This window comes from Paenibacillus litoralis, assembly GCF_046244365.1.
Taxonomy (GTDB): domain Bacteria; phylum Bacillota; class Bacilli; order Paenibacillales; family NBRC-103111; genus Paenibacillus_V.
Map to the genome: position 1 here is coordinate 5,606,337 of NZ_CP176395.1, position 57,671 is coordinate 5,664,007.

Below are 57,671 nucleotides of genomic sequence, written 5' to 3' on the forward strand. Positions count from 1 at the left end.
GATGAGCGCTATCGAAAGGGGGCATGCACGATATGAATAAAATAGGCTTGATGATGGATATGCCAGACGACAAGCAGCCCGGCTTCTATGCACAAATCGTCAAGGGGCTCGCAGGCAAGGCGGAGCTGTTCGACCGCGATAAAGAACTGCTGATCGTAAACGATGAAGCGGAACGCGATGCGGTTCTTGAAGTACTTAATCACTATAAAGTGCAAGCCGAGCAAATGACGCTTTTTTTGTTGCCTGCGGATGCCGAGCTTTACGATACGTTCTCCGACTACGGCTTCGAGAGCCGCTCGGAAAACAGTTACTTATACGGGAAGCTCGTCCATTTGTTCAGCTTCGATCCGCATTTCGGGGAGGGCGCAGAGCCTGCTCAAGCGCTGCTCCAATTCGACGAGCACTTGATCGCGCGATTTACGGAGAGTGGCACGGAATACTTCGCGGTAGACGCTCAACAGATCGAGCTGATGGCCGGCATTGCCAAAGCTTATAAATGCAGCATAAAACCTTTGTGAGCGAATCCTAATGCCTCCAACAAAAAACGGTAACCCGCATGAGCGAATCATGCGGGTTTTACGCCGTTTCGAACCTCTACGCAAAGCACAAGCGTAGCCTTGCTTCACAAGGAAGGCTATAGCAGATCTGCCGCAAGCTGAGCGAGACGGGAGCGTTCGCCGCGCTCAAGCGTAATATGCCCGCTGACCGATTCGCTCTTGAAGCGTTCCACCACATAAGTCAGTCCGTTGCTGGAAGCATCCAGATAAGGGTGATCGATTTGCTCCGGATCGCCCATAAGCACGATTTTACTGCCTTCCCCTACGCGGGATACGATCGTTTTCACCTCATGGCGGGATAAGTTTTGCGCCTCGTCGATGATTATGAATTGCCCCGGAATGGACCGCCCGCGAATATACGTAAGCGCCTCGACCTGTATGCTGCCCAGTCCTGCGAGCACCTTCTCGATATCGCCCGGCTTTTTGGTATCGAACAAAAACTCCAGGTTGTCATAAATCGGCTGCATCCACGGACGCAGCTTCTCTTCCTTCTCACCCGGCAAGTACCCGATGTCTTTCCCCATTGGAACGACCGGCCGTGCAATCAGAAGTTTTTTGTATTTATGCTCGTCTTCGATTTTGTAGAGACCGGCCGCAAGAGCAAGAAGCGTCTTGCCGGTTCCCGCTTTCCCCGTCATCGTAACGAGCGGAATTTCGTCGTTAAGCAGCAATTCAAGCGCCATCCGCTGCTGCGCGTTGCGGGCGGTTATTCCCCAAACCGCTTCATTGCTTAAATAGAGCGGCTCCAACTTGCGTCCATCCCCATTCACTTTAAGCAGCGCCGACTTGGACGTGCCCATTTCGTCCTTCAGAATGACAAACTCGTTCGGGCGCAGTTTGAAGCTTAACTGCAAACTATTTACGCTAAGAAATCGGAAGGAATAAAATTCGTCGATGACGGCCGGATGCACCCTTAGCGTAATGCAGCCCGTATACATATCGGTCGGGGACACGATCCGGTCATTCATATAGTCTTGTGCCGTTAACCCGAGCACATCCGCTTTAATCCTCACCAAGGTATCCTTGCTTACGAGCACGACGCCCTTCGGATCCGGCTTATCCTGTTCCTCCGTGTGGTAATTAAGCGCTACGGCCAAAATCCGGTTGTCGTTCGTAATTTCGCCGAAAACGTCCTGCATTTTGACGAAGCTGCGGTGATTCAATTCGACCTTGATCGTTCCCCCGTTCTCCAGAGCTACGCCGTCCTGCAGCCTGCCCTGTGCTCGAAAGCCGTCAAGCAGCCGTGAAACATATCTTGCATTCCGGCCGATTTCGTCGGCCAGCCGTTTTTTCGAATCGATTTCCTCGAGCACGATAGACGGGATGATTACTTCGTTCTCGCCGAATGCGAAGACGGCGTTCGGATCCTGGAGCAAAACGTTCGTGTCAAGTACGAAGATTTTATTCATGCAAGGTCCCCTCCCAAGATTGACTTTCGGCAGCGGAAATATACATACAAAAAACGAAGACGGACAAACTATCGTTAGCACTTGCTACCGATGTCATTCGATGCGTAAGTCGGCTCATGAGCCCGGCTCCCTATCTTACAACGCATAACCGAGCAGAAAGGACGATTCACATGAAAACGGCAATGATCGTCATCGTCGCCATGGCTTTGCTTGCCGGCTGCGGCAAGACTACCGGCAAGGGCGCTTCTTCCGGAACGCCCGCGCCAGACGGAAATGTTCGAGCGCAGCAAGCATCTCCCGAGCCGATCACCAAAGAAAACCGCCAAGCCGTAACCGAACGTTTGGAGAATCTTGTCAAAGGAATCCCTCACGTCAAAAATGCCACATGCGTCGTCGTCGGTCATACCGCCGTCGTTGGAATCGACGTGGATGGAAACATGGAACGCTCCAGAGTAGACACCATCAAATATTCGGCGGCCGAAGCTTTGCGCAAAGATCCTTACGGCGTGAATGCCTTCGTCACGGCGGATATGGACTTGGGCGACCGGCTGAGAGCCATCCGCGAGCAGATCAAGAACGGCCATCCTGTCGCCGGCTTCGCCGAAGAGCTAGGTAAAATAATCGGCCGCATCATTCCGCAGCTGCCGCGCGACATTTCACCGAAACAAGCGCCGCCTGCTCCCAAAAATGAAAATGAACAAAATTTCGAATCGACTAATTTGTAAATGGCCCCAAAAAGTCGTTTCTTTCGACAAGAGAAAAACATAAAAGCCCAGTACTGCATAAGCAGTACTAGGCTTTTTTTATCGCGTCAAATACTTGTCCGTCCAGCTTATCCGCTGCACGCTTGTCATAGGTTTTCACATATTCCGGATCAACGGAAACGCGCGCGCCGTAAAACATCGCTTCGCGGACCGCTGTAACGTTCACTTCGATGCACGCCAGCTTAAGCGGGACTTCCGCAAGCGTTTCGGCGATGATCGTCGTTTCCCCGTAAACCGCATTCAATGTACCGCCGCCAAAAAACGACAACGAAACGATCGGCGTCTTTTGGATGTTGGCGATAATACGCGAGCGTTGATCTATGGCAAACCGCAGTTTGCCGCCGTCGACCGGATAAATCCACGAAATCGCGCTCACGGTAGGAGAACCGTTATCCGCGTCTACGGTATTCAGCATAACGATCGTTTCCCTCTGCAGGATGGAGATCAGCTGCTCCGGCAAGGCTGTCAATGTTTCTGCCATGCATTCAGGCCCTCCTTCTAGTTTGATCATTTTCAGTATAGCATACTGCTTCCGTAAAATCACTCGGCGCCTCTGCGGTGTTCTTATGACGAATCCCGCATACTTGTATTGTATCGTAAACCTGGCCGATATATGTTCACGCGTATTTCGGATTCGACTCGATGTCCACCAGCAGCTGCCTGGAATGTTCCAGATCGAAGAGCTGCTTCTTGCTCTTTCCGTCCGCTTCGAATTGCACATGAACCATCGTAGCATCCTGTGCCGCGATTCGGAATGAAGTCAGCTTATGGTCTTCAGTCAGAATTTGCTCGAAAAAATCGAGCGTTTCCTTCGCTGCCTGATCATCCGGCCGAGCTTCCGAAACGATCTTGATCTGCAGCCAGTTGAATAAAGCGTCCTGTAAGGTCACCGTCATCATTCCTCTCTTAATAAAATCACCTGATAGCCGCTTTGCAGCCAAGCGATCATCGCCTTCAGCCATTCCAACTGAATCGGCGACCAGCCGGCGTCATTCCGATTCACCGCAGCGCCATCGCCTACCCCGGGGCATTGCTCCAGCCATTGCAAGCATTCGCGCGCGCTAGGCAGCCGGTCGAAAAAGGCTTGCGCGCAGTGGGAAAGCTCGAGCGGATCCCCATCGAATGCGATGTCGAGGCCGCCGTCTAACGGAATGAAAGCATCCTCCGTCCCGCATGCGTCTTCATCGTCGTCGCCAGGCAGCAAGTTGGCTTTGAAAAGCAAGAGAAGCCTTGCATGAACGGCGCTTAGCCGTTCCCGAAAAGCGTTCAACTCGAAAAGCGGAGCGCACAACAGCCGCTCCGCCCTCACTATTAGCTTGTCATCGTTCGTTACAGGCGTCAACCAGAAATTCGCCAAGCTGCGTCACCCCTGTTCCGCTTCACAGGCCGGTTATCGTTAAGCAAGCACTTCCTTATTGCTTCCGCTTTTGTCTGGCTTCCACCCAATAGCGGATACGGACGAGAAACATGAGACCGACGGCTACCGCCAAGCAAGGCACGATCGGCAATTGCAAGTCAACCTGGAACAGCAGCAGAACGAATGCGCCGACCGCAATGAGCAAATAAACGATCGCTTCCTTCAAAATCGGCAGTCTGCGTACCCGGAATACCTTGTTATACACGTAAACCAGGAAAATGTAGATCAGAATGTAGGTGATCCACGGATGCGTGACGAGCCATCCCGTAATTGTGCTCATTTTGAGAGAACCTCCTGCACACTTTGCGAAGCGAAGTGACTTCCAAAGGATATGCTGTACTTTGCAAAGCAATAAAGCCTTTGAAAGATCGGTATGTAGTTCAAAGGCGCGGACCGGGGCCTAAGCTCCAGCCTCACGCCTTCGAGGTATGCTTACGCGTTAGCTTCCGCCATTTTGCGGTGTTTCTCGGCGCGCTCGCGTTCGCTTTTATTCAAAATCTTTTTGCGCAAACGAATCGACTTCGGCGTAATTTCGCAATACTCGTCGTCGTTCAAATATTCAAGCGCTCCTTCAAGCGAGTAAAGACGAGGTGTTTTCATTTTGACCGTATCGTCTTTACCGGCGGAACGGATATTCGTCAGCTGCTTTTCTTTGCAAATGTTCACGATAATATCGTTGTCGCGAGTGTGCTCGCCGACGATCATGCCTTCATACACGTTCGCGCCCGGCTCCAGGAACAAAATGCCGCGATCCTCGATCGACAAAATGCCGTACAGGGTCGAAACGCCGGTATCGCTCGATACGAGCACGCCTTGATGGCGTCCGCCGACATTGTTGCCGGAGTACGGACCGTAGCTGTCGAACGCATGGTTCATGACGCCGTAGCCGCGGGTCAAGGTCAAGAAGTACGTACGGTACCCGATCAGGCCGCGAGCCGGAATCAGGAACTCCAGACGAACTTGACCCGAGTTGTTGACCATGTTGACCATTTCCGCTTTGCGCGTTCCCAGGCTTTCCATGACCGCTCCCATGCTTTCTTCTGGGACGTCGATGATCAAACGCTCGTACGGCTCCATCTTCTGGCCGTCGATTTCTTTAATGATAACTTCCGGCTTGGAAACTTGAAGCTCGAAGCCTTCGCGGCGCATATTCTCGATCAGGATGCCGAGGTGAAGCTCTCCGCGTCCGGCTACGATGAATGCGTCCGGGCTTTCGGTTTCATAGACGCGCAAGCTGACGTCCGTTTCCACTTCTTTGAACAAACGTTCGCGAAGCTTACGGGACGTTACCCATTTGCCTTCTTTACCTGCGAACGGGCTGTTGTTGACGAGGAACGTCATTTGCAGCGTCGGTTCGTCGATCTTAAGAACAGGCAGCGCTTCAGGATTGGCCGGATCGGCAATCGTTTCGCCGATGTTAATCTCTTTAATGCCCGCAATCGCGATGATATCGCCTGCGCCCGCTTGTTCCACTTCGACCCGCTTCAAGCCTTGGAAACCGAACAGCTTCTCGATGCGCGCTTGCTTGATGCCGCCTTCGCGCGTCATGACAGCTACGGGCTGTCCTTGACGGATTACGCCGCGGTTGACGCGGCCGATCGCGATGCGGCCCAAATATTCATTGTAGTCCATCAGCGTAACGAGGAATTGCAGAGGCTCGTCAACGCTTTCCGTCGGCGACGGGATTTGCTCGACGATGGTCTCGTACAGAGCTTCCATGTTGCTGTCCTGCTGCTCCGCGTTCAAGCTGGACGTACCTTGCAGACCCGATGCATATACGACGTTGAATTCAAGCTGCTCGTCGTTCGCTCCCAGCTCGATGAACAAATCCAGAACCTCGTCTACCACCTCTGCGGGACGAGCGTTCGGACGGTCGATTTTGTTAACGACGACGATCGGCTTCAGTCCGTGCTCAAGCGCCTTGCGCAGAACGAACTTCGTCTGCGGCATACAGCCTTCGAATGCGTCGACAACGAGCAATACGCCGTCGACCATTTTCATAATCCGCTCCACCTCGCCGCCAAAGTCGGCGTGACCCGGCGTGTCGACGATGTTTACCAAGTAGTCCTTGTAGTGAATGGCCGTGTTCTTGGCCAAGATCGTAATGCCCCGCTCCCGCTCCAAATCGTTGGAGTCCATCGCCCGCTCCTGAATCGCCTCGTGCTCCCGGAATACCCCGGACTGCTGAAGCAATTTGTCGACAAGCGTCGTTTTCCCATGGTCAACGTGGGCAATAATCGCAATATTCCGTATCTTCTCGCGTGAATGCATGCTTCAAACCCTTTCGCTCACAAAATAAGCGCCGGACGAAAGCGCCGACGCTAACTAATCACCTTATTATAACCGGATTGCATGATCCGCGCAAGAAGCAGCTGCTGGGAATCCGGCCGCTAAAGCGAAAAATGTCTTCTTTTGGCTTTCATTCACACTTCAAAACCGCGAAGCGTTTTATGAAAACAACATATATGTTATTACATTTATGCGTTTCAAGGTCCCCGTACCTTATTTCGCCTTGACTACCTCCGCTTTCGCCAGCCTCCACTCTTGGCCGGACCACTTCCATACGGAATAGGCGTAGGCAATCGTATCGGCATTTGCGACCCCGGTGATACGCTGAACTCCGGAAAGCTCGCAGACGCCGTCTTTATCGATAACGACAGGCTTAAGCTCGCTAAAGGCATTCACGCTCACTTCAACGGGCTTAACCAGCCTGCCGTTTTTGTACACGCCCGCTTCATCGTATATCTTTTTTCGGTCCCTTAAATCGATGGTATACGTCTTGCCTGTCTCCGGTACCGTGATTTTCGCTTTATACCCGTTCTGAAGCGAGCCGGTAATCGCAAGCGGACTGGGAAGCGGCATCTTTACCGGCTTATTGTCCTTGGCCGAAAACAAGTAATAGTCGGACGTCCCCCCGCTTCCTCCGGTCGAAGCCGAAACGAGCATATCCGCGGCTTTGTCGCCGTTCACATCGCAGAAGGCCAGCTGCGGCGCGTATCCGCCCTCCGATTGAAACAGCAGGTAAGATTGATTGGCCGGATCGTCGACCGCCACGTACAGATGATCGAAATACGGACTATCGGCCTCCAGCTTGTGTCCGAGGAGCAGCACCGAATCCGGCTTCCCGTCACCGGTCACGTCAGCAACCGACCGCTGAATTTCCTGGAGAGACAATGGCGTGTGCCGATGCGTCCCCTTGGGTGAAGGCGGAGGGTCGATAGCGGAATGAGGCGCGTAAACGGCGGAGCTGACGGTCAAAACGGTTGCCGCGGCTTCGTCCGAATTTAGCAAGGAAGCCCCTGCAGCAGGCGCGCCAAGCCAAGCGAATACCGCAAAAGAGCATGCGGCGGCTAAAACGATACGCATGTCCATTTCCTCCTTTTATCCAAACCTTTCCTAACCTTCTTTACTCTGCCCAAACGAGAAAATATTCATGCGAACGAGCTGCAAAAAAGCCCGATCCGGCTAATCGTTTGCCGGTCGGGCTGCTGCGGAAGCCAGTCTATTATGTAGTTCCCGTTCGTGCGTTACAGCCCCATGTTATCGAGAACGTTCTTCAGCCGGCCCGGATAATCCGTAATGATGCCGGAAACGCCGTATTCCGCAGCTTTGCGAAGCTGGTCTTCGGCATTGATCGTCCACGGGTATACTTGCAAGCCTTGCGAAACCGCATCTCGTACGTCTTCTTGATTCAAGCTGAAGAAATGCGGATGCAGAGAATAGACCGGAACCCCGAGCAGGCTCGCCAGCGCCGCATGCCGGACAGGCGTGAAGCTGTAAAGCAAGCCGATCTGCACCTCCGGCTCAAGCAGCTTCAGGAATGCAAGGCATTTATGATCGAAGGACGATACGACTACGCTGGATAAGCGTCCCGTACGGCGAAGAAGCTCAGCCAGCGCATGCTCCGTACGGCGGCCGTAAGACCCTTTTATTTCAACATTAATGACGATGCTCGGAGGGACAAGCTCAAACACCTGCTCCAGCGTAGGAATGCGTTCGCCCGCATATTTCTCGTGAAACCAGCTACCTGCGTCAGCCGTCTGAATTTCAGCCAAAGTCAGTTCGCTAATGGCTCCCGTACGATCCGTCGTCCGGTCGAGCGTCGTATCGTGACAGACGACAATATGCCCGTCCTTGGATAGATGAACGTCCAGCTCGATGGCATGGCAGCCCTGCTCCAAACCGAGCTTGAATGCTCCCAGAGTATTTTCGGGCGCTTCTCCGGATGCTCCTCTGTGCGCGATAATCAGTGGTCGAATTGCTGTCATTTCCTCTTCTCTCCCATTCCGAATGAAATATGTCGCTTATTGCTTTAGGCTAGTACGCGTTTGGGATTAGCTACCACAGCTCCACCGATCCGACGGACACCGCAAGAGCGCCGGCGCGAAGCGATTCGTCGATCTCCTCCTGGTTGTCGACAAGTCCGCCTGCAATGATCGGAAGCGGCGTCATGTTCGTCATTTCGCGGATAATGCGCGGCATAATCCCGGGCATGACTTCAATCGCGTCTGGAATGCTGCTTTCAACCGACTTTATGCCTCGGGCAACCGCGCTTCGGTCAATCAGAAAAATACGTTGGATCGCCATCAGATTCATTTCTCTGGCAAACCGGATCAGGTTGCTCTTGGTCGAAATGATGCCCGTCGGTTTTACGTGCTGAGCCACATACGCAACGCCGCTACGATCCGCCGCAATGCCCTCGACAAATTCCATATGAATAAATACATGTTTTCCCGCTGCTTTCACGCGATCGACCAGCTGCTTCAGATTGAAGATCGAGCCGGTCAGCAGGAAGACGACATTGACGCGGCCCGCGATTGCGCGATCCAGATCTTCTTCCTTTTGCACGGCTGCGATTGTCTGGTAGTCCACCATATCGACGATTTTGTACAATGCGTCTGCCCCCTTCTTTCACAGCTTCAGTATATCATCTTTCATGGGCGCAGGAACCAAAAAACGCTACAGCGACAATAGCGATTCGATGCTGGGGACGACATGCGCCGGCTTATCGGGGGAGCATGCCGCCATATCCTGAGTGCTGACGCCGGTAAGCACAAGGACGGATTGCATGCCCCCGTCGTTCCCCATCCGAATGTCCGTTTCAAGACGGTCGCCAACGGCGTAACAATCGGCAGCATCGATCCCCAGCTGCTTGACCGCCGTTTGTGCGGCGATCAAAGACGGCTTGCCGACAACCATGTCGATAGGCTTGCCGGTAGCTGCCTCCAATGCGGCTATGATCGTTCCCGTATCGGGAAGCTGGCCGTTCTCCACCGGGCAAGTAAAATCCGGATTGGACGCTACGATAAAGGCGCCCCGCATCGCCGCCTGATAAAGCAAATTCAGCTTTTGGTACGTAAACTCGCGATCCCAGGACAAGATGAGGTAATCGGCCTCTTCGCTGTTTTCCGTTAACGGAACGCCGTGCTCCTTGAGCTCGTCGATAATCGGCTGCTCGCCTATGACGTAAGCTTTTTGCCCCGCTTGCATCCTGTCGCTTAAATATTTCGCCACAAGCATAGAAGAATTAAGCACATCGGAGAGCTGCGCGGGGATGCCCATATCGGCCAGTTTCTTCACATAAGACGAACGGGAAGCAATCGGTTTATTCGTTAAAAACACGACCCTATCCCCGCGGTCCCGCAGCGCACGGATCGTTTCGGCCGCGCCGGCGATCATCTTGTCGCCCAAATACACGGTTCCGTCCAAATCGAAGACGAATCCTCTCGTCATGTTGTCCTCCCCATTGATCAGCGGCCGTTTTGTTTTCGTACAGCAAAAAAAGCCATGAAAACGGTAAACATGCCTTCGGCTAGCTTCGCTAGGAAGAACATGGTTACGGTTTCAGGGCTTCTCCATATACTCGAACCTGACCGCTTATGTTGTTACCCAAAATATACATGCGCGTTTAGCCCGTGTCAACCCCATTTTCAAGCAAGTATGCAATACGGGCCTGCTGGACGGACATAAAAAGCCCCCCATATTCGAACCTCCTTTATAGAGTTCAAACACGAAAGGAATTGGCCTATGAAAAAATGGACTGCGATTGTTACTGCAATGGCCGCTGTATCGCTATTGGTATACGGATTTACTTTTTTTGGGGGAAATCGGGCATCCGCCACCTCGGCGTCGGCCGCGGGCACCATCGCATCAATCGACACGGCAAAGCATCAAATCGTACTAACGGAATCGGACGGCAATCATACGTATCCCCTCTCCAAAACCGTCTGGATTTATCGGAATGAGCAGAAAGCGGCACTTGCCGACGTAAAGACCGGCGATCAGGCGAAGCTCGTTTTCAACTCCAGACAGCAAGCGGCCTATGTGATGGTTTCCTCGGCGGATTTTGCCGCAGCCTCGCCGCCAAGCGAAGCGCCGGCCCCGTCAAGCCCCGCCGGCCAGACGCCTTCCGCCGCACCGAGCGCGACTCCCGAGCCGATGCCTTCCGCCGTACCGCCGGCTCCTCAGCCGCCTACCGCATCGCCGGCTGCTTCAGCCGATTCGATTACCGATGCTCTTGAGAAACTGGAGATCAGCTTAAGCGGACCGAACCATAAAGTAAAGCTCAAACAGGAAGGAAATGACGGCAAAACGAAAGCCGAAGTCGAGATCGAGCAAAAGGACGACGGCGATATTCATTTAAAAGGCGTTCAAGCCGAGCAATTCATCAGGCAGCTGCTCGCCGCCGTTCATTACCGTACGGATATGGATAAAAACGAGCTTGCTCTGGCTATCGCAAAAACGTTAAACCTCGAGTTTACCAAAAGCGACGTCAAGATGGAGATTAAGCATGGCTATTTGAAAAATGAAAGCCATGGTTATGACAAAAACAAGGATAATGGCAATGGCAAAGATAATGGCAATGACAAAGGCAAGGACAAAGCAATGAACAAAGATAAAGATAAAGATAAAAGCAAAGATAAAGATAAAGGCAAAGATAAAGATAAAGAACGGGCCAACAACGACAACGATCGTGACGATTAAGTTCCTCCAAAAAAGCGGGGCATTCCCGGCCATCGGCCTTGAATGCCCCGCTTTTATTATCCCTAGTCGTTTTTCTCTTCCTTTTTGCCCTTTCCTTTCCCCTTCTCCTTCTCCTTCGATTTTCCTTGTCCGTTATCTTTCCCTTGATCGCCGTTCCCGTTTGGCTTGTTAGCATTGCCTGTGACTTGACTCGCAGGCGGAAGCTGAAAAGCCGCGACCGGCACTCCTTCCAAAGCCTTCGTCATCATATCGCGAAAGATGACTGCAGGATACGCGCCGCCCGATGTCGTCAAGAAATGGTTCTGATCCGTCTGATCGTAGCCCAACCATACGGCTGCAACCAGCTCCGGTGTAAACCCGACGAACCACGCATCCTTGACTCCGTTTTTGCCGGCGAACAAAGGGGTGTCGGGGAGCTGCGTCGTACCGGTTTTACCGGCTGCCGGGCGAGCGAGCGCCGCATTCGCGCCTGTTCCTCTGCCGACGACATCCTGCAGCATAGCTGTCATCACTCTGGCGTTCGCTGCCGACATTACCTGGACAGGTTTCGCATCGGCTTCGATGAGCGGAAGACCGTCCTTGGTCGTAATGCGGGCGATCGCGTGCGCCTTGTTCATTTTCCCGTCATTCGGAAATATGCTGTACGCCTGCGCCATTTGCAGAGGCGCGACACCTTCCTGCAAGCCGCCTAATGCGATGCCGAGCGTTCTGTCTTCCTTGGTAAGCGGAATGTCCAATTTTTTTACGAAGTCGATGCCCTTATCGATTCCGATTTCATTCAAGAGCCAGACGGCCGGAATGTTCCATGAGCTCAAAATCGCTTCGTACATGGAAACCTCGCCTCTTGTGGAATGGTCCCAATCTTGCGGCCGGTAGCCGTTAATATCGAGTTGACCGTCATAGAGCCTGGAAGCAGGCGTGTACCCGTTCTCCAGTGCGGGCGCGTATACGACCAGCGGCTTGAACGTCGAACCGGGCTGTCTTTTCAACTGGCTGGCATGGTTGAAACCGCGAAATACGTGGTCTCCCCGATTTCCGACCATACCGCGAATCCCTCCTGTCGCAGGATCCAACACGACGGCGCCGCTCTGAATCAGCTGATCGTCCGTGCTTTTGGGAAAAGAGGCGTCGTTGCTGTACACCTCTTCCATCGCGTTCTGCACCTTCGGATCGAGCTGCGTATACAGCTGGAGTCCGCCGGTCAGCAGCTGCTCTTCCGTAAACCCGTACAGCTTAACCGCTTCCTCTATGACATAATCCACATAGGAAGCGTGCTTGCCGCGCGTTTGGTCCTCCGCCTTTTTGAGCACGAGCGGGGCGCTGACCGATTTCGCATACTCCTCTTCGCTAATGTATTGCTCCTCTTTCATCAGCGCGAGCACGAGGTTTCTTCGCTCAAGCGCCTTCTCCTTATTTTGGATAGGCGAATAACGCGTGGGCGCTTTCGGCAAACCCGCCAGCAGCGCCGACTCGGGGAGAGAGAGCTCCCGGACGTCTTTGCCGAAATACAGGCGGGCCGCCTCTTGTACGCCCCAGCGTCCTTCCCCGAAATAAATCTGATTCAAATACAGCTCCAAAATATGATCTTTGGACAAGGACGAATCGATTTTGACCGCCATCGCGGCTTCCTTCAGCTTTCGCGCCATGGTCTGCTCCGAGGTAAGAAACAGGTTTTTGGCCAGCTGCTGCGTAATCGTGCTGCCGCCCTGCACCACTTCCCCCGATTTCGCATTCGTGGTTAGCGCCCGTGCGATGGATCTTATATCTACGCCGTCATGCTCGTAAAACCGCCGGTCCTCCACCGCAATAACCGCTTGGCGCAGCTGGACGGGAATATCCTGCAGCGGTACCGGATCGATTTTGGAAGACGAGAGCTGGGTGATCGCGCTGCCGTTCCGGTCGTATATCGTCGTCGGTTCGGGCAGCGGATCGTTCAGCCTCTCGATATCCATCCGGCCGATCCATACCGCGACTGCGGCGATCGTCCCTGCCGTAACAACTATCAAAACAATGCCGATTTTAAGCCATAACGCTTTTCGTCTGCTCATGCTGTACCCCTCGTTCTATCTGCTTCTAAGGGGACGGATTCCGCTCAACAGAGAGCGAGAACGCCGCCGCCTTCCATATGTATTCGTAAACCGTCGACAAAAAGAGACCGCCCCCCGCAAAGCCTTATCAGGCTTGCGAAAGGACGGTCTCTAGGAAAACCGGCTACCAGGAGCGCGGTCTGCGTGCGGCAACGAGCGCCACGCCTGCTATGATGAGTACGGCGGCGACGATGTAGATGCCTGCCGTCATCAGGAACATGATGCTGAACAGAACGACGGAAACGAGCGCGATGATCATGGCTGCGACCGCGACGCCGCGTGACGTATTGCGGTCGAACAAATGCAGCTCGTACAAACCTACGGCGACGCCGAAGACGAATCCCGGCCACAAATATTTCATGCTGCTCCAGCCGAACAAGTTGCAATAGAAGAACATTAGCGAATAGGTGACCAGTATGCCTCCCGGCACGAGAACCCCGGAAGGAAGCACCCGACCGAAGTAAAGCATATGCAGCGCAATCCCCGGAACCAGAATGAACAGGGGCCAAACGAGACTGCCCAGAAAGCTGAAAACGCCAAGTTTGCCCAGCAGCAAAACGACGGCGACGCCAATCAACAAAAGCCCGATGGAATATTGGTTTTTTGCCATGACTTTCCCCCCGGATAGACAGAATACGACACGGTTTATGATTATAGTGTAGCTGAAAATGCATAAAAAAACCAGCGGTCGGCGACCGCCGGTTAATAAACCGTTAAGACCAGCGTGAATCAAGCGTTATAGCGTGCAGATGAAAATGCTACCAGCAGCCGTCGACCGCCGGCCCATAAGCCAAGAAGTCCAGCGTAAATCAACGTCTTAGCGTGCAGATGAAAATGCTGAGTAGCGGTCGGCGACAGCCGGCCCATGAGCCGCGAAGACCAGCGTAAATTAACGTCTTAGCGTGCAGATGAAAATGCTGAGCAGCGGTCGGCGACCGACCGCCTATGAGCCGTGAAGACCAGAGTAAAACTTGCGTTTTAGCGGCGCTTCCGGTTTTTGGCGGCCAGCAGCCGGCTCATGCCGTCGGTTCCCGCCTCGCCGGGACCGGCTTGTGCGGGCTTCGCGGCGCTCCCGCCGGGCGGGGCTTGGCCGCCCGGCGTCACGCCGGCCTGCGACGCGGCGGCTGGGCGCTCCTGGCCGCCCGGCGCAGCGGCGGCTGCATCGCGAGGCTGCGCGCGTGGCGCGGCGGCGTCCGGCCCGCCCGGCGGCGCGTCTTCGCGGCGCAAGAGCGGGCTCGCGCGCCGCACGCGCTGCCGCAGGCGGGCGTAAGCCGCCTCCGCAGCCGGCCCGCGCTGCTCATGCCCGGCCCGGAGGGCGGGCATGAGCAGCGCCAAGGGCCGGCGCAGGAGCTGCGCCGCGCGCGCCCAGCCGAGCGACAGCCGGCGCACGGCGACGTCGGCGAGCCAGAGCAGCAGCGCCGCGATGAGCAGCGGCCTGCTCAGCTCGTGCGGCCGCGTGCGCGGCTTGAAGTCCGCGGCGAACACGTCGCCGGGGCGGTCAAGCGACAGCAGCCGGCCGCCGGTGAGCTCCGCCAGCTTGCGCAGCTTCTCGCTGCCGTCCACCGGCGATAGGCGGTATTCGGGCGAATATGGGACGACGATTCCGCTCGTTACGCTGCCGAGCAGCTTGGCCCCGTCCGGGCCGGCATTCGCATTGGCGCTTGTTCCACCGCTGCTGCCGTCTGCCTCCGTCCCGGACGACGGGCCATATAGGTCGATTTTGGTCACATAAACGCCGGGCTTCACGACCGGCAGCTTCGCTTCGTATTCGCCTGGAGCGATAGGTGTAAAAAGCGCCTCTTGCTTGCCGAGGCTATCATCCGTCACTACCGCGCGCAGCTCTCCTTGAAAATCGGTATCCGCCGTTTTCGCCCGAAGGGTGACCGTGTTTTCGCTCAGCTCGCTGGACAGTTCGACCGGTGACGCTTGAAACTGCGGAAACGTCCATTTGATCACCCGGCTTAGCATATCCGGAAATCCGCTCCACGTTATCCATTCTCCCGACCACTTGCCTGTCACATCGCTCGTCCATGCCGCGCTTTTGCCCGCTCCATACTGCCATCTGGCAAGCAAAGGATCCGGCTCGGGGCTGATCAGCACCGATTCTGCGGTTTCCTTCGCCGTCGTTGCGATATAGCCGCCGATCGCCGGGACGCCGCCCGCAAACAGGGACGACCAATCCTCGCCCTGCGCGAACGCCGGGACGAACGGCTGGTCCACGATGTACGTCCGCGATATCAGCACCGCTTCACGGCTGAAAATGGCGGGAACCGTGCTTTGGTCGTCCGTAAAGTAGTAGCGGCCCTTCGCCAGCAGAGCGATACGTTCCAGCAGCGCCTGATCCGCATCTTGGCCGATCGCCACGCTGGACAAGCTAATATTGTCCTTCACCATATCGGCTGCGAGCGCCTCGTAGCTGCCGCCGGAAGAAGACTGGCCATCCGTCAGCAAAATGATATGCTTACGCTGAGCGGATACTTTCGTTAGCTTCTCGTAAGCTTCTTTTACAGCCCCGTATACTTCCGTTCCGCCGTCCGCCCGGATCGCGTTGATGCCGTCTACCGCTTTTTTCTTATCCGTCAGCTTCTGCGGCTCGACGACCCACCACGGCGAGCCGTCAAAAGCAAGAACGCCGAGCGTATCCTTGTCCCTCAGCAAATCGACGGTACGAGTCGCCGCTTCTTGCGCCAGCTCCATTTTTCCGCCCGACATACTGCCGGATTTGTCGATAACGAGCATAATCGCAAGAGACGGAATTTCCCGCTTGCCGCGTAAATCCATGTACACCGGGAGCGCCTTCTCGACAGGCGTCTGGAAATAGCCGCCCAACCCGAAGCTGTTCTCCCCTCCAAGCATGACGAGACCGATTCCGTAATCGCGCACCGCCTGTTCGATCATTTGCATTTGGACCTGCGACATTCGCGCCCCCGAAACGTCATTCAAGACGATACTTTCGTATGCCGCGTAGTCGGCCAGTTCCTTCGGAAGCAGCTCGGGAGGAATGAGCTCATAAGGCATCAGACCGGCATCAAGCGCTCCGGTTACGTTCTTGGAGGAGCCTTGATCTCCTTCGACGACAAGCACCTTGGGAGGTCCGTTTACCCGGCTGAACGCATATCCGGCATTATTGGCCGCCTGTTCGTCGCCTTCCATATACAGCTCCGCACGGTATCTATGCAAGCCGGCATCCTTCGCGACGCTCTGCACGACAAACCGGTTCAAGCCTTGTTCAAGCGCAACCCGCTGCAACGTGACTTCCCGGTTGTCTTCGTATATTCGCAGTTCGCCTTCTCCAGCGGCGCTGCTTCTTATCGCCACTTCGATACTGTACTTTTCGGCTTGATACAGCTTTTCGGGCACTTTTACCGACTCGACCGCCGCATCGCGCTTCGTTTTTGCCGGGATCGGCAGCACGTCGACAGGAACCCCTTTATCGCGTAGCAGTCTTGCCTGCCTCGCCATATCGCCAACGTTCTCCATACCGTCGGACAACAGGACGATCCTATCGACAATGCCGCCTTCCTCCGTCATGCCTGTCGCCAATTGCAATCCTGACGCGATGTTCGAAAATGCACGATTGACACTCCCGGTAAACTGAAACTGTCTTAAATCGCGATCGTCCGTTTGACGCTCGACGACAGCTTCCAGTCCGGAAGAGACGACGCCGATTCTGTCTTGCGGCTTCTTGGCGGCGCCGGCTTCCTGCATCCATTTCTCATAGGCATCGGGAGCCGGCATGCTGTCCGACCGGTCCGCTACGAATACAACCGTCTGCCCGGTCGTTGACGTTACGCTTTGAATACCAGCCAGCGCCAATATCAAGATTAGCAGTATGAGCGTACGGAGCGTTACCGCTATCGTCTTGCGCATTCCGGACAACCGATCCGTGCGCAGCCAGAGCCAAAAAGCGAAGCCGCAAAGCGGTGCCAGCAATAGAAGCACCCAAGGTTCGTTAAATCGTATGCCCACGCCGGTACACCCCCCACTCCAGCAGAACGGCGGCAATCGCGAGCACGATTATCCAACGAAGTAAATGATAAGGCATTCGCCCATCCGTTTGACTATTGCCGGCCTGAGCGACGTCTTCCTTCGCCGCCTGTCCATTCCGCCCCTCTTGACCTGTTATTCCGGTTACGGCGTTTGTCGTACCTGTTCTCCCGATAATCGTATCAAGCTGCGGCCGCAGCGCCACATTCATTTCCCGCGCATCCATCGCGACGGTCAGCAGTCTTGCCTGAACCGTAGCTCCTTCGCTGTCGCGTTCGACAAAGCGATATACGCCGGGAACAGAAGGGACCGTCTGTACGGAGGAGACGATGGTTCCTTGCCTATCCGCTTGCAGCTCACCCGTTGCTTTGGCGCTATCTGAGGGATATACGGGCTGCCAAATAGCGCTGACCGTTTTGGCCGAAAGGGCTGCTTCCAGCTTATCCCCGGCAATAGCCGACCCCAAGCCGGTTGACGACGATTCCGTCAGCCACTCCACCGCATTCTGCACCAAAACCGGAAATTCGCTGCGTAGCGGCAAATCCGACTCATGAAGGTCGAAAGCGAAAAGAAGCCTCTTTTTGCCGTTATCTTCTCCGGCATAGACGACCGGCGTGTCGCCTAGCCTGGCCACCGGCTCTCCCCACGTTACCTCTTGCGGCTTCCACAGCCGCGCGATGTGCGCATCCTGAAGCTTTATAAATTTCATGACCGGATGCGAGGTTACCGTCATTTCCCTAGCCGGCTTACTCTCCGTCCCGCCGACGCCCGGCAGATTTCCGATATACCAGACCGGTTTGCCTGCAAGACGCTTCTCCCAGGCGGCATCCATCGAACCGCTTTGAACGTTGTCCAAAACGATCAGATCGGCTTCGAGTTCCGTAGGGACAAAAGTGTTTCCGTTCAACTGCGGTTTAATGACGGATACGCCCGCCAAGCCCAGCGCCTTTTCCAGAAACAGATTGCCTTTGGATAATATGATAGCATTTTTCTCCCGAGCGCCCATTAGTAGGGCATACGCTTCGTTATCCTCCGCGAACGCATCGTTTGTTTCGAGCCGAACCCGGTAATCCCCGCTTTCGGGCAGCCCTTGCCAGAACAACGATCTTTGTTCGCCAGCTTGAAACGACTCGCGCTTAACCGAAGCAAGGCGATCGCCGGCATATAGGGAGATGTCGAAAGCTTCCGGGCGATCGCTCCAGTTTTTCACGGTAGCGACAGCCGACACGGCGCCTGACTTGCCTCCGTCCGGCGACACGCCGAATCGAATGACGCTAACATTGCCGCCCGCTTCGCCGCCGATTTGCATAACGGAGACGGGAACGTTAAACGAAACGGCTCCGGCGGAAGCTTCCGCCCACTGTCCGTCCGTCAATAAGCGTACCTCCATGCGCGGATCGTCGCGCGTCAGCGACGAAGCTAAGGAAAGTGCCTCGTGATAAGCCGTAATGCCATAGGTTGGCGCAAGCTTTTCGACCGCTTCATTCAAAGCTTCCCGGGAAGCTTCGCGTGAAAGCAGCAGCTCCGGCTCTCTGCCCGCCGCGATCAGCGTAATCCGGCTGCCTTTCGCTTCCTTATCCGCCCACTCGAGCAGCTGCCGCTTGGCTTCGTCAAGCCGGGTCGGTGCAGTCGGCGAATCGCCGCCTGCTCTACCCGAAGCAGAATGTACCTTCGCCAGCATGCTGGCCGAAGTATCGACTATAACGACCACTTGCTCGCTTGCCCCTTGCTTCTGCCAAATGAACGGCTGCATGATAGCCAAAACTAACAGTGCAGCGGCCAGAAGCTGGATGTACAGCAGAAGCCGGTTGCGCAGCTTTTGCCACGGCCGGTTCGCTTCCATTTCCTTAAGCACGCGGTTCCAGAGCAGATGGCTCGATACCGGCGTGTCGATGTACGTTCGTTTCAACAAATACAATGCTGCTATGGCAGGCAGCGCAAGCGCGAACCAGAGCCCGCTCATCCATTCCACCCGCATCCGCGTCATGCCCCTTCCCGCCGAGGATCTCGGCCTTCTTTTATCGAAGCAGCCCGCTCCTCCTGAACCCGTGTACAACCGTATCGACTAGCGGCGTTCCGGAGAGCACGAGCTCGTAGGCGATGCCGCGTTCCCGGCAAAAACGTTTAAGCGCATGCGTATGCTGCTTTACGGTTTCGCGATAGACATCAAGCACCTTGCGGGATATGGCAACTTCCTTAGCCGTGCCCGTTTCGCTGTCCAATAAGCGCAAATCCCCTGCAAGCATCGGATTCCATTCTTCCTCCGACAACACCTGCACCGCGACTACTTCTTGCTTGGCGGCGATAAGGGTTTTGAGCGTATCTTCCACCCCATCCTCGAACAAAAAGTCCGAAAAAATCCACGTCATGCCAGGCTGCCTCGGCAGTACCGAAGGATGGGTCAGCGCTTTGCGCATATCGCCTTGGCGTTCCGGTTGCGCCTGCCGCAAATAATCGAACAACCTGCTTGCCGCGCCTTTGCCCCGCAGCAGCGGCAGCCGCGACATAACGGATGCGCCGAATATGCTGACATCCGCGCTGTCGTACCCGCATAATGCGGCATAACCGACAGCCCCGGCCAATTGTCGCGCATGCCAAAATTTGTTAGAAACGTTTTCATTCGCGGTAAAAGCCATCGAAGCGGACGCATCGATCATTAGGTGCACCTGCATCTCCTGCTCGTCGGTAAACAGTTTAATGAACGGCTTTCCCGTCCGACCGTAGGCATGCCAATCCAAACGGCGTATGTCGTCTCCGGGAGCGTACAAACGGTAATCGGCAAACTCCAGCGAGCTTCCGAGCTCGCGCGACCGTCTTCGGCCTTGCATCGTTCCGCGTATGCGGCTTCTGCCCGCAATTGCGCATCTCTCCAGCTTGCGCAGTACATCTTCCGGTACGAGCGTCAGCACGGACGAGTCGCTCATCGGCTTGCCCCCGACACGGCAATCACGTCGCGGATAATATCATCGGTCGTAACGCCTGACGCTTGTCCTTCGAAATTAAGAAATATCCGGTGGCGAAGCGCCGGGAGCGCGACTTGCTCGATGTCATTGCGCGAAACGTGAACCCGGCCCGAGAATAGCGCGCGCGTTTTGGCAACGGACACGATCGCTTGAATGCCGCGCGGACCCGAGCCGAAGCGGACGTACCGCCGAACGGTCTCCGTCGCTTCCGCCTCGTGGGGATGCGTCATAAGCAGCAGCTTGACCGCATAATCAAGCACGTCGTCCGCAACCAGCACCTCTTTGATGCCCTGCTGAATGTCCATCAGCCGGACGCCGTCCGCGGCTTTGTCCGCCGTCGGATGCGCCTGCGACGTCGTGCGCTGCACGATCGTTTTCAGCTCCTCGCGCGTCGGATACGTCACATGAATTTTTAGCAAAAACCGATCCAGCTGAGCCTCCGGCAGCGGGTACGTACCTTCGTTCTCCAGCGGGTTTTGCGTAGCCAGCACGAAGAAAGGAGCCGGAAGCACATGCGTTTCCGAGCCGACCGTGACCGTTCTTTCCTGCATGGCCTCGAGCAGCGCGCTTTGCGTCTTAGGGGTCGCCCGGTTGATTTCGTCCGCCAGCACCAAGTTACCGAACAGCGGACCGGCTTGAAATTGATAAGACGTCTCGCCGCGAACTCCGAATTGAATGATGTTCGTCCCGGTAATGTCCGTCGGCATAAGATCGGGCGTAAACTGGATTCGCGAAAAACGCAAATCGAGCGTGTCCGCGATCGTGCGGACAAGCATCGTTTTGCCAAGGCCGGGGATGCCTTCGAGCAGGGCGTGTCCCCCCGTAAAGATGCACCAAAGCATCTGCTCCACCGCTTCCTGCTGCCCGACGATCACCCGGCCGATCTGCTCCTTCACGGCGCGTATCGTTTCCGCCCATTCCGCGAGCTGTTCTTTTGTCTCGATCATCCCGTTCCCCCCATCCCTTCTAGAAACCTGTTTCTTTCCCTCACGGAATCGCATGTTACGATGCGTATTTACTAGCGGATTCGCTCATTACGAGCGGATGTCATATTCGGCAAGCCGGCTCGGCGCATGTTTCAATGGAATCGCCCGAAGTCATACGATCGCTAGACGACGTCAAAGGCTTCTAATTGCCCGTTTTATTGAAAATGTTGGGTTTAGACGACGGCAAAAGCTCTTATTCTGCTGGAATTCGGCTGAAACCACATGATCTCGACAGTTAGACGACGTCAGAGACTTCTAATTTCTCGTTTTTCGAAAAATACCGGATTTTAGACGACGGTAAAGGCTCTAATTTTGCGAGGATTCGCACCCTACCTGTTATATTCGGCATTTGAGTTTTTCTCATCTGAGTTTTATTGTCAGGCGTGCTAAACGCTCCCATATCCATCCTAACGATCCGGTTGTATTTCCGTAAAATAGGAACGAACCAGGTTTTGCACGCTTTGCGGCAGTTCCGACCGATCAAGCGAACGGGTCGCCTCAGTCGCATACTCCGAATACACTTCCTCGTATGGACGCGACTCGCCTTCCTGAGCAGGCATCGGTACGCCCTGCTCCGTTTCGCCGCCTTGACCGTTAAGCGGGCCTCCGTCCAGCGTCGGCGTACCGCCGCCGGCCGACGTTCGCGGCGTGCTTACAAGGCTGCGAGAGCCGCTTCCCGCTCCCGCGCCGCTGCCGCCCGCTCCTGCGCCGCTGCCGCCCGCTCCTGCGCCGCTGCCGCTCGCTCCCGCGCCGCTGCCGCCCGCTCCTGCGCCGCTGCCGCCCGCTCCCGCGCCGCTGCCGCCCGCTCCCGCGCCGCTGCCGCCCGCTCCTGCGCCGCTGCCGCCCGCTCCTGCGCCGCTGCCGCCCGCTCCAGCGCCGCTGCCGCTCGCTCCTGCGCCGCTGCCGCCCGCCGCCGCAGTCGCAGCAGCGGCGCCGCTCGCCCAAGCGGGCGGCGGCGCTGCGCCTTGCGCGGCAAGCTGCTGCGCCATCGGCAGCCCGGCTTGCGCGAGCGCGGCTGCCGCTTGCTGCGCGGCACCCGCCAGCGCTTCGCTCTGCTGCCGGGCGCTCATCGCTGCGGCAGCCGCTTCCGCAAGCCGCCGCTGCGTGTCGGCGCTGAGCAAGCCGGCTTTAAGCTCGCCGGCCGCCTTTTCGAGCGCCTCACGCAGCTTAGCCGCGGCCTCCGCATCGGCTGCCGGTGCGGCTTGCGCCAGCTTCGCCAGCTGGGCGGCAAGCGCTTCCCGCCGTGCCGCATTCATACCGGCAAGCTCCTGGTTCATGGCGGCAATCGCGCCTGCCAGATCGCTTTCCCGGCGTTCCTGAAGCGCCTTGCCGAGACCGCCTAAACCGTCTGTTTTTTGCAGCTCTTTAGCGAGCTGCTCGGCTTTGACCGATTCCTTTTGCTGACGCTCCGCAACCTGCTGCAGCTTTTCAATCGTTTTCGCCATGTCGGAAAGCGCGGCTTCGGCCGAATTGCTTGCACCAAGCTTTCTCTCCAGCTCCTGCAGCGCCTCTTCCAACGATTTGGACGCGGCGCCTAGCTCGTTCGGCTTTCGTATCGCCTCAAGCATCGCTTCCGCCTGCTTTTCCTGCTGAGCGACCCATTTAAGCTGTTCCTGCTTTTGGCCGACAACCTCGTCCATTTGATTCGGCAGCAAAAGTAGGATTAGAAGCGCAATCGCAAAGCCGCCGCTTGCCCAAACGGAACGCCTATCCCAACCGAAGCGAATCCGCTCCGTCATATGCTTCAGAAAGTACCGGCCGTATTGAAGCGCATCCTCTCTCTGAAGGACCGCCACCGGCGACGAATCCTTGGCAAACGAAAGCGCCGTCCCGATCCTTTCGTCGAGTCCTCCGCCATCCATCACGCGGGCGGCATCCCGTACGTTCGGCTTGCGATACAGGCCGTAAGCCGTGAGAGCCGCAATGCCGGACGCAGGCCATACGAAAGCAAGGTAACGATAAAAAGCAATAGGGACAAACAAGCCAACTGCCGCCCACAAACAAGCTAGAGCGAAACCGACTGCCAGTCCGTACCCCAGCAATCTGACGATTCGCTGGAGCCATATTCGATTTCGGACCTGCTTTACGATTTCATCCAGTTGTTCGTTCATCGCTGTATCCCCCTGCCTATTTCCCAAAAATGGAGTTCATTCTTTTTTGTGCCATGCAATAGCATGGAATCGCCGGCTGCCCGTCTAACGATTATTCCGCATTAAGGCAGCAGCCGTCCCGCGGCTTTATTTCCGGTCGTGAAACTCTCTTTCATGCTCTTCCTTAGCATTCGCGCCGTACTGCCGGCCCCGCAGGCTAAGGGCCGTAATCGAACCTAAAATCCAGGCAACCGATGCAAAGAGCAAAAACTCGCGATCGCCCAGTTGGCTCATCAGACAGATGATAAAAAGAATGAAAAACAGTCCCATTGCGACCTCTAATACCCGCCGCAGCAATACCGGAACGACAAATAGAACGATTAACGCAACAATCCCCAGAACCTTCCCCTCCCGAACTCTATCTCCGCTTCATGCGCGGACGAAGGAACACAATGCTTAGCCAGAGTGCGGCCGCCGTTATGACGGCGTACACGGGAACGAAAATGTGCCAAAGCTGCAAATGCGTTTGCCGGTTAAACACGTCGTACGAAAAGTCCGGATTGAAAACGCTGATCAGCGCTCCCATCGGGTTCAAGCCAAGCAGCATGCCGGGTACCATACTGGATCCCCGGAAGAACGTTTGCGACAAGAAAATCGCCGCTAGCCCCGTAAATCCGTAAATAAATACCGCGAAGCCGTAGGTGACGATAACCGCCACCATCGTTTTCTTGAACACCGTCGAGACGAACACCCCGACCGAGCCGAGCACCAGCATAACGAATACATAGAACAGGAACACCGCAACGAGCTGCACCGGCGATACGCCCCCGTACAGGAACACGACGCTGTATAGCGGCAGAGTAGCAATCATCACGACCAGCATAAAGCTTAGAGACGAAAACAGCTTGCTCAAAATGATCGTCGTGGAGCTTTGCTGGGTCGTGAGCAAAATATTAAGCGTCTGCTTCTCCCGTTCGCCGCTTATGACGCCTGCCGTCAAGCCCGGAACCATAAACGTGATGAGCACCATCTGCGCCCCGCTAAGGAAATAAAACAGCTCTTGGCTTCGCTGCGGATTAAATACGCCGGTGTTGCCGCCGAACATCGACATATACATATAGCCGAAGGCAAGCAAAGTCATCGCAATCAAATAGATCAGCACCGCCAGCGACGATCGGACCGTCCGCATCCGGAGGCGAAATTCTTTTTCCAGCACGGGATTGATCAGCTTAAGTCTCCCATTCATGGCGCGCCCGCCCCCTTCGTAATTTCCAAGAAAACGTCCTCCAGATCGGTCTGCGCCTCGCTGAACGTAACCACCTTATAGCCCTTCGCGATCAGCTGCAGCAGCAGCGCCGATTGCTCCTCGTCGTCGCCGCCGAAATGAAGGTGAATCCCTTGCTCGTCATGCTGAACGTACGAAACGTGCATAGCGTCCTTCAGCTCGCCCGCCGCCTCCGCTTCCCGCTCCAGCATCCGGATCGTCAACACGCGGCTTGCCCGCATCTGCCGCTGAATGTCGGAAACCTTCCCTTTGGCGATCAGCTGGCCTCGTTCGATAACGCCGATTTCATCGACCATTTCCGCAAGCTCAGGCAAGATGTGCGACGAAATGATGATCGTCTTGCCCATGCTTTTCAGCTCTTTCAAAATCTCCCGCATTTCGATACGGGCCCTCGGGTCCATCCCTGAAGCAGGCTCGTCCAAAATGAGCAGCTGCGGATCATGAACGAGGCATCTTGCCAAACAAAGCCGCTGCTTCATCCCGCGGGAAAGTGCGTCTACATAAAAATCGGCTTTATCGGTCAGATTGACGAGCTCGAGCAGCTGCGGAATCATCTTTTGCCGTTCCGCCCGAGGGATGCCGTAGCTGGCTCCATAGAAATCGAGGTACTCCGTCGTCTTGAAATTATCGTAAACGCCGAAAAAATCCGGCATATACCCGATCAATCTTCTGACGTCCTTCGGATGCTCCGTTACTTCGTAGCCGCCTACTTTGGCCGTTCCGGACGTCGGGGCAAGCAGAGTAGCCAAAATCATCATCGTCGTCGATTTCCCCGCCCCGTTCGGTCCGACAAAGCCGAAGACCGTCCCCGCTTCGATCGTCATCGTCAAAGAACTGAGCGCCGTAAAGCTGCCGTATGTCTTCGTCAAATCCCGTATTTCGATCATGGCTTCACCGTTCCTTCCACGGCAAACTCAGGGTACCGCATTTGCACTTCTCTTTGCTTCAAGTTGATTTTCAATTTGATCGACTGTCCGCCTTCCACAAATTCCGCCAGAGCGCCTTCCTGCGTCAGCTTGGCATAATCGAACGACTCCCAAGTCTGCTTCGCGGCGTTCCATATTTCATAGGTTATTTGTCCGCCCTTGTCGAGGTTATTCAGCTTGCTCATTTTGCCGAACGCAGCCCCAGGGATTCCGGGAAGCTTATACTCCAATACGATTTCCCCCATACCTGCCGTTACGTTCCCGTAAGGATCGTTCGTCTGCGAGGCCGTCGAGGATACGACCTGCGGCTTCAAATTGCTGCCCGGTACGAAAACGGACGAGCCGGAAACCAGCTCGACGTCGATGGACTGAGCCCACAATGTCAGTTCGTCGGTTTGCACCGCTTTGCCTTCTACCGTATACAGGTTGCCGTCGCTCTTCTCGCTCCAGCCGATAACGAATGCGGATAAATCCCGATCCTGCATTTTCTGCACGTATGTCGACAGCAGAGCCCGCTTCTGACGATTGTCGTCGCGTGGGCCGCCTTGGTAGGGCAGCAAAACGTTAGCCAGGTCGTACAGATTGCTCGATACGAAAGCCGTGCCGGAGGTTGTGGGCGATTGCGCAATCGCCGTTTCGCCGGCTTTCAAGTCCTTCAGCGCATAAATCTGTCCCCCGGCATATAGGCTGACGCCCGTAAGATCGGTATTCGTCCGGTTCGTTACCGTCCCGTCGATTCCGGACGCCGTTACTTTTACCTTCGTTTCCAGCATGCCGAACGGCTCGGGCTTATCGAACTCGATCGAAGCCTTACGGATCGACCAATACGAAACGTCGCTGAAAGTCACGTTCGTGCTTCCCGGCGCCTTCGTTACGAACATATCCGTCGTTCCGCGCAGCCCATTGCCTCCGCTGCTGCGGTAATTGATGTCGATCATAGGGGTTACATAACTTGAGACCGGTATGTCAAGCCGAAATTCGCCGCCTCGCGGAACGAATACCGAACTGAAAGAGGTCTTCGCCCCCTCTCCGCTTCCGTCAAGCGTAACTGTCGAAAACGCCTGCGACATCGTCGAGCTGCGGCCTGACGCACCGACGACATAAATGCCCGCCGTAAAAACGACCGCCGCCAGCGGAATCGTCAGCCAAGCCCATTCCCGCTTGTCCATTTTGCGCAGAACGGCATACATCAAAGGTCCTACTACGATTGCATACAAAATAATGACAAGCAGCAAAATGCCGAAGGACGGGAGCTTGAACGCTTTGAAATTCTCTAGTTCGTTATTGATTTCCCAAAACCAGTTGTTATTAAATTTGTTCATGCCGGAAGACTTCATATAGCCGGATAAGATCGTTTCCCATACCGCCGTATTGCCGTTCCACGAAGCGAGAGGGTTCAGCGCAAGGTCGTAGGCTGCATACCATACCTGCCCGGCACCTAACGATTTGGATGCAAAAAGGGGAAGCAGCCCTTCCGAAATGACGGCGCGGCCGCCTTTCAGCTCCGCTCTCGAAACGGTGAACGGCTCCGCAAGCGTCAGTTCTTTTCCTGCCGCCTTGGACAGCGCGTTCAGCTCTTTGACACTCTCCGTCCCGCTGTAAGCGACCGGTGAAATCGAGCCGAACGGCGCGGCCGTCTTGGGATAGCCGGCACCGCCCGCAAGCACGAGCATGCCGCCTCTTTTTACCCAGCCTTCGATTGCCTTCACCTGATCTTCTTTCAACTGATCGGACGCCGCATCGTTGAATACGAGCATATCCATGGAATCGAGGAGCATGGATTCCGCCGGGATATTTTCCATTTTTAGCGGAACCGTCTTCACTTGATAGCCTTTTTGATTTAATAAACCGAGGAAGCTCATCGTATCGGGATCGCGTGCTATGACGCCGACCTGAACCGTGCCGAACGGCAGCGGAGCGGTTTCTATGTAAGCCGAACCGCCGGCGAAGCCGACCGGTTTGCCGTCCGCCGCTTTCCCTTTATAAAAAACGACTTTATTGTTGTTTTTATTGAAGTTCATTCCCGGCAACGCCATCGTGACCGTTTTGGTCGTTTGTTTCGGCATATCGACCGGAACCGAATAGGTAACGTCCTTGCCGCCCGACATCGACGGAAACGTAACGGCCAGCTCGCCGCTTACGTCGCTTCCTTGATTCGTAATCGTAAACTGAACCGGAAACCACTTATCCCCCTTCGCCTGGCCGTTCACGGCCGGGTCGATCTGCAGGCTTAGCTTGTCTTCTTCCGCGCTTGCCGGCAAGGCAAACGAAAATCCGCCCGCCGCAATGAGCAGACAGACGGCGATACAAAAAAGCCAAGCTCTCCGAACATTCGTTCGAACCACAATTCATACTCCTCTCAGTCGGTTGAAATAGGCAAAAAATACCTTCAATGACATAGACGAGCAAAAGGAAAAAAAGTTGCTTTTCGCGCGAAATTCGCGAAATCCCCGCAGTTTAGCGAAATAGGCGTACCCTTCGAAACGTTCCGGCAATAATAAAAAAACCTGCGAAACCGCTAGGAAAGCGAATCGAAGGTTTTTTTTGGCAACATAATCTCGCATCTTGCGGATGATCTTCTATCTATCCGGTATGCCCGAGGGTTGGCTTACCGGGTCGACGGCTCGTTCGGCTTGGTCCGGGAAATCAATTTCTTGACGATGCCGGCGACGATTACGACAAGCGCAAGCACGATAGGCAGAAGCGTATGAAGCAGGTCCGAATGGAAATACTCGCTTACTTTTTTGTCGCCGATGAACATTTCACCAGCCGTATAGCCGAGAATCCCTGCTCCGATAAAGACGAAAACCGGGAATTTGTGCAGCAGCTTCATGACAAGCGTGCTTCCCCACACAATGATCGGTATGCTAAGTCCGATACCGAGAATAATAACGGCTACGTCATTCTTTGCGGCTGCCGCAATAGCAAGCACATTATCCAAGCTCATTACAAAGTCGGCCACGATAATGGTCCACACCGCTTTTCCGAGCGTGGTCGCCTCCTTGACGTTCGTTTCCCCTTCATCTTCGATCAGGAGCTTGACCGCGATCCACATAAGAAGGAAAGAGCCGGCCGCCTGGATATAGGGAACCTTCAGCAGCGAAACGGCGGCGATCGTCAGCACGAGCCGAAGCCCCACCGCTCCGAATGCGCCCCACCAAATCGCTTTTTTGCGCTGCTCAATGGGTAAATTTTTGCTGGCTAAAGCGATGACTACCGCATTGTCCCCGCTAAGGACGATGTTGATCAACATAATTTCGAGAAAAAGCAAAAACCAATCCATGCGAAAAGCCCCCTATATTCGCTTACTATCGCAATCCCCGTTACCAAAGGTATATTCTAGAATTACGCTACATAATTTACGTTACGGCTCATTTCGAAACCGTACACCAAGGTTGTACTCGAAACAAGCATATCTTATGAGAAGAGGTGCTCGTTTATGTCCAAATTATCCGCAGAACAAATTGCCGTTTATTTAAGAAAGCTGCAAAGCTGGAAATTCGAGAACAGCTCGCTTCATAAAACGTATCGTCTACCCTCGTTTGCAGCCGCCATTCGCTTCGTAGGACAGATCGCGGCGCTTGCCGAAACGGCCAACCACCATCCCGACCTGCTCATCCGCAAAGATCGCGTAACCGTTTCGTTGACAACCCACGAAGAAAACGGCGTAACCGGCAAAGATTTTTCGCTTGCCCAGCAAATCGATTCGCTGTCCTCGTCCTTGTAAACGCCTCTGACCGGGTTCAGAAATAGGCGTCCATTTCCTCCGGTCGATTCGGGCTATTCTCGCCGTTCGTCTCCATGCTGACGGTCAAAATTTCTCTGCTTTTCACCGCTTCTTCAACCGCGGCTTCCAGCCATTCCAGCGATTGCTCGATTCTCGCAACAAGATTCGGGTTTGGATTCGTGCTCGGCGACTTCGGTACAAACAGCGTGCAGCAGTCCTCATAGGGTAAAATGGACAGCTCAAAGGTGCCGATTTGCTCCGCCATGCGAATGATTTCGCTCTTATCCATCATAATAAGCGGACGGAGCAATGGCAAGCTTGCCGCACTGCCGATCGCGTTCAAGCTCGGGAGCGTTTGACTGGCTACCTGTCCCAGGCTGTCGCCCGTCACGATCGCTCCCGCAGCGCATTCCCCCGCGATCTTCTCGACTATCCGCAGCATGACTCTTCTCATCAGCGTAATCATCAAATTATCGACCGAAGCTTGCTTCAGCTTCGTCTGAATGTCCGTAAAGGACACCATGTGCAGTTTTAAGCTTCCGCTATAGACCGACAACGTTTGGGCCAAATCGATTACTTTTTGCTTCGCCCGCTCGCTCGTAAACGGATAGCTATGGAAGTGAACCGCCTCCACCTTGAGTCCGCGGCGCATGGCCAGCCAGCCGGCTACCGGACTGTCGATGCCTCCGGAAAGCATGAGAAGCGCTTTGCCGTTGCTGCCGAGGGGATATCCTCCCGCACCCGGAAGCGACTCCGTAAATACGTAAGCCGCATCGTCCCGAATATCGACCGTCACTACCGCTTCCGGATGGTGGACGTCCACTTTCAATTCGCGAATGGCTCTAAGCACATGCCCGCCGATCAAGCCAAGCAGCTCCGGCGTCGCATGCGGAAACGATTTATTGGCGCGGCGAACCGTAACCCTGAACGTTTTCGGTTGAACCGGAATCGCGTATACGGCTTCCAGCGCAGCCTCGCGCAGTGCTTCCAGCGTAAGCTCCGTTCGCACGGCCGGGCTGTACGAGGTTAGACCGAATACTTTGGATAGCGCCTCGGCAACTCCCTCGTACGGTTCTCCGTTTAACTGCAAATAAATGCGTCCGAATTCGCTGCTGCTGGTCAGCCGCGGATATGCTCTAAACACCAGCATTTGCAGCTGGTGCATCATTTGTTTCTCAAACCGGTGACGATTCCGGCCTTTTAACGTTAGTTCCCCTAGTCGTACAATCACCGTGTCCGTTTTCATAAACATCCCTCCACCATGCCAGAAGCCATTCAAGTTGTTCCAATCTCGTTCTCGATGTTACTTCAGGATTCGAAGCTTCTCGACGACCTGTTTCAAGCATTCGCCGAAAAAGTCGATATCCTCCGCCGTATGCGCCGCCGAAAAGCTGACCCTGAGACCGCTGACGGCGCGTTCCTTGCCGCAGCCCATCGCCAGCAGCACGCGGCTTGGCAGCTCTTCGCCGGAAGCGCACGCCGAGCGGGTAGAAATACAAATGCCATGTTGTTCTAAAGCATGCACGACGACTTCCGATTTCATTCCGGGAAACGAGAAATGGACGAGCTGCGGCGCCATTTCGTTCATTGCGGGCGATCCGTTCATGATCAGATCCGGCATGCCCGCCAGCTTATCCTCAAGCCGCTTCCGCAGGCCGTACAGCTTGTCCGCATTCGCCTGCTGATCCTGCACGGCCATTCGCACCGCCTTGGCCATCCCGACGATCAGCGGCACGTTTTCCGTTCCGGAACGAAGCCCGGATTCCTGACCGCCCCCGACGAGCTGCGGCGTCAAGCTGACTCCCTTGCGTACGTAAAGCAAGCCTGCTCCTTTCGGCCCGTGCACCTTATGCGCCGAAACGCTTAGCAAGTCGGCGCCAAGCTCCTTTGGCGAGACATATAATTTCCCGATACTTTGTATGGCGTCGACATGAAACAAGATGCCGGGATACGCTTTAATCAATTCTCCGATCTGCTGAACGGGTTGAATCCTTCCGACCTCGTTATTTACATGCATGATACTGACAAGAATCGTATCGTCCGATAGAGCGCTTCGAACGTCTTCAACCCTAACGGCTCCCGTCTCGTCAACCGGAAGATAGGTTATTCGGTACCCCTCTTCCTCCAGCTGCTTGCAGCAATCGTAAACGGAAGCATGCTCGACGGAGCTCGTAATAATGTGTTTGCCGCGATTGCGGTAGCTGCGCGCAGCTCCTTTGATCGCCAAGTTGTTGCTCTCGGTTCCGCCCGACGTAAACACAATTTCATCCGGGCGGCATTTCAAGGATCCGGAAACGACTTCACGGGCTTTGCGCAGCAACTGCTCGGCTTCCAATCCGATTCGATGTATCGACGAAGGATTGCCGTAATGCCGTTTCATCACATCGGTAACGGCCGTAATCACTTCTTCATGCGGCGGCGTTGTGGCGCACATATCGAAATAAAGCAAATGCTATCACCTCGGCTGCTTCTTCTTCCTCTAACTGAACAAAAAGAAAAAAGATCGGAACCGATCTTTTCTCGACCAAAACGTATTATACTTGATAACCCTTCACCAATTCCAACACTTTATTTACGTATTGCTGCGTTTCTTTCGGCAGTTCGGCAAATTTGGCCTGAAGATCCGCCTCGGTACGGATTCCCATCCGGTCGATGCGGGTAGGCCCCGCATTGTACGCGGCTAGCGCGATCGCTTCGCTTCCGTTGTATTTGCTCAGCAACTCGGATAAGAACCGTGTGCCGCCGTTAATATTCTGCTCCGGATCGAAGGAATCGGTCACGCCGAGACTTCTAGCCGTGGCATCCATGAGCTGCATGAGCCCTTTGGCTCCGGCACCGGAGACGGACTGCGAATCGAATGACGATTCCGCATGAATGACTGATTTCACCAAACTTGCCGCTACTCCGTGCTTCGTACTGGCTTGTTCGATGAGCGGATCGAACGCCGAAGGTCCCGCCAAGCCGGGATGCAAAGAAGCCGTGCGCGCAAGCAGATTTGCAGCAGGAACGACCTTATTGTTCGAAGGGAATGAGGAGGATTGCTCTCCCAGCAGAAGCTCCAGCATTTCCCCGAACGGCTGAGAATCGGCTTGCGCTGCGCTGTCGGAGGACAACAGGTTGATTCGGTTCGAAAATTGGATCTCTATTAGCTGCTTCATGATTCTCGGATCGATACTCATGTTAACTCCCCTGCCCGTTTCCACACTAGTCCGCGGAATGATCTGTTCAATAAAGTCATTGTACAAGCTTTTTCATTTTTGTACCAGAGCATTATTTACTATTTTGTCCAATGAATGCTTGTATAAGCGCAAGGACCTTTACGCCAAATAAAACACATGGGCGGATGGCAATGCCATCCGCCCATGTGTTTGAGCTAACCGTTATGCATAATAAGGAACAAGGAAAAAATAGGCCAATAACGAAACGAGCCCGATCCCCATCGTCCAAGCCCCAAGGCCGCGGCTGCCGCGAACGTAGGCCACGATTCCGACAATGACGGCGATCGTACCGATCACTGCCGGCCATACGAATAAAGAAATGACGGCAAGCACTAAGCCGAACCAGCCGAGAGCCGCTCCCTCCGAGCTCTTCGCTTCCGCATCGTTCCGGCCGTCGTCGCGCCGTTCAAGCCTTACGTCAGGATCGGCTCCGATTCCGGACGGGTAGGCGATTTCCGAGGCAAATTCGGCATCCTGTTCGAACGGCTCTTCCGCAAGCCCGGAAGGACTGGATGAATATGGCTCTTTCTGACGGGTGGACGAATATCCCCACTCGTTGCCGCTTACCGGCAAAGTCGACTGGTACGTCCGGCTTAGTTCGGATGATACCGAATCCGATTCATACGCATCGAGGTTGAACGCATCCGATTGAGCGGGCATCGAGGTCGCGGCGATCGTTTCGGAGGAGTCCGTTTTAACGGGTCCAGCCGAAGCTTGCGACTGGAACGAATCCGGTACGCCCGATTCGTTCTTGCCGGAATGAACCGGATTCTTATGCTCCTTGTGCGAGTGGTGCTTGTGTTTAGTCATGCTGTTGCTCCTTTTCTACGAGTAGTCCATTCCGCTTGCTTTTCCTACTCCCAAAAACGGATTAGCGTTTCTGCACAAAGGTTTGACAGCATGTACTGCGCGAGTTGGAAGCTTCATCCTGGTGATCGGAGCCGAGCTCTCCAGCAAATTCTTCTTTCACGTTAGCGGAAGCGTGGGCGTCCACCTCGATTTGGATGCTGGATGCGTTGCAGTTATTCCCTTCGGTCCAAAATCCGCAGTTTGCCACCGTACATTTTACATCAGGCATGTTCGTCACCTCCCAGTACAAGTGTCTCCTTCACGGGAAGGGTCAATCCGAGTGAAAAAAAGACAGAGGCGCCAATTGGCTGCCTCTGTCTTGGAATGAAAAAAATTATACCTTCTCGCCTTGCATTCTGCGTTGGGTAATGTAGTCCGTTTCGTAATAAGACAAGTCTTCACGCAGTTCCTCGAAAATTTTGGAAAGCTCGATCGTCAGATCGCGAACGTCGCGCACCGGTTTTTTGCGGAAGCGAATGGCGTCCTGTCCGGTATAGGCATAGCGTCCGTCTTCGGAATAACACTCGTTCTTAGGGTAGAAAAAGCCGTTTACGCACGTATGATACACATCATAAAGCACGCGCTCGGAGTATTCGACGTTGAATGTAGGGCGGCGCAGGCTTACGCCGAGCTTTTCATATGCCACTTCGCAAAACACAAGCAGATGACGCATATCGGACAAGTATGAACGATAAAAGTCATCATTCGACGGATCGTTCTCCGTATTCAGTTGAGCGAGCGAATGATTGTTAAGGAATAGCTCCAATTTGCCGATTGCGGTTTTTAATTTGTCCTTGGACGATTCGCAAATACTTCTCACTTGAGACACCGTCATGTCAAAAAGACCTCCTTGGGCGGGTTACTTCGGCTAACAGGTGTTCATGCTATCATCGTACCATAAATTTTCTGTAAACGGTATAACGAAAAAGGCCTTCTTGCCGCATAAAACATCGGCCCGCATTCCAACCTAACCTTGAAGATTATAAACCGATTCGCTGCAAAAAACAATAAACCACGCATAAAACGAACAGGTGTTATGGCGTGAAGGGAGGTTTCCATGCGGAAACAAGTCGGAGCGGTACTCGTTGCAGCGGCACTTGTCGCAATACTTATCCCGCAGCAAGGAAAAACGCCGGATGTTCCGGATAAACCGGAGGCATTATCGGCCGACAAAGAAATATCGATCAAGCAAGCCCAGGTGGACCAAGACGTCAAAGATACGGATTTGCTCTGCCGCAGTCAATGCATGCTCGATCTTCACGCGGCGGCGGAGAAGCTTCCCGATAACGGAGAGGAACCGATCCGCGCGGCTTTGGCGGCCTTGCAGAAGGAGCATCCGCATATGGAGAAGCTGATTTGGACTCCCCATGATGCTCCTCTGGAGATGGGCACGGGCGTCGGCAATGTGCCGGAGAGTGTCGTTCAGCAGGCAGGTCACGAGTTTGAGCGGGCGAAGGAAGCTGCGAAGAACCGTCAAGATTACGAATCGCCGCCCCTTCAAGCTGGAGGAGATAATTATTTCGTATTGGGCGTTTCATCCCCTAGCAAGGACGGCGCTTTGGTCGGGCTCGTCCATCAGGACATTCTTCGTCATGTAAAGGATCATCAAATTAAAAATTTACGCGTTGTCCCTTATCCCGCGGATAACAATTGGAAAATCGAGTCCGTCGACTCCAAAACCTTGCAGGATGTGAAGGTCGATCATCCCGAGGACAACGAAGGGACGAGCCATTACCACAAGTTCGAGGTCGTCGTCAAATTCAAAAAAGAACCTACGGAAGCCGACCTGAAAAAAATACGCGCGGATATCCAAGCCCACTCGGTTCGCAAATTGGGCTATACGTACATTTTTCGTTCCTCCGCCATGGAGGCGAAGCAGCTTATGGATTACTTCCAGAAATGGGGCGTCGATTATGCCGAGCCGCATTTCTTGTACATGACGAACACCGCAATAAAGCAGCTTGAGCAAAAAGATCCTTACGGGACCGTCGATAGCTCCAAAATGCAGGCTAACGGCGGCAGTGAAGCATCGGAACAAGCGGCTGCCCCGAAGCCGAACGATATTTTATACGGCAAGTATCAATGGAATTTGCCCATCATCGCCACCGAATCGGGATGGACGATCGGCAAAGGCACGAAGGACGTCGTCGTAGCCGTCGTAGATACCGGCGTAGATCTCGATCACCCCGATCTCAAAGGCCGTCTTCTGGATGGCTATAACGTAATTAACAACGATGCATCGCCGCAGGACGACGTCGGACACGGCACGCATGTCGCAGGCGTCATATCCGCGCTTACGGATAACCGCGAGGGTGTAGCCGGCATGACTTGGTACAATCCGGTGCTGCCGGTCAAAGTGCTTGACGAAACCGGAGCCGGCAGTACCTACGCCGTCGCGCAGGGCATCATTTGGGCGGCCGATCACGGAGCGAAAGTCATCAATATGAGTCTGGGCAATTACGCCGATGCGAACTTTTTGCATGATGCCATTAAATACGCGTACGACAAAGATATCGTGCTTATTGCGGCGAGCGGCAACGATAACACCGAAAAACCCGGGTATCCCGCCGCTTATCCGGAAGTATTCGCCGTCGCTGCCATCGATTCGAACAAAAGTAAAGCGAGCTTTTCCAATTATGGCGAATATATCGATGTGGCGGCGCCGGGCGTGAGTATCGCCAGCACCTATCCGCATAACCAGTACGCCGCGCTGTCCGGCACCTCGATGGCCAGCCCGCATGTCACGGCTCTGGCTGCGCTCATCCGTTCCGTCAATCCGCTGCTTAAGAATACGGAAGTGATGGATATTATGCGCCAGACGGCATCCGATTTGGGGCCGGCCGGGAAGGACAACTATTTTGGCTACGGGCAGATCGATGTCGTCAAAGCGCTCAAGGCCGCCCAGCAAAGCCGAGGCTCGCTCGGTTTCTGGTATCAATGGATGAATCGTGAGCTGAAGCAGGCCGAAGCGAAAGCCATGGCACAAAAATAAGCAAACAAAGAAGCTGCCCCTTTCGCCAAGGGCAGCTTCTTTATTTGCCGGAGATTCATTTGCATTAATCAAACAATAAAAGGCTACCCCTTCGTCATCTGCATGACTTTGGAATAGCCTCTCTCGTTAATCGTTAATGGAAAGTTTGCCGTAAGCCGGGTTCTGTACTTCCAGTGGTCCGAACGGGAACGACCCTCCCACCATTGAAGCGACAATCATCTTTCTAGGCCGTACATTGCTGCACGGCTCAAGCGACCAACCCGGACGCGCCTCGGGCTAAGGCTGCGAGCCGAACTCGCGGCGTCCCTCTTAGGTCTTGCTCCAGATGGGGTTTACCAGGGAGGAAGTCACCAGCCTCCCTCGTGGTCTCTTACACCACGGTTCCACCCTTGCCTGTGTGCGTGAGCACCATCGGCGGTCCATTTCTGTGGCACTATCCTTCAGCTCGCGCTGACTGGACGTTATCCAGCATCCTGCCCTGTGGAGCCCGGACTTTCCTCTCGCGGCTAAGCCGCCAGCGATTGTCTGTCAAACTTCCCAATCCATTTGCTAGTATACATCGCTTGCGAAGCAAACACAACTATCAATTCGCTCCATCCTTAGAAGAAGCTCCCTCATCTGCTACACGAACGTAAACACTTCCGTGTTCAGCTTCGAATGAATGGCTGCCGTTTCATACTTTTTGGAGGCCAACTGGGCGTTCATGTATGCCGCCGTTTTATGCTTCATGATTTTTTCGATGTTGTGACCCGCATCGATAATGGCGAAGCCTGCAGCGAGCGCGTCTTGAGCCGTATGGTAGTCGATATCGCCCGTTACCAGCACATCGGCGCCGGCGAACTGCGCGTCCCGCACGAATTTGGCGCCCGCTCCGCCCAGCACGGCGGCTTTGGCAACCGGCCTGTTGAGATCGCCCACAACGCGGACGGAAGGCAGCTCGAGCGCCCGCTTGACATACTCCGCGAACTCGCCGAGCGTAGTCGGAGCAGCAAGCTTGCCAACCCGCCCCAAGCCGAAAATGCGGCCCTTCAAATCCATCGGATACAAATCGTACGCGACCTCTTCGTAAGGATGAGCCTTGAGCATCGCCTGAACGGCGCGGCGCTCCAAACTTTCCGGAACGATCGTCTCCAGCCTGATTTCGCGAACCTGCTCCATTTTCCCTTGTTCGCCAATATACGGATCCGCTCCGTCGCGCGGCAAGAAAGTGCCCGTCCCTTCGATGTTGAAGCTGCAATGGCTGTATTTTCCGATCCAGCCCGCCCCCGCTTTGAACAAGGCCTGCCTTACGTTTTCTTGATGATCCTCCGGTACGAAGACGACCAGCTTTTTCAGCTTCTCGGTATGAACCTCCGTTACATGGCGAAGCTCCGACAGCTCAAGCGCCTCTGCGAGCATGTCATTAATGCCGCCTTCCGCCACATCGAGGTTCGTATGCGCGATATATACGGCAATATCGTGCTTGATCAGCTTCTCGTACAGCCTCCCGGCCGGCAAATCCGTTCGCAAATGGGCTAACGGACGGAAAATGATGGCATGATGCGCAATGATCAGCTCGGCTTTCTCACTGATCGCTTCCTCCACGACCGCTTCCGTCACGTCCAGCGCTATCAGAACCTTTCGTATTTCTTTGTTCAGCGTCCCCAACTGCAGACCGATTTTATCGTCAGGCATGGCAAAATGCTTAGGAGCCAGCTGCTCGAATAGTTGGATGACCGTTTGACCGTTTGCAAACACCGCTAATTCCTCCCGACGCCGGCGAGCACCCGCTCGATATCGGCTATTTCCGCTTGAAATTCCGCCTGTTTATCCGCCGAAGCTTCCAGCTCGGATTCGCCAAGCTGCCGGACAATCCGTTTCAGCTTGACGAGCTCCGATTCCCACTTGCTTACGAACACCGGCGAAGGGTTTTTCAGCAAATAAGGTCCCATTTTAAACCCGAGCCCCTGCTTCGCTTCCTCATACAAGGCTGCATTGAAAACCTCTGCGTCGGACCTGCGCTCTGCGACGAGCACTTCGTAAATTTTACCGTCTTCTTCTATAATATACTCGTCCGCAAGCGCCCAGCCGTGCTCGAACAGCCACCGGCGCACCTGTTCTTCCCCGACGTTCGGCTGCAGGATCAGCCTGCTCGTTCCCGTCAGCTTCGCTTCTCCGGCCGACAATATCGAGGCAATCAGACTGCCGCCCATCCCCGCGATCGTAACGACATCCGCTTCTCCGGGAGCGATGACGGCAAGCCCATCCCCGCGCCTCACTTCGATGCGATCGGATAACCCGGCATCCGTCACCTGCTTTTGCGCGGCAGCGTAAGGACCCGGATTTAATTCTCCCGCCACCGCCGACACCACCGTACCTTGCTGGCACAAAAAAACAGGGAGTAGCGCGTGGTCGGAGCCGATATCCGCCAATTTGCTGCCCGCCGGTACTAGTCGCGCGATTAAAGCCAAACGTTTTGATAAAAGTACCATTATGCTACCCACTCAGTCCATTTTTTTCTCGAAGCGAATAAAACCGCCCCGGCAATCATCAGCTTGCCGAACATCGACAGCTGCAGCATATCCCGGCTCAGCTCCGTTAATCCGAGTCCGAAGCCTTCCGGCACGAACCAGAGTAAGAAGCCGACGGCGAGAAGCACCGTACCCGACGCTTTGCTACGGTATTGAATGAGCCAGCCCAGCCATGCCAGTACGACGCTGACAGGCACCCAGCTCATTTGCAGCGCCATCCAATCGAAGCTGCTTATATTTTGATTCAAGAACCATCCATATAACAAGCATAACACGATCCACCCGCAAAAATGAAATATGGGCAGCCGCATCGAAATTCCCGAAACCATCCAAACGATACTGCAAAGGCCTACGTAACCGACAACCGCCCCTTCGCCGGCATCATGAGCCCGCAATAGGACCAGCCCGATCGTCAATATCGACAACGAAGCAATGCCGCAGCACAGATAGGAAACGATCGGCTGTTTATTGCGCTGAACTCCTGCTAGCATATAGCATGTCAGGATAAAAAGTGAAGAAATGGCAATTTGCATTGGTAATGGAAAAGAGTTAAAATGAAGTACAAAATAGGAAATTAGTCCGATGCCGCCGAACAGCAGGAGCCAAAATCGCAGGCTGCTGTTTTGGATTGACGATGCGGAAACGCCAAACCATGTCTTCTTGGGACGTTCGCCAGGATCATCCAAATAAAGATTAATCAGAAAGTCGCAATAATGCTCGGGAAGCAATTTGCTTCGACGCCATTGTTCGATTTCGGTAACGATTAGCTTTCGTTTCTCTTTATCCATTCGTTCGTATACACCTTTCCCTAACGATTCCTTCGCTTCATTCCTATTATCGGCAGGAGAAGGCCATTATGTTACGTCCAATCATGGCCCGGCAGCAAAAAAAAAGGCCTTTCTCATGGAAAGGCCGGTGATGACGCTATGAAGCTTACTCGAGAAAATCTTTCAACCGTTTGCTGCGGCTAGGGTGCCTCAGCTTACGCAGCGCTTTTGCTTCGATTTGACGAATCCGTTCCCTCGTTACGCCGAACACTTTGCCGACTTCCTCAAGCGTCCGGGTACGCCCGTCATCCAAGCCAAAACGCAAGCGCAGCACGTTCTCCTCACGTTCGGTCAGCGTATCGAGCACATCCTCAAGCTGTTCCTTCAAAAGCTCGTAAGCAGCCGCATCTGCCGGAGCGAGCGCTTCCTGATCTTCGATGAAATCCCCAAGGTGCGAATCGTCTTCTTCCCCAATCGGCGTTTCCAGCGATACCGGCTCTTGTGCGATTTTCATAATTTCACGCACTTTATCCGTGCTTAAATCCATTTCCTTCGCAATTTCTTCCGGACTCGGCTCTCTTCCAAGCTCCTGAAGCAGCTGGCGCGAGACGCGGATGAGCTTGTTGATCGTTTCAACCATATGAACCGGGATACGAATCGTCCGCGCTTGGTCGGCAATGGCCCGCGTAATCGCCTGACGGATCCACCAAGTCGCATAAGTGCTGAATTTAAAGCCCTTCGTAAAGTCGAATTTCTCAACCGCCTTAATCAGACCCATGTTTCCTTCCTGAATCAGATCAAGGAACAGCATGCCGCGTCCAACGTAACGCTTGGCGATGCTGACGACCAGACGCAAATTCGCTTCCGCAAGACGCCGTTTCGCTTCCTCGTCACCCTGTTCGATTCGTTTAGCCAAACCGATTTCGTCGTCGGCCGACAGGAGCGGCACGCGTCCGATTTCTTTTAAGTACATACGGACAGGATCGTTGATTTTAATCCCTGGCGGGAGCGACAAGTCGTCGTCGAAATGAAACTCGTCATGTTCATTGTCTTCCCCCGGATGACGTTGGATTTCGTCCTCCTCCGATTCGTTGCCGACATCGATGCCGAGCTCCTGAAGCTGCTCGAAAAATTCATCGATTTGCTCCGCATCCTGGTCGAAAGGTGCCAGCCGCTCCATAATATCTTTGTATGTCAGGGAAGATCTTTTTTTACCGAGCTCAATAAGCTGTTCTTTCACCTGCTCAAGAGTCAATTCGGTTTCCAATTCGGTATGCTGGTCGTTCGCCATGTTTACTGCTCCCTCCTCCCTAGAATCGACATCGCCATGAAACACCCCGTATTTCGTCTCTCGTAAAGGCGTTATGATGATTTCAGCTGTTTCTCTAGGGTAATAATCTCGCTTGCGATCTGCGCAGCCAAACGGAAATCTCCGCTTTTCTCCGCGCGGACCATCTCTTCTCTTTTGTGCTCGATAGCCTTTTGCTGCGGGTATTTTTTGATTTCGCGAATATAATCGTCGATGACTTGGCTGTTGACCGCATCATGCATCGTCATCATCAAAATCGAGCTGGCTGCTCGCTCCAGCCGTTCGTCCTGCAGCGAAGCCAAATAGCGGCTTGCATCCGGAGCGTTTCCTTGGGCATAAAAGGCATATAAATAAGCAGCAAGCGCTGCGTGAGCTTCCACGTTAAACTGATCCCCGAGCCGCTCCTCTACATACTCCGCCATATCGCGGTCGTGCATCATCGCGCAAAGCACCTGCTTTTCGGCGTTTTGATATGCGCTTTGCAGCTTAACTTCTTTTTTCCCCGCACCTTGCTTTTTATCCATTACATTATTCCACGTATTGTTTAAATTATCCCCTGACTGCCCCTTATCCTGCCTTTTTTTTAGAAAAATTTGCCTTTCCTCATTCAATTGCTGGCGAATCGATTCGGGCGAATACCGGAATTCCGCCGCCAGCTCGCTAATATAATGCTCCCGCTCGACCGGCGTTTCGAGCTCGGCGATGATTTTGACGGCCGTTTCGAGATAGCGCGGCCAATTTGCCGAATCGTTCAGCGCGAAGTTTTTGCGTGCGTAGAGCAGTTTGAATTTCACCGCAGGCACCGCACCGTCGATGATTTCATGCTGGAAGCGATCCGCTCCGTATGCCGCAACGAACTCATCGGGATCGATTCCCGGCGGCATCAAGGCGATCTTCACATGCATATTCGCCTTCTGCAAAATCGGTATGCTTTTGTACGCGGCCGCTTGTCCGGCATTGTCGCCGTCGTAGCAGACGATCGCCTGCTCCGCATTTTTGCGCAGCAATTGCGCATGCTCCTCGGTGAGCGCCGTCCCCATCGTGGCTACACCGTTGTTCACCCCTGCCCCCCAAGCCTTGATGACGTCTACATACCCTTCGAACAGAACGACGGTTTGCTGTTTGCGTATATTCGGGCGCGCGTGCTGTATGTTGTACAGGTTGCGGCTTTTGTTAAACAGCAGCGTTTCGGGACTGTTCATATACTTGGGCTGTACGTCACCCATAGCACGGCCGCCGAAAGCAATCACCCTTCCTTTGAAATCGGCGATCGGGAAGATGATCCTGTCGCGCAATTTGTCATAGTAGCCGCCGCCTTCCGCTCTTGCGGTTACGAGGCCCCCTTTGTCCATCAAGGGCAAAGAGAATTGACGCTTCTCCAGAAATTGCGAAAGCTTATCCCACATAGGAGGAGCATAGCCGATTTGGAAAAAATCGATCCATTTGTCGGTGAACCCCCGCGAGCGAAGGTATCCCATGGCCTGACGGCCCTGCTCCGTATTTTTGAGGATGTGGTGATACCATTTGGCGGAAAGCTCATAGGCTTGATACAAAACGGATTGCTCCGCTTGCTGCTGAGTCATTTGCGCGGTAGGCGGCTCCCACCCGATCGGAATGTTCGCCTCTTCGGCCATATGCCTAACGGCTTCTCCGAACGAATACCCTTCGATTTCCATGACGAAATGAATGGCGTTACCGCCGGCATGACAGCCGTAGCAGTAATAAATTTGCTTCTCCGGGGTTACCGTGAAGGAGGGGGTTTTCTCTGAATGAAACGGGCAAAGCCCTTTCATGTAGTGCCCTTGCTTGGTGAGGTGAACGTATTTGCCGACGACATCCACTATATCGTGATGCTTGAGTACCGCCTCGATGACTTCCTCAGGGATACGTCCGTTACTCATCCTATCCACCTTCTATCCGATTTAACACGTGTATAAGTATTCGCTATGGGAATACATTCTCCTGCCTTTGCCTTAAAACTTTTGTCAAAGTTTGTAGAAAGCGTTGTCGATCCTCGTCAGTAAAAGGTCTCGGGCCTTTTCCGTACTTTCCTCCGCGGCGGTTTTTGGCCTGTTCGTGACGCTTTTCGAGCAAGAAATCGATCGTCAAATCCGTATACTGCTGACCGCGGTTCGACAACACGACCGCCTTTTTGGCCAGTCCGATCGTCGCCAGTCCGAAGTCCTGGGTCACCAAAATATCCCCTGCGGCAAGTCGGTTGGCAACATACAAATCGACGGATTGATCGGATCGGTCGACTTGTATGACCGTTACGCCCTCCTGAGGAGACAGACGATGGTCATAGGAAGCCACCATCCACACGGGCGTTTGAAACTGCGCTGCCGCTTTTACGATTTCCGCCTTTACGGGACATGCGTCCGCATCTACGATTATTTTAGGCTCCAAGGCATTCTTCCTTCTGCAATATTATATACGATGGGTAAGCAAAAAATCCTGCTTCGGCAAACGAAATACCGCCGCATAAAAACAAGGCTTCAACTAATCGCGCATGCATGGATCCTTTTTGCCGGCATAGCTGCAAAGCAGCGGCGCACAAGCGGCGCCGCCATTGCTTCTATCTTTTCAACTACCAAACCAGCTTTGAAAAATCGGCGATTTTCTTCAGCTCGTTCGAAATCCGGGCCAGCATCGCCAGCCGGTTCGCACGAATGCTTTCGTCCTCCGCCATGACCATGACCGTATCGAAGAATCGACGAATCGGTTCGCTTAGGGTGCCAGCCGTCTGAAGCGCAGCGGCTTCATCGTCTTTGGCCAGCTGCTCGGCATAAAGCACCGATGCGCTTTGCCAGCTGTCCCATAGGCCCCGCTCCGCATCGTCCGCGAACAAGTCGCGGTTGACGTCTGCGGATCCCGCTTTCGCCGCAAGATTGCCGGCGCGGTTGAATTGCTCGACCGTCAATTTGAAGTCGGCGGCGGCTACCGCATTTTTAACGGCTTCCGCTCTGCGAACGACCGAAGCGATATCGTCGTAGCCGCTCGCAAGCACTGCATCCACGATGTCGTATCGGATTTCGCGCTCGGCCAGCACGTTTTTGACCCGCAAGGAGAAAAACTCGTACAGGCTCTGCCGGATGTCATCGCGGCTGCCTTTAAGGAGATTAGCGTCCTGGAACACATCAAGCGCCACGCCGAAAATATCGGAAAGCGCAAGCGGAAGCCCGCGGTCCAGCAAAATTTGCACGATGCCCGCAGCTTGGCGGCGCAGCGCATAAGGGTCCTGCGAGCCGGACGGGATGATGCCTACCGAGAAGCAGCCGACGATCGTATCGATCTTATCCCCGATGCTGACGATCGCGCCTGCGAGCGATTCCGGCGAAGCATCGCCCGAGAAGCGGGGCTGGTAATGCTCGTTGATGGCCTTAGCCACTTCTTCGGGCTCTCCCGCTTTACGCGCGTAGTCTTCGCCCATGATGCCTTGGAGCTCCGGAAACTCGTACACCATCTGCGTTACAAGGTCGAACTTGCAAATGGCGGCGGTCCGCTCGATAATCGCTTTTTGATCGGCAAGTCCTTGCAGGCTAGAGTCTTTCGATTGCTCCAGAAGGAGAGCCAGCTTGGAAGTTATGGCGCCGATCCGGCGCACTTTATCTCCCACCGTACCCAGCTCGACCTGATACACGATCGTTTCGAGCCGCTTATTGAAACTGTCGATACTTGCTTTCTGATCCTCGCTATAGAAGAAGCGAGCGTCCGACAAGCGGGCGCGAAGCACCTTCTCATTGCCTTTGGCCACCTGATCGAGCGAAACGGCATTTCCGTTTCGAACCGTAACGAAATACGGAAGCAGCTTTCCTTGCGCATCCAGTACAGGGAAATAACGCTGATGCTCGCGCATCGAAGTAATCAGCACCTGCTGAGGAATTTCTAGGAACGCCGGATCGAACGTACCGAACAGAGCGGTCGGGTATTCGACAAGGAACAGCACTTCCTCGAGCAAATCTTCCTTCATCGGCACGGTCCAGCCTTTTTCTTTGGCGAGACTTTCGATTTGGCTGCGGATGAGCGCTTCCCTTTCCTCGATGTTGACATATACGTATTGTTCCTTCAGCAGCCGTTCGTAAGCGTCTGGCGCCGGAATTTCCACGGCCTGGCCGAGGAAACGGTGTCCGCGCGTCGTTCTGCCGGAAGCGACGCCCGCGATTTCCATTGGGACGACATCGCTGCCGAACAAAGCGACGATCCAGCGGATCGGACGCACGAAGCGAAGCTCCTGGCTGCCCCAACGCATGTTTTTCGGAAAATTAAGCGACGTCACGACCTGTGTCAGCCCTTCGCCGAGCACGCTTTCCGTATCGACGCCGATGCTGCTTTTCACGGCATGCACATATTCGACGCCCGCCAGCTCTTTGAAGAACAGCTGCTCCGGCGAGGCGCCTTGGCTTTTGGCAAACCCGAGAGCCGCCTTCGTCCAATTGCCGTCCGCATCGAGAGCGATCTTTTTGGACGGACCTTTCACTTCTTCATTGACGTCCTGCTGTTTTTCGGCAACGTCGGCAATCAGCACGGTCAATCGGCGCGGCGTCGCAAAAACGGCGGTCGAACCGAACGAAATGCGGGCGTCGCCCAGCCATTTGACGGTTTTATCTTCAAGCTGCTTAACCGCGGCGCGAATGAATCTTGCCGGTACTTCTTCAAGGCCGATCTCCAAGAGCAGATGTTTAGGCATTCGCGTCCACCCCTTTCTTCAACAGCGGGAAGCCGAGCTTCTCGCGTTCTTCCAAATAGGCGCCAGCCACCATTCTGGCCAAGTTGCGCACGCGCGCAATGTAACCGGTTCTTTCCGTCACGCTGATTGCGCCTCTGGCATCGAGCAGGTTAAACGCATGCGAGCATTTCAGTACGTAGTCGACGCCCGGGAAAACGAGATTTTGCTCGAGCGCGCGCTTCGCTTCGGTTTCATACATTTGGTATAGCGTGAAAAGCATGTTGACGTCCGAAACTTCGAACGTGTATTTGGAATGCTCGTATTCCGGCTGTCCGAAAACGTCGCGGTACGAAACGCCGTTCACCCACTCCAAATCGAATACGTTCTCTACGTCTTGAATATAGGAAGCGAGACGCTCCAGTCCATACGTGATCTCCACGGAAACCGGGTTCGTATCGATGCCCCCGACTTGCTGGAAGTACGTAAACTGCGTCACTTCCATCCCGTTGAGCCAAACTTCCCAGCCGAGTCCCCATGCGCCGAGGGTCGGTCCCTCCCAGTTATCCTCGACAAAACGGATATCGTGATGCAGAGGATCGATGCCCAAACGCTTCAAGCTCTCCAAATACAGCTCTTGAATGTTGTCGGGTGACGGCTTCATGATGACTTGGAACTGATGATGCTGATAAAGCCGGTTCGGGTTTTCGCCATAACGACCGTCTGCCGGGCGCCGGGACGGCTCCACGTAGGCCACGTTCCAAGGCTCCGGACCGATGCTGCGAAGGAAGGTAGCCGGGTTGAACGTTCCAGCCCCTTTCTCCGTGTCGTAAGGCTGAACGATAATGCAGTTTTGTTCGGCCCAAAATTGTTGAAGGGTCAAAATGATTTGTTGAAAATTCAATGCCATGCGCCGAATGCCTCCTTCTTTTTTCGTGCTATATGCGTTTCCTCAGGCATGCAAAAAAGCTCCCGCCGCTATGCCTGTTATAACAGACATAGGGACGAGAGCTGTTAGTTCCCGCGGTTCCACCCTACTTGACCGAACGGTGATTTCAACCAAACATTCGGTCCGCTTTTCACGCGACGCTCGGGAATGCCTTTCACTGATACGTCCGACCGGGCTCTCACCACCCCCGGCTCGCTTGACAGTCGATTATCAGCTACTTCTTTCCGTCACAGCATCCTTATGTGCAGATAGTCAAAATATATCAAACCGATGCGGTCATGTCAAATACTTCTCCATCTGATCCAAGTAGCTCCGCGATTTCCAGCGAATATCGAAAAACGTATCCATAAATGACCGCATGCACTGCTTCAGCTCCGCTTTCGTAGCAGGCTTTATGTCCGTCGTTCCCAGCCGCCGCAAATCAAGCCGCTGGAAGAGCCGCAAAAGCTTTAACGTTCCGCCGGCAATCATGACCGCTCTCGGATCGGTATATTTGCATCTGGGACATAAAACGCCGCCTTGGCTCACGCTGAGGGCAGTGAGCAGCTTACCGCCGTCGGCAACCGTTTCCCCGCAGCTTACGCATTGGTCGAGCTGAGGCAGGTAGCCGGAAAGCCCAAGCATCTTCATTTCGATCAGATGGGACACGATCCCGCCGTCTTTGCCGTTCTCGACAGCTTCCAGTCCGGCCTTCAGCTGCTCGAACATAATCGGATTGCCTTCTTCCTCCGGCATCAGCTTCTCGTACATTTCGGCCATATAGGCGCCGTATCCCGCCATAACCAAATCTTCTCGAAGCTTCTGATGCGCATCGATCAGCTCGGCATGGTTTAGCGTTCCAAGCTGGCCGCGACCGTTCTTATAAAATACGAAATCGCCGTACGTAAAAAGCTGCGCAACGGCGGCATGCCTGCTATTCGTTTTTTTGGCGCCGCGCACCATCACGCCGACTTTGCCGGCTGGTTCCGTATAGATCGACAATATTTTGTTGCCTTCGCCGTAGTCCATACTGCGAATAACGATTCCTTGGACGCGATACAGCATGGTTTTCCTTTCCCCCATGAACGCTGACGCCGGCAATCAGCCGTACGCCGCGGACGCCTTTACCTAATCATCGTAATCCTCCGGCTCCATCCCAAGATCCGCATCTTCGTTCTCCTCCTGACGGTCGTCGATCTGCTTATACAGCAAATAGGCGTCCACATCTCCAGTCATTGAAAAGTAGTTCCACGAGAAATCTCTCATTTCGCACCATCCCCTTGTTCAATGTGCCTGACGATACTGTTAGGATGCTCGATAGATGCGGAACGAATCCGAAGCAATAACTGGATGCTGAACTTCTCCCATTAACTTGAAGGATCAGTAATGAAGGATATTGCGGATACCGGGACAGCCGGAAAATACGAATCATAAGCAGCCCATGGGCATGCGAACCTAAGTTGGAGCGCAGCGTTTACTGCCGAGTCACCGCACTTCCCTTAATCGTTGCGGAAGCCGAGGTCGCGCAGCACGCGTTCCTGGTTGCGCCAATCCTTCTTCACTTTCACCCATAGCTCCAAAAATGTCTTGGAACCAAGAAGCGTCTCAATGTCCTTGCGCGCCAGGCGGCCTACTTCTTTCAGAAGCGCACCCTGCTTGCCGATAATGATCCCCTTTTGCGAATCCCGTTCCACGTAAATAACCGCCGAAATATGGACGACCCCGTTCTCCTGTACCTTCATGTCCTCAATCGCGACAGCGATCGAGTGAGGAATTTCTTCGCGCGTCAGCTGCAATATTTTTTCGCGGACGAGCTCTGCGCAGACGAACTGCTCCGGATGATCGGTAATTTGATCGGCGGGGTAATATTGCGGCCCTTCCTCCAAATATTTGATCGTCTGATCGAGCAGCGTATTCACGTTGCTGCCCTGCATCGCCGAAATCGGCACGATTTCCGCGAAATCGTACAAATCCTTGTATTGCACGATGATCGGCAGCAGCGCTTCGGGATGAACCTGATCGATTTTGTTCAGCACCAAAATAACGGGGGTTTTCACTTTCTTGAGCTGCTCGATGATATAGCGGTCTCCTCCGCCGATGCCGTCCACGACATCGACGAGAAACAGAATGGCATCTACCTCGCCAAGCGTGCTTTCGGCCACCTTCATCATGTAATTGCCGAGCTTTGACTGCGGTTTGTGGATGCCTGGCGTATCGAGAAATACGATTTGCGCGTTCGCGGTCGTGTAGACGCCATGAATTTTGTTGCGCGTCGTTTGCGGTTTATCCGACATGATCGCGATCTTTTGTCCGATCACTTGGTTGAGCAATGTCGATTTCCCGACGTTAGGCCGTCCGATAATCGCGACAAAGCCGGATTTGTAAGTTTGTTTCATTCGTTGTTGACTCCTTTGTCGACCATGAAATAACTCAAATTGTAACACAGGTCGCGCGGCAAATAAAATGCCCCGGTTTACACCCGTACAGGCCTGCGATATAATTCACCCAAATGAATCCCCTTCTTTTCCCATATGACGGATTAACAAGACAAGGATAAACGCCTTTCGGCTTCCTTTGGCTCCAAACGTTTACCGAGAAAATCGAACCATCAGCGAAGGTTATACATTTTGAAAAAAGCGATGGCGTCCCCAAGGGCGGACTGCCTTACATTCGTGCGGGAGGCGTAACGGAGATGCTGGTGCAGTTGCTTATCGTGGCAGGCTTTACTTTACTGATTCATATGGCCGAGACGCTTTCTTTTGCCGTGAGACTTGCCGGCGTACGTACCGGCAAGCTGGCAGTAGCGCTTTCGCTGACCGGAATCATCGTCCTGGTTTCGCGGACATCGAACATGCTGCAAGGACCGCTTATCGGAAATATTATCGACACGGCCAAAACGACCGAGGGTTACCACTTGGCTGCGCGGTTTCATTTTATTATCGCATCCGCTTCCATCGGGACGCTTCTCGCCATACTGCTCGTGCCCACCTGCATTTCCATTGCCTCCAGACTGATCGCCCATCTCGAGGTTACCGGATCCATTCCGCAGCTGATCCGCACCTCGGCGAGCGTGGAACGAATACGGCGGGTTAAGAAGCACGTCAAACGTCCCCGCTGGGAGATGCTTTCCCGGCTGCGCATAGGCGGCATCCCCAAAAGGCTGCTCCTGTTGAATTGCCTGGCCACGGCGATTTACACGGTAGGCGTTCTATCGGCACTGTACGCTTCCTATTTGATTCCCGAAGCAAGTACGACGGCCTCCCAAGCGTCAGGCTTAATCAACGGCATCGCTACCGTCTTGCTAACCGTTTTGGTCGATCCTCGAATTGCGCTGCTGACGGACAAAACGACGCGCGGCGAAGCCGATATCGCATCGATCAATAAAATGTTCGGCTTGCTCATGCTGTCGCGATTCGCCGGCACGCTGCTTGCCCAGCTGCTGCTGGTCCCCGGAGCCCTATGGATCAAATGGGTCGTATCGCTCATGTAGCCGATCTCAGCGAGAAGGCTCCCGGCAGCAGCTCGGCGACCGTCGATCTCATGACATCCCCTCTGAGATTCGACATATAGACGGGCATATCCGGACTGCATAGCTCCGACAGCACTTGACGGCATACGCCGCAAGGCGTTATCGGTCCGGCCGTATCGCCGATCACCGCAATGGCTTTGAACTCCCCTGGCGTGCAGCCGTCGGCAATAGCCCGGAACAGTGCCGTCCGCTCGGCGCAATTCGTCGGACCGTATGCGGCGTTTTCCACGTTGCAGCCTAGGTGCACAACGCCGTCGGCGGCCAGAAGAGCCGCTCCGACTTGAAAATTCGAGTACGGCGTGTAAGCGCGCTGTCTGGCCTTTTTTGCTTGTTCCAGCAAAACTTCCACTTCGTCCTTCGGCAGTTCGTTCATTCTTTCCCCCTACTTTCATAACGAGTTAAGATCGTTCGTTACCCGCTCAAATAATAAGCAAGCACCGTGATGACCGTTCCGATAACAGAGCCGAACAATAGCGACGGCATGCTGCGGCTGCGTCGTTCGTACAGCATAATCAGAAACAGCAAGGACATGGAATATGCCATGAGCGCGATAATCGTCTTGGATGTCAGAAGCGAAATGAACGTGGCGCATGAGAAAGCGATTGCAGTCCACAGACTGGGACGAAACCGGCTTTTGCCGAACCGGGTTTCCGCAACGATTACGGTAAGAAGCACAAGTCCCAAATACAGCCAAAGCTCTCCCGGCGCGAAAGAAGCATCCGGAATCTCGCGGCTGCGAATCCACTTATCGACCGGCTCATAAAAGATAATCGTACCGACGGCAACGGCGAATACGGCGGAAACGAGCACCGAAGCCGCCGCAACGTCTTTGGCGATTTTTGCGATCGGATGGCGGTCCGGCATCGCGAGATCGACCGCCTTCTCCACGCCCGTATTGATCAATTCCGTCACGATGACCAGCGTAATCGATAGTAAGAGAAATAAGATTTCCATCTTCGACAAATGAAAAAAAAGCGCTGAGCTCAGCACGAAGAACGAAACGAAGAAGTGAAACTTCATGTTCCGCTGTGTGGACAGCGCATATTTTATCCCTTCGTAGGCATAACGAAAACCCCGGAAAAATCGTTTAACCGATGTCACCGCGTCAAACCCGCCTTTAATAAAATCTGTTCCTGCTTCGCGAACATTTCCTTCTCTTCCGCTTCGGTGCCGTGATCGTAACCGATCAGATGCAGAAAGCCGTGCACGAACAGGAATCCGAGCTCCCGCTCGACGGAATGGCCGTAATCTTCGCTTTGCTGAATGGCTCGCTCGACGGAAATGATAATATCGCCGAGCGGCTCTCCGCCCTCGCTGCTTTCATCCTCGCCGTCCTCTTCCGACTCGTCGCCCTCAAGCTCGACTTCTTCCAGATCGTCGTAATTGATATCGATCTCGTCGTCGCCCGTTTCCGACATGGCGAACGATAGGACGTCCGTGGGCTTGTCGATTCCCCGATACTGCTTGTTGAGCTCGTGAATCGAAGCGTCGTCGACAAACGTAAGCGAAACTTCGCCCGCCTCCACGTTCTCCAGCTCAGCTGCAAACGACAGAAGCTGCTCCAGTTTCGCGATAAACGACTCGCTGATTTCAATATGATCTTGTTCGTTGTTCCATTCGAGTGAAACCATGGCAACCCCTCCTAATCTTTCCGACCCTACCTGTATCCGTTTCGCGGCCATCCTTGATCCTATTATGTACTTGGAACGCTTCCGTCTGCGGGAAACGGCCGCCCTCCAGGCTCCCGCTTCCCGCAGACACGCTTACTATTTGCGCTCTCCTGTCACTTTATGCCGATTTCTCCGCTTCCATAACCCCTAAGCCTGTTTCTCCGGCTTGGCGGCCAGCTGCTCGGTCGGATATTCGATCCTCGAATGAAAGATGCCGAGCAGCGTTTCCTTAAGCGCTTTGCCGACGGTGTCCAGCTCCTTGAGCGTCAAGTCGCATTCATTGAACTGTCCGTCGTCAAGCCGGTCCTTGATGATTTTGCGCACCATCGAATCGATCTGCTCGATCGTCGGGCTGCGCAGCGAGCGGACGGCCGCTTCGACACAATCCGCTATGCCGACGATCGCCGCTTCCTTCGATTGCGCCTTCGGACCCGGGTAGCGGAATTCCGCTTCCTCCACCGGCATATCATGATGCTCTCCCTGCTGCTGCTTCGCCTTGTGGTAAAAATATTTGAGCAGCGTCGTTCCATGATGCTGTTCCGCAATATCGCGCAACGGCTTCGGAAGATTGTACTCTTTCAGCATCTCCACCCCGTCGCGCGCATGCGCGACAATAATCGACTTGCTCAAGCTCGGATCGATCAAGTCGTGGGGATTTTCCATGCCCATCTGATTTTCGATAAAATAATGCGGCCTTTTCGTTTTGCCGATATCGTGATAGTACGAACCGACCCGGCACAAAAGCCCGTTAGCTCCGATCGCCTCCGCCGCCGCTTCCGACAAATTGCCGACCATTACGCTATGGTGGTACGTGCCCGGCGTTTCCGTAAGCAGCTTGCGCAGCAGCGGCAGGTTCGGATTCGACAGCTCCACCAACTTAAGCGGCGACAAAATACCGAAAGCCGTTTCGAAGAACGGCAGAAGCCCGATCACCAGAACCGCGCTAAGCAAGCCGCCGGCTACCGCAAACGACAGCGAGAACGCCGTATCCCGCATCGTGTAGTGATTATCCAGCAAAATCAGCGCCACCACCGACAATCCCGAAGCAAGCGAAACCATGACGCCCGCCTTCAGAATGGAAGAACGCTGGCTCGCTTTTTGCAAGGCGAATACGGCCGTATAGCAAACGATCAGCGATACGAGCCCGTAACGGTAATCGAACAGCGTATCGGCATCGTTGTTATAAATAATGCTCGCCATGATGCTGATTAAAGCGGATGAGGCAAAAGCCAGCGGTGCGCTTAGCAACACCATGATCAGCATGCTGCCGAGCGCCACGGGCGCTAGAAATCCGATATGCGGATACTCGAGATTTTGACCGAGCGCCACGACCCGCATCGACACCAGCGTAATGATGAAGATCAGCACCAGCATGAGCAGCTGCGCGTTGTTCGAGCTGATCGCCAGCTCGCTTTGGCGGACGAATATATACAGCCCCAGCACAAGCAACGTGCATAGCAGAATTAGTCCGATTTGCGGACCGTAATTCGTTTTATCCTTGAGCAGGCTTAAATCGCCGAGCTGCTTGTATAGCTGATCGGTAATAAGCTCTCCCTTGTTGACCAAGACATCGTTCTTGTTGATCAACACGGGTTTTGTATTTTCCCTTGCCTGCGCGCGCGCCTCATCGGTTCCTTTGGTATCCAAGAACTTGTTCGGCATGATGGCGAATCTCGCAATTTCCTGCACGAGCTCGCGCGACGTATTTTTGGTCAGCGTGGAAGAGTTGACTAGCTCGGTTACGCGCGCACGCGCCGTTGCGGCATCCGTATTCGCATCGTTCATCAGCCTGCCTACGATGTCTATCGTAACGGGCTCCATGTCCGCAAGCTCTTCCTTCGTCAGGCGGGGGAGCTTGTAAAGCGCTTCTTCCGGAATTTTGTATTGCTGGGATTCGAGCTGCGTTCGCATTTCCGAGATGAACGTATCGGAATACTGCCCGCCTGACTGCGCGTTCTCGATCGCTTTGTTTACGTAATCGCTCAATACGGATGGGAATAAATCCCGATAAAGACTGACTTTAATATCGTATTTCATTTCCGCGTCGGCATTGTTCATTTCCAGCTTATCGTAGAGCGATTCAATCAGCAGGTTATGTTTGATGCCCGTAAACCGGTAAACCGGCTGCACCTTTAGGGCCGCTTCTTCCTTCGCTTTTTCGGTGGCGATGAAATTCTCGATCTGCCGGTTGGCGACGATCGTCTTCTCGCTGACCGTATTCGGCTTGATATCATAGGTTTGCGGCAGCACCTTGCCCGACAGGGAGCCGTAAAAAAATAAAGCCAGCGCAAGGAACAGAATAATCCGCATGCCTGCGCTGTACTTCCAACCGGTTAGCCGTTGATTCAGTTTTCCCTTGATCGACATTTCGTCTCGGATCATTTGGAACTTCAATCCCTTCCTATTACCCGTGATTCTCCTTGTCCAGGTTGTAGGCAACGATAATTTTTTGCACCAAGGAATGACGAACGACGTCCTGCTCCGCGAAATATATGATGCCGATTTCCGGCACCTCGCGCAAAATGCGTTCCGCTTCAATCATTCCCGATTTGACGCCTTTGGGAAGGTCGATTTGCGTGATGTCGCCCGTAATGACCATTTTCGAGCCGAAGCCGAGACGGGTCAAAAACATTTTCATTTGCTCGGGTGTCGTATTCTGCGCTTCGTCCAAAATAATAAAAGAATCGTCCAGCGTTCTTCCCCGCATATAAGCGAGCGGAGCGACTTCGATAAGCCCGCGTTCGAGCGATTTCGTCACTTGATCGGGCCCCAGAACATCGTTAAGTGCATCATACAACGGGCGCAAATAGGGGTCAACCTTTTCCTGCAGGTCGCCGGGCAAAAACCCTAGTTTTTCGCCAGCTTCCACCGCCGGCCGTGTGAGCACGATGCGCTTGACCTGCCCTTCCTTCAGTGCGGTAACGGCAAGAACGCAAGCCAAATACGTTTTGCCCGTGCCGGCCGGCCCGATGCCGAAAACGATATCTTTCTTGCGAATCGTCGACACATATTGCTTTTGTCCGATCGTTTTGACGCGAATCGGCTTGCCTTTGTTCGTGACGGCAATCTCGCCCTTGAACAATTCCAGCAGCTGGTCGGCCTTCATCTGCTTGGCCAACTCCAGCGCATAGGCGACATCCCGTTCGGATAATACGTAGTTGTTGCGTACCAGCTCAAGCAGCACCTCAAAAAGCTGCTGCAGCCACTGGATGTCCGCGGCGCTGCCCTGGATGACGATTTCTTGTTCGCGCGAATAAATGCGCGCCTCGGTTTGCGCCTCGACCATTCTTAGAAAGTTGTCCTGCGGTCCGAACAGCGATTGCGCTTCGACGGCGTTCTTGAGCGGTACTTTGATCACTTGTGCGTTTTCGATCAAACGGCCTCATTCTCCTTGTTGGACGATGGCTTTCTCCTCCATGATGTACTGCTCCAGTTCAAAAAGAGCTTCCATATAAACTTTACCATTCTCCGTCTTCTCATGCAAAATTTTTTGGTCGACGAGCCTCGAATCGGCCCCCGCATCGGCCAGCAGGTCCGCTACCGCCCGCTCCATGCCGACCCTGCGCGCAGAGGCCTGATCGAGCGATTGATCTTCGTAGGTCACCTGCATCCGCTTTTCCTTAAGCCAGCCGAACGGAAGCTTAAAATTGCGGAAATGCAGCGTTTTCCGTTCCGATATGATTTCCTGCTGCTCAAAATTTTGCTGGTTGTAGCCGTACAGCTTAAGCCCGCGGCCGCCGATCATCAAGAAATCGCGCCGCTGCGTTTCCCCCGTATAAACCTTATGCGTCTGGACGAGCGGCACCTCGATTTGGGCGGTGTACCAGACGAGACCTTTTACTTTGCCGTTCGCGACGACCGTTTGCTGATGAACCTCGTCTCCGATTACGCCTGAAATAAGCACGTCCCCTTTTCGGACGACCGAATTCGGCTTGACGAGCGGTTTGCCTTTGTCCGCGAAAATTTGCGTAATGACGGCATTGTGCGTGGCCACCAGGTGGCGAGGGTTTTGCAGCTCCTTCTTCTCCGGCTGTTTGGACTCCACAATTTTGATGATCAGCTGCGTGCCCTTTACCTCCACGCCGACCCATGATGTGCCGGGAAGCTTGCTGTGCAATCCGCGAGACAGCTCGTCCGACTCTTTTAACCGGAATTTCCACTGAAAGGGACGGATCCCTTCGGATTTAGCCGCCTCAAGCACCTCGGTCGCCGTAAGTTTGTCGTTCCCCTCCACTTTGACCTGCCAAACGACGGCGGACAGCAAGTACAAGCCCGCAATAAAGCAAATCAGCCCGGCGACGAACAGCTGCCGCGACCCCAGCCTGTCCACCAAAAAAGGCAAACCGTGCCGCGCTTTTATCCGAATGCGGCATCCCGTCGCCTTAAGCAAAGGCTTCATCCGGAAAAAATCGGCGACGGCGATGTTGAGCTCGGCCTCCTGCCGCCCTTTTGCCCGGATATCCCATACCGTCATTCTTTGTCCGACAGCCGCATTGATGAACGATTCCACCGCTTCCGGCTTACGCCCGTGCAGCTCTATCGCCACGTACCCTCTCATGTACAACAGCCATTTTGGTTGCACTGTCCCTCACCCTTTATTCGATATATTTGATATCGCTCACCAAGCCGTCTACGTACACCTCTTCGCTGTAGATGGCGCGGATGACAAGCTGCTTTCCGCGAATTTCCATTTCCCCTTTGGCCAGCCGAAGTCTCAACTGCTCATCCGAGAAGGCAATCACGCCCCGATGGTTTTCTATCAACAGCTGGTTGTTGCCTATCACCGTAATACGGGGAAGGTCGAGGGCGACGTCCTGAGGCACGTCGAACATTTTTGCGGTCCATAAGCCAAGCTTCCGTTTCAGCCGTCGCATGCCTGTAATCGTCCCCTCCTATCCGATAGTCCCGTTCGCCCGCTCGCAGCCGAAAAGCGCATCATGCCCGCAAGCATGAAGACCCTTTTACACCCTATGCGGGTAATCTCCTTTTTATGAAAATTCTGCGTACCGGGAACGCAATTTGCCGTCCCTACATATTCACGAGCATATAGCCGAGGGGACTGTTGTCCGGGATCATATCCTGAAGGGAATACGCCGATATCGGAAAAAACGGAAACCCATAGTAGTAAGGCGTGATTTCGTACAATTGAAAATAAACGACGAGGGAACGGTCGGCGATATAAAAGTCCTGATCCGGACGTATTTTCGTGAAAGGCTGAAGTACGGGAATATTTCTGGCCTTGATCTGCTCCTGAATTTGCGCCGAAATACGGCCGACATAGTCGCTGCCCGGCTTGAACAGCTCGTTCAAGGCATACGCTTTCCCCGTGCGAATATCGAAGGTAAGCGACTTGAGCAGCGTCAGCCCATGCGCCATTTTTTCCGTATAGGCGTAGTTGCTGAGCGACACGCTGAAAATGCCCCGCTCGTTCGTTTTGATTTCGTACAAGCCGGTCATTTCGGTTTGCGCCGGATGCTCGTAATACCCTTGAAGCCGTATTAATTGCTGGACCTCCCGATCGATTCGCGAATTTATATGCTGCTGGATGCCGGGCTGCTGCGGCATCACCACATTCGGATATTGGATATCGACCTTCGGACGTTTAATGTGCATCGTCCGCACTTGCACAGGCAGGTGATACGGCTCTGTCATCGGGATCATCCTCTCCCTTATTGCCTATATGGGCATCGTATTCGCACTTGGGCGAAAAGGTCCCGGCAAAAACGAAGAATGCGCAAATATGCGCCCAACAAGGATAAACGGCTTCGCCATCCTTTTAGGGACAGTCGCGTTTACCGAGATTTAGAGCGACTTCCACGATATACTTGCTGATAAATAAAAAAACACCCGGACTCCAAAAGGAATCCGGGTGTTTGCATTCGGTTCGTTTACTCAAAAAGCGATCTTCTAATTTTTACGACGACCTTCCTGACTGTCGTACCTCCGTTATCGCTGCACCCTGGACGGTGAAGATCGTCCGGGAAGAAAACGGCGAACATGCCTGGCGCAAGCCGCAGCTCCATTTCCCCTTCGACGGTATCGTACAACGCGTAA

General features: G+C 54.2%; 54 protein-coding genes and 1 other RNA gene (1 of these 55 only partly in view). 6 read left to right on the forward strand and 49 right to left on the reverse strand.

Annotated features, from left to right (window positions below; all coding sequences use genetic code 11):
* Positions 1-32 precede the first annotated feature (32 nt).
* A complete protein-coding gene (locus ACKGJP_RS23795; protein WP_409341279.1) occupies positions 33-518 on the forward strand; it encodes a hypothetical protein in 486 nt (161 codons plus the stop codon).
* A gap of 116 nt (positions 519-634) precedes the next feature.
* Here ACKGJP_RS23795 and ACKGJP_RS23800 read toward each other — a convergent pair whose 3' ends face one another.
* Positions 635-1,966 carry a PhoH family protein gene (locus ACKGJP_RS23800; RefSeq protein ID WP_409341280.1) on the reverse strand — a complete coding sequence of 444 codons (1,332 nt, stop codon included), beginning with the start codon at positions 1,964-1,966 and terminating at the stop codon, positions 635-637.
* Positions 1,967-2,136: 170 nt separating this feature from the next.
* Between ACKGJP_RS23800 and ACKGJP_RS23805 the strand changes: the two genes are divergently transcribed.
* Entirely contained in the window at positions 2,137-2,691 is a 555-nt protein-coding gene (locus ACKGJP_RS23805; protein ID WP_409341281.1) for a YhcN/YlaJ family sporulation lipoprotein, read from the forward strand.
* A 67-nt stretch (positions 2,692-2,758) separates the two neighbouring features.
* Here the strand turns inward: ACKGJP_RS23805 and ACKGJP_RS23810 are convergent, their stop codons facing one another.
* From ACKGJP_RS23810 to ACKGJP_RS23850, 9 genes are all read right to left on the reverse strand, one after another.
* Positions 2,759-3,211, reverse strand: coding sequence for a pyridoxamine 5'-phosphate oxidase family protein (locus ACKGJP_RS23810; RefSeq protein WP_409341282.1), 453 nt, complete (start codon positions 3,209-3,211; stop codon positions 2,759-2,761).
* Positions 3,212-3,347: 136 nt separating this feature from the next.
* Positions 3,348-3,620: a hypothetical protein gene (locus tag ACKGJP_RS23815; RefSeq protein WP_409341283.1), complete on the reverse strand. Its 273-nt coding sequence runs from the start codon at positions 3,618-3,620 to the stop codon at positions 3,348-3,350.
* A 5-nt stretch (positions 3,621-3,625) separates the two neighbouring features.
* Complete coding sequence (locus ACKGJP_RS23820) at positions 3,626-4,087, reverse strand: hypothetical protein (protein WP_409341284.1); 462 nt, start codon at positions 4,085-4,087, stop codon at positions 3,626-3,628.
* Between the two features lie 55 nt (positions 4,088-4,142).
* Positions 4,143-4,427 (reverse strand): YlaH-like family protein, encoded by a 285-nt coding sequence (locus ACKGJP_RS23825; RefSeq protein WP_409341285.1) that lies wholly within the window; start codon positions 4,425-4,427, stop codon positions 4,143-4,145.
* A 152-nt stretch (positions 4,428-4,579) separates the two neighbouring features.
* Positions 4,580-6,418, reverse strand: a complete 1,839-nt coding sequence (gene typA / locus ACKGJP_RS23830) for a translational GTPase TypA (protein WP_409341286.1) — start codon at positions 6,416-6,418, stop codon at positions 4,580-4,582.
* Positions 6,419-6,649: 231 nt separating this feature from the next.
* A complete protein-coding gene (locus tag ACKGJP_RS23835; RefSeq protein WP_409341287.1) occupies positions 6,650-7,513 on the reverse strand; it encodes a hypothetical protein in 864 nt (287 codons plus the stop codon).
* A gap of 161 nt (positions 7,514-7,674) precedes the next feature.
* Complete coding sequence (locus ACKGJP_RS23840; RefSeq protein WP_409341288.1) at positions 7,675-8,415, reverse strand: glycerophosphodiester phosphodiesterase; 741 nt, start codon at positions 8,413-8,415, stop codon at positions 7,675-7,677.
* A 70-nt stretch (positions 8,416-8,485) separates the two neighbouring features.
* Entirely contained in the window at positions 8,486-9,040 is a 555-nt protein-coding gene (locus tag ACKGJP_RS23845; RefSeq protein WP_409341289.1) for a glycerol-3-phosphate responsive antiterminator, read from the reverse strand.
* Between the two features lie 66 nt (positions 9,041-9,106).
* The gene (locus ACKGJP_RS23850; protein WP_409341290.1) at positions 9,107-9,880 is read right to left on the reverse strand and encodes an HAD-IIA family hydrolase; all 774 of its coding nucleotides are present in this window, start codon (positions 9,878-9,880) and stop codon (positions 9,107-9,109) included.
* Between the two features lie 294 nt (positions 9,881-10,174).
* On the opposite strand from ACKGJP_RS23850, the gene ACKGJP_RS23855 reads away from it, so the two are divergent.
* Positions 10,175-11,131 (forward strand): hypothetical protein, encoded by a 957-nt coding sequence (locus ACKGJP_RS23855; protein WP_409341291.1) that lies wholly within the window; start codon positions 10,175-10,177, stop codon positions 11,129-11,131.
* 62 nt (positions 11,132-11,193) lie between these two features.
* On the opposite strand, the gene ACKGJP_RS23860 is transcribed toward ACKGJP_RS23855, so the two are convergent.
* From ACKGJP_RS23860 to ACKGJP_RS23915, 12 genes are all read right to left on the reverse strand, one after another.
* Positions 11,194-13,179: a transglycosylase domain-containing protein gene (locus ACKGJP_RS23860; protein ID WP_409341292.1), complete on the reverse strand. Its 1,986-nt coding sequence runs from the start codon at positions 13,177-13,179 to the stop codon at positions 11,194-11,196.
* A 163-nt stretch (positions 13,180-13,342) separates the two neighbouring features.
* Positions 13,343-13,828, reverse strand: a complete 486-nt coding sequence (locus tag ACKGJP_RS23865; protein WP_409341293.1) for a hypothetical protein — start codon at positions 13,826-13,828, stop codon at positions 13,343-13,345.
* 368 nt (positions 13,829-14,196) lie between these two features.
* Positions 14,197-17,187, reverse strand: a complete 2,991-nt coding sequence (locus ACKGJP_RS23870) for a VWA domain-containing protein (protein WP_409341294.1) — start codon at positions 17,185-17,187, stop codon at positions 14,197-14,199.
* A complete protein-coding gene (locus ACKGJP_RS23875) occupies positions 17,171-19,192 on the reverse strand; it encodes a vWA domain-containing protein (RefSeq protein WP_409341295.1) in 2,022 nt (673 codons plus the stop codon). The genes ACKGJP_RS23870 and ACKGJP_RS23875 overlap by 17 nt, the downstream gene beginning before the upstream one ends.
* Before the next feature lie 31 nt (positions 19,193-19,223).
* Positions 19,224-20,129, reverse strand: a complete 906-nt coding sequence (locus ACKGJP_RS23880; protein WP_409341296.1) for a DUF58 domain-containing protein — start codon at positions 20,127-20,129, stop codon at positions 19,224-19,226.
* Positions 20,126-21,115: an AAA family ATPase gene (locus ACKGJP_RS23885; protein ID WP_409341297.1), complete on the reverse strand. Its 990-nt coding sequence runs from the start codon at positions 21,113-21,115 to the stop codon at positions 20,126-20,128. The genes ACKGJP_RS23880 and ACKGJP_RS23885 overlap by 4 nt, the downstream gene beginning before the upstream one ends.
* A gap of 446 nt (positions 21,116-21,561) precedes the next feature.
* On the reverse strand, positions 21,562-23,265 hold the full coding sequence (locus ACKGJP_RS23890) for a hypothetical protein (RefSeq protein WP_409341298.1): 1,704 nt from the start codon (positions 23,263-23,265) through the stop codon (positions 21,562-21,564).
* A 126-nt stretch (positions 23,266-23,391) separates the two neighbouring features.
* Positions 23,392-23,574, reverse strand: coding sequence for a hypothetical protein (locus tag ACKGJP_RS23895; protein ID WP_409341299.1), 183 nt, complete (start codon positions 23,572-23,574; stop codon positions 23,392-23,394).
* Between the two features lie 88 nt (positions 23,575-23,662).
* Positions 23,663-24,490, reverse strand: a complete 828-nt coding sequence (locus tag ACKGJP_RS23900; protein ID WP_409341300.1) for an ABC transporter permease — start codon at positions 24,488-24,490, stop codon at positions 23,663-23,665.
* On the reverse strand, positions 24,487-25,416 hold the full coding sequence (locus ACKGJP_RS23905) for an ATP-binding cassette domain-containing protein (protein ID WP_409341301.1): 930 nt from the start codon (positions 25,414-25,416) through the stop codon (positions 24,487-24,489). Before ACKGJP_RS23905 ends, ACKGJP_RS23900 begins: the two co-directional genes overlap by 4 nt.
* Positions 25,413-27,800 (reverse strand): hypothetical protein, encoded by a 2,388-nt coding sequence (locus ACKGJP_RS23910; protein ID WP_409341302.1) that lies wholly within the window; start codon positions 27,798-27,800, stop codon positions 25,413-25,415. The genes ACKGJP_RS23905 and ACKGJP_RS23910 overlap by 4 nt, the downstream gene beginning before the upstream one ends.
* A 263-nt stretch (positions 27,801-28,063) precedes the next feature.
* Positions 28,064-28,738 carry a TerC family protein gene (locus ACKGJP_RS23915; protein WP_409341303.1) on the reverse strand — a complete coding sequence of 225 codons (675 nt, stop codon included), beginning with the start codon at positions 28,736-28,738 and terminating at the stop codon, positions 28,064-28,066.
* 156 nt (positions 28,739-28,894) lie between these two features.
* On the opposite strand from ACKGJP_RS23915, the gene ACKGJP_RS23920 reads away from it, so the two are divergent.
* Positions 28,895-29,182, forward strand: a complete 288-nt coding sequence (locus tag ACKGJP_RS23920; RefSeq protein WP_409341304.1) for a 4a-hydroxytetrahydrobiopterin dehydratase — start codon at positions 28,895-28,897, stop codon at positions 29,180-29,182.
* A 16-nt stretch (positions 29,183-29,198) separates the two neighbouring features.
* On the opposite strand, the gene thiI is transcribed toward ACKGJP_RS23920, so the two are convergent.
* The 6 genes from thiI to ACKGJP_RS23950 form a co-directional block, all read right to left on the reverse strand.
* A complete protein-coding gene (gene thiI / locus ACKGJP_RS23925) occupies positions 29,199-30,428 on the reverse strand; it encodes a tRNA uracil 4-sulfurtransferase ThiI (protein WP_409341305.1) in 1,230 nt (409 codons plus the stop codon).
* A gap of 57 nt (positions 30,429-30,485) precedes the next feature.
* Entirely contained in the window at positions 30,486-31,631 is a 1,146-nt protein-coding gene (locus ACKGJP_RS23930) for a cysteine desulfurase family protein (RefSeq protein WP_409341306.1), read from the reverse strand.
* Between the two features lie 85 nt (positions 31,632-31,716).
* Positions 31,717-32,361, reverse strand: coding sequence for a lytic transglycosylase domain-containing protein (locus ACKGJP_RS23935; RefSeq protein ID WP_409341307.1), 645 nt, complete (start codon positions 32,359-32,361; stop codon positions 31,717-31,719).
* A gap of 201 nt (positions 32,362-32,562) precedes the next feature.
* On the reverse strand, positions 32,563-33,210 hold the full coding sequence (locus tag ACKGJP_RS23940; protein ID WP_409341308.1) for a hypothetical protein: 648 nt from the start codon (positions 33,208-33,210) through the stop codon (positions 32,563-32,565).
* 61 nt (positions 33,211-33,271) lie between these two features.
* Positions 33,272-33,478: a DUF1540 domain-containing protein gene (locus ACKGJP_RS23945; RefSeq protein ID WP_409341309.1), complete on the reverse strand. Its 207-nt coding sequence runs from the start codon at positions 33,476-33,478 to the stop codon at positions 33,272-33,274.
* 105 nt (positions 33,479-33,583) lie between these two features.
* The gene (locus ACKGJP_RS23950; RefSeq protein WP_409341310.1) at positions 33,584-34,084 is read right to left on the reverse strand and encodes a YpuI family protein; all 501 of its coding nucleotides are present in this window, start codon (positions 34,082-34,084) and stop codon (positions 33,584-33,586) included.
* A gap of 222 nt (positions 34,085-34,306) precedes the next feature.
* Between ACKGJP_RS23950 and ACKGJP_RS23955 the strand changes: the two genes are divergently transcribed.
* Positions 34,307-36,241, forward strand: a complete 1,935-nt coding sequence (locus ACKGJP_RS23955; RefSeq protein ID WP_409341311.1) for a S8 family peptidase — start codon at positions 34,307-34,309, stop codon at positions 36,239-36,241.
* A 136-nt stretch (positions 36,242-36,377) separates the two neighbouring features.
* Here the strand turns inward: ACKGJP_RS23955 and rnpB are convergent.
* The 12 genes from rnpB to era form a co-directional block, all read right to left on the reverse strand.
* An RNA gene (gene rnpB, locus ACKGJP_RS23960) (RNase P RNA component class A) lies at positions 36,378-36,778 on the reverse strand.
* Between the two features lie 84 nt (positions 36,779-36,862).
* Positions 36,863-37,978: a Nif3-like dinuclear metal center hexameric protein gene (locus tag ACKGJP_RS23965; RefSeq protein WP_409341312.1), complete on the reverse strand. Its 1,116-nt coding sequence runs from the start codon at positions 37,976-37,978 to the stop codon at positions 36,863-36,865.
* Positions 37,979-37,980: 2 nt separating this feature from the next.
* Positions 37,981-38,712, reverse strand: coding sequence for a tRNA (adenine(22)-N(1))-methyltransferase (locus ACKGJP_RS23970; protein WP_409341313.1), 732 nt, complete (start codon positions 38,710-38,712; stop codon positions 37,981-37,983).
* Positions 38,712-39,539: a hypothetical protein gene (locus ACKGJP_RS23975; RefSeq protein ID WP_409341314.1), complete on the reverse strand. Its 828-nt coding sequence runs from the start codon at positions 39,537-39,539 to the stop codon at positions 38,712-38,714. Before ACKGJP_RS23975 ends, ACKGJP_RS23970 begins: the two co-directional genes overlap by 1 nt.
* Positions 39,540-39,684: 145 nt before the next feature.
* Positions 39,685-40,809 (reverse strand): RNA polymerase sigma factor RpoD, encoded by a 1,125-nt coding sequence (gene rpoD, locus ACKGJP_RS23980; RefSeq protein ID WP_409341315.1) that lies wholly within the window; start codon positions 40,807-40,809, stop codon positions 39,685-39,687.
* Between the two features lie 71 nt (positions 40,810-40,880).
* Positions 40,881-42,728 (reverse strand): DNA primase, encoded by a 1,848-nt coding sequence (dnaG, locus tag ACKGJP_RS23985; RefSeq protein ID WP_409341316.1) that lies wholly within the window; start codon positions 42,726-42,728, stop codon positions 40,881-40,883.
* 43 nt (positions 42,729-42,771) lie between these two features.
* Entirely contained in the window at positions 42,772-43,233 is a 462-nt protein-coding gene (locus tag ACKGJP_RS23990; RefSeq protein WP_409341317.1) for a YaiI/YqxD family protein, read from the reverse strand.
* Positions 43,234-43,414: 181 nt separating this feature from the next.
* A complete protein-coding gene (gene glyS / locus ACKGJP_RS23995) occupies positions 43,415-45,514 on the reverse strand; it encodes a glycine--tRNA ligase subunit beta (RefSeq protein WP_409341318.1) in 2,100 nt (699 codons plus the stop codon).
* Positions 45,507-46,394, reverse strand: coding sequence for a glycine--tRNA ligase subunit alpha (gene glyQ, locus ACKGJP_RS24000; protein WP_409347243.1), 888 nt, complete (start codon positions 46,392-46,394; stop codon positions 45,507-45,509). The genes glyS and glyQ overlap by 8 nt, the downstream gene beginning before the upstream one ends.
* Before the next feature lie 321 nt (positions 46,395-46,715).
* Entirely contained in the window at positions 46,716-47,483 is a 768-nt protein-coding gene (gene recO, locus ACKGJP_RS24005; RefSeq protein WP_409347244.1) for a DNA repair protein RecO, read from the reverse strand.
* A 63-nt stretch (positions 47,484-47,546) separates the two neighbouring features.
* Entirely contained in the window at positions 47,547-47,684 is a 138-nt protein-coding gene (locus ACKGJP_RS24010) for a YqzL family protein (RefSeq protein WP_409341319.1), read from the reverse strand.
* Between the two features lie 233 nt (positions 47,685-47,917).
* Positions 47,918-48,814, reverse strand: coding sequence for a GTPase Era (gene era, locus ACKGJP_RS24015; RefSeq protein ID WP_409341320.1), 897 nt, complete (start codon positions 48,812-48,814; stop codon positions 47,918-47,920).
* 296 nt (positions 48,815-49,110) lie between these two features.
* Between era and ACKGJP_RS24020 the strand changes: the two genes are divergently transcribed.
* Positions 49,111-49,908 (forward strand): lipid II flippase Amj family protein, encoded by a 798-nt coding sequence (locus ACKGJP_RS24020; RefSeq protein ID WP_409341321.1) that lies wholly within the window; start codon positions 49,111-49,113, stop codon positions 49,906-49,908.
* Here the strand turns inward: ACKGJP_RS24020 and cdd are convergent.
* The 9 genes from cdd to ACKGJP_RS24065 all read right to left on the reverse strand — a co-directional run.
* Positions 49,901-50,320, reverse strand: coding sequence for a cytidine deaminase (cdd, locus tag ACKGJP_RS24025; protein WP_409341322.1), 420 nt, complete (start codon positions 50,318-50,320; stop codon positions 49,901-49,903). The genes ACKGJP_RS24020 and cdd overlap by 8 nt on opposite strands.
* Positions 50,321-50,358: 38 nt before the next feature.
* Complete coding sequence (locus tag ACKGJP_RS24030; protein WP_409341323.1) at positions 50,359-51,048, reverse strand: diacylglycerol kinase; 690 nt, start codon at positions 51,046-51,048, stop codon at positions 50,359-50,361.
* Positions 51,045-51,578 (reverse strand): rRNA maturation RNase YbeY, encoded by a 534-nt coding sequence (gene ybeY, locus ACKGJP_RS24035; protein ID WP_409341324.1) that lies wholly within the window; start codon positions 51,576-51,578, stop codon positions 51,045-51,047. The genes ACKGJP_RS24030 and ybeY overlap by 4 nt, the downstream gene beginning before the upstream one ends.
* Before the next feature lie 186 nt (positions 51,579-51,764).
* Positions 51,765-53,999: an HD family phosphohydrolase gene (locus tag ACKGJP_RS24040; protein ID WP_409341325.1), complete on the reverse strand. Its 2,235-nt coding sequence runs from the start codon at positions 53,997-53,999 to the stop codon at positions 51,765-51,767.
* Positions 54,000-54,021: 22 nt separating this feature from the next.
* Complete coding sequence (locus ACKGJP_RS24045; protein WP_409341326.1) at positions 54,022-54,993, reverse strand: PhoH family protein; 972 nt, start codon at positions 54,991-54,993, stop codon at positions 54,022-54,024.
* Positions 54,994-54,999: 6 nt separating this feature from the next.
* Positions 55,000-56,199 carry a sporulation protein YqfD gene (yqfD, locus tag ACKGJP_RS24050; RefSeq protein WP_409341327.1) on the reverse strand — a complete coding sequence of 400 codons (1,200 nt, stop codon included), beginning with the start codon at positions 56,197-56,199 and terminating at the stop codon, positions 55,000-55,002.
* Positions 56,200-56,212: 13 nt separating this feature from the next.
* On the reverse strand, positions 56,213-56,491 hold the full coding sequence (gene yqfC, locus ACKGJP_RS24055; RefSeq protein WP_409341328.1) for a sporulation protein YqfC: 279 nt from the start codon (positions 56,489-56,491) through the stop codon (positions 56,213-56,215).
* Between the two features lie 154 nt (positions 56,492-56,645).
* Positions 56,646-57,269, reverse strand: a complete 624-nt coding sequence (locus tag ACKGJP_RS24060) for a DUF3298 domain-containing protein (RefSeq protein WP_409341329.1) — start codon at positions 57,267-57,269, stop codon at positions 56,646-56,648.
* A 236-nt stretch (positions 57,270-57,505) separates the two neighbouring features.
* Positions 57,506-57,671, reverse strand: partial view of a YhcH/YjgK/YiaL family protein gene (locus ACKGJP_RS24065; RefSeq protein ID WP_409341330.1) — the 3' end only. 308 nt of this gene lie beyond the right edge of the window; 166 of the gene's 474 nt are visible here — the last part of the coding sequence; its start codon lies off the right edge, out of view; it ends in the stop codon at positions 57,506-57,508.

Excerpts from the sequence above, each read along its gene's own strand:
- ACKGJP_RS23880 (WP_409341296.1), bottom strand. The coding sequence starts at position 20,129 with ATGAGCGACTCGTCCGTGCTGACGCTCGTACCGGAAGATGTACTGCGC.
- glyS (WP_409341318.1), bottom strand. The coding sequence starts at position 45,514 with ATGCCTAAACATCTGCTCTTGGAGATCGGCCTTGAAGAAGTACCGGCA.
- ACKGJP_RS23935 (WP_409341307.1), bottom strand. The coding sequence starts at position 32,361 with ATGAGTATCGATCCGAGAATCATGAAGCAGCTAATAGAGATCCAATTT.
- rpoD (WP_409341315.1), bottom strand. The coding sequence starts at position 40,809 with ATGGCGAACGACCAGCATACCGAATTGGAAACCGAATTGACTCTTGAG.
- ACKGJP_RS23975 (WP_409341314.1), bottom strand. The coding sequence starts at position 39,539 with ATGGATAAAGAGAAACGAAAGCTAATCGTTACCGAAATCGAACAATGG.
- recO (WP_409347244.1), bottom strand. The coding sequence starts at position 47,483 with ATGCTGTATCGCGTCCAAGGAATCGTTATTCGCAGTATGGACTACGGC.
- ACKGJP_RS23900 (WP_409341300.1), bottom strand. The coding sequence starts at position 24,490 with ATGAATGGGAGACTTAAGCTGATCAATCCCGTGCTGGAAAAAGAATTT.
- ACKGJP_RS23970 (WP_409341313.1), bottom strand. The coding sequence starts at position 38,712 with ATGGTACTTTTATCAAAACGTTTGGCTTTAATCGCGCGACTAGTACCG.
- thiI (WP_409341305.1), bottom strand. The coding sequence starts at position 30,428 with ATGAAAACGGACACGGTGATTGTACGACTAGGGGAACTAACGTTAAAA.
- ACKGJP_RS23825 (WP_409341285.1), bottom strand. The coding sequence starts at position 4,427 with ATGAGCACAATTACGGGATGGCTCGTCACGCATCCGTGGATCACCTAC.
- ACKGJP_RS23875 (WP_409341295.1), bottom strand. The coding sequence starts at position 19,192 with ATGACGCGGATGCGGGTGGAATGGATGAGCGGGCTCTGGTTCGCGCTT.
- ACKGJP_RS23795 (WP_409341279.1), top strand. The coding sequence starts at position 33 with ATGAATAAAATAGGCTTGATGATGGATATGCCAGACGACAAGCAGCCC.
- ACKGJP_RS23855 (WP_409341291.1), top strand. The coding sequence starts at position 10,175 with ATGAAAAAATGGACTGCGATTGTTACTGCAATGGCCGCTGTATCGCTA.
- ACKGJP_RS23915 (WP_409341303.1), bottom strand. The coding sequence starts at position 28,738 with ATGGATTGGTTTTTGCTTTTTCTCGAAATTATGTTGATCAACATCGTC.
- ybeY (WP_409341324.1), bottom strand. The coding sequence starts at position 51,578 with ATGGTTTCACTCGAATGGAACAACGAACAAGATCATATTGAAATCAGC.
- ACKGJP_RS23805 (WP_409341281.1), top strand. The coding sequence starts at position 2,137 with ATGAAAACGGCAATGATCGTCATCGTCGCCATGGCTTTGCTTGCCGGC.
- ACKGJP_RS23840 (WP_409341288.1), bottom strand. The coding sequence starts at position 8,415 with ATGACAGCAATTCGACCACTGATTATCGCGCACAGAGGAGCATCCGGA.
- yqfC (WP_409341328.1), bottom strand. The coding sequence starts at position 56,491 with ATGCGACGGCTGAAACGGAAGCTTGGCTTATGGACCGCAAAAATGTTC.
- ACKGJP_RS23850 (WP_409341290.1), bottom strand. The coding sequence starts at position 9,880 with ATGACGAGAGGATTCGTCTTCGATTTGGACGGAACCGTGTATTTGGGC.
- ACKGJP_RS23865 (WP_409341293.1), bottom strand. The coding sequence starts at position 13,828 with ATGGCAAAAAACCAATATTCCATCGGGCTTTTGTTGATTGGCGTCGCC.
- ACKGJP_RS23885 (WP_409341297.1), bottom strand. The coding sequence starts at position 21,115 with ATGATCGAGACAAAAGAACAGCTCGCGGAATGGGCGGAAACGATACGC.
- ACKGJP_RS23955 (WP_409341311.1), top strand. The coding sequence starts at position 34,307 with ATGCGGAAACAAGTCGGAGCGGTACTCGTTGCAGCGGCACTTGTCGCA.
- ACKGJP_RS23920 (WP_409341304.1), top strand. The coding sequence starts at position 28,895 with ATGTCCAAATTATCCGCAGAACAAATTGCCGTTTATTTAAGAAAGCTG.
- ACKGJP_RS23810 (WP_409341282.1), bottom strand. The coding sequence starts at position 3,211 with ATGGCAGAAACATTGACAGCCTTGCCGGAGCAGCTGATCTCCATCCTG.
- ACKGJP_RS23940 (WP_409341308.1), bottom strand. The coding sequence starts at position 33,210 with ATGACTAAACACAAGCACCACTCGCACAAGGAGCATAAGAATCCGGTT.
- ACKGJP_RS23950 (WP_409341310.1), bottom strand. The coding sequence starts at position 34,084 with ATGACGGTGTCTCAAGTGAGAAGTATTTGCGAATCGTCCAAGGACAAA.
- ACKGJP_RS24040 (WP_409341325.1), bottom strand. The coding sequence starts at position 53,999 with ATGATCCGAGACGAAATGTCGATCAAGGGAAAACTGAATCAACGGCTA.
- typA (WP_409341286.1), bottom strand. The coding sequence starts at position 6,418 with ATGCATTCACGCGAGAAGATACGGAATATTGCGATTATTGCCCACGTT.
- ACKGJP_RS23895 (WP_409341299.1), bottom strand. The coding sequence starts at position 23,574 with ATGGGACTGTTTTTCATTCTTTTTATCATCTGTCTGATGAGCCAACTG.
- ACKGJP_RS24020 (WP_409341321.1), top strand. The coding sequence starts at position 49,111 with ATGCTGGTGCAGTTGCTTATCGTGGCAGGCTTTACTTTACTGATTCAT.
- ACKGJP_RS23800 (WP_409341280.1), bottom strand. The coding sequence starts at position 1,966 with ATGAATAAAATCTTCGTACTTGACACGAACGTTTTGCTCCAGGATCCG.
- cdd (WP_409341322.1), bottom strand. The coding sequence starts at position 50,320 with ATGAACGAACTGCCGAAGGACGAAGTGGAAGTTTTGCTGGAACAAGCA.
- ACKGJP_RS24010 (WP_409341319.1), bottom strand. The coding sequence starts at position 47,684 with ATGAGAGATTTCTCGTGGAACTACTTTTCAATGACTGGAGATGTGGAC.
- ACKGJP_RS23905 (WP_409341301.1), bottom strand. The coding sequence starts at position 25,416 with ATGATCGAAATACGGGATTTGACGAAGACATACGGCAGCTTTACGGCG.
- ACKGJP_RS24060 (WP_409341329.1), bottom strand. The coding sequence starts at position 57,269 with ATGACAGAGCCGTATCACCTGCCTGTGCAAGTGCGGACGATGCACATT.
- dnaG (WP_409341316.1), bottom strand. The coding sequence starts at position 42,728 with ATGAGTAACGGACGTATCCCTGAGGAAGTCATCGAGGCGGTACTCAAG.
- ACKGJP_RS23860 (WP_409341292.1), bottom strand. The coding sequence starts at position 13,179 with ATGAGCAGACGAAAAGCGTTATGGCTTAAAATCGGCATTGTTTTGATA.
- ACKGJP_RS23835 (WP_409341287.1), bottom strand. The coding sequence starts at position 7,513 with ATGCGTATCGTTTTAGCCGCCGCATGCTCTTTTGCGGTATTCGCTTGG.
- era (WP_409341320.1), bottom strand. The coding sequence starts at position 48,814 with ATGAAACAAACTTACAAATCCGGCTTTGTCGCGATTATCGGACGGCCT.
- ACKGJP_RS23890 (WP_409341298.1), bottom strand. The coding sequence starts at position 23,265 with ATGAACGAACAACTGGATGAAATCGTAAAGCAGGTCCGAAATCGAATA.
- ACKGJP_RS23945 (WP_409341309.1), bottom strand. The coding sequence starts at position 33,478 with ATGCCTGATGTAAAATGTACGGTGGCAAACTGCGGATTTTGGACCGAA.